Origin of the sequence: Nonomuraea sp. NPDC003560 (assembly GCF_042878785.1) — a bacterium.
Taxonomy (GTDB): Bacteria; Actinomycetota; Actinomycetes; order Streptosporangiales; family Streptosporangiaceae; genus Nonomuraea.
The window spans coordinates 1-53,951 of the sequence record NZ_JBIAOF010000025.1 but is presented as its reverse complement, the minus strand read 5'-3'; the positions used below and the strand labels follow the sequence as shown (position 1 = coordinate 53,951).

The window sequence follows — 53,951 nt, the reverse complement described above, 5'->3', positions numbered from 1 at the left end:
GCAGGTCGCACCGGGTCATGGAGAGCCCGGCCAGCACCGGGTGCACGTGGGCGTCCTGGAACCCGGGAAGCAGGGTGCGGCCGGCCAGATCGACGATCTCGGTCCGCGGGCCGGCCAGGTCGCGCACCTCCTCGACCTCGCCGAGCGCCAGGATCCGCCCGTCGCGTACGGCCACCGCACGGCTGGGAGCGCCGGCCATGGGACGCACCCGGCCGTTGAGGAACACGATGTCGGCAGTTTTGTCGGCAAAAGTCATGTAGGTCTCCTCAGAGCTGCGGGCGGGTGGGCCACGGCAGGACGCGTTCGACGGCGGCGCCGATGTGGAAGACCGTCGCGTCGTCGTAGCTGCGGCCGACGATCTGCGCCCCCGTCGGCACGCCGTTCGACGCGAGACCGGACGGGACGTTGAGCACGGGGCAGCGGCTGGCGATGTTGAAGACGGTCGTCAGCGAGTACTCCAGGTAGTGGTCGAGCTGGACCCCGTTGACCGTCAGCTTGGTGTCCACGTAGTCCTCGCCCGCGGGCAGCGCGGCGGTGCCCGCGGTGGGGCAGATCAGCGCGTCGTACCGGTCGAGCAGGTCGCCGATCACGGCGTAGATGCGGCCCTCCAGCTCCAGCCCGGCCAGGAAGCCGTCCCGCGCCAGCGCGGCGCGCGAGTCCTCGGCGAAGGCGAGGGCGTAGGGCGTGAGCTCGTCGCGGTGCGTCTCCGCCACGCCGGCGACCATGGGGCCGAAGATGGCGCCGAAGTGGATGAAGGCCGCGCGCATGACGTCGGCGCGCCGCAACGGCACCTCCACCTGCTCCACGATGGCGCCGGCCGCGGCCAGCGCGTCGGCGACCGCGCGGGTGTTGGCCGCGACGTCCGGCTCGATCTCCCAGTTCCCCAGGTCGGGGGAATAGGCGATGCGCAATCCCGCGACGTCGCCGAGGCGTTCGGGGAGGTGCGCGGCGGGGCGGATGGAGACGACGTCGGCCGGGTGCGGCCCGACGATGACGTTCTGCAGGAGCGCGCAGTCGGCGACGGTACGGGCCATCGGCCCGTCATGGCAGTAGTGGTCCAGGTTGTACGGCGACATCGCGGGCACCCGCCCGTAAGGCGGCTTGTATCCGACCGTGCCGGTGGCCGCGGCGGGCAGCCGGATCGAGCCGCCGATGTCGGACCCCGTGGCGAGCGTCGCCGTCCCCGACGCCAGGGCCGCGCCCGCGCCGCCGGAGGAACCGCCGGGCGAGTAGTCCAGGTTCCAGGGGTTACGGGTGAGGCCCCACAGCCGGGAGTGCGTGTAGGCGGCGCAGCAGAACTCCGGCGTGGTGGTGCGGGCATGGACGATCCCGCCGGCGGCGACGACCCGTTCGACGACCGGATGGGTGGTGTCGGCGACGTGGCCGGCGTAGGCCAGGGAACCGTCGCTGGCGCGCATTCCCGCGATCGGCTGCTCGTCCTTGGTGGCGACGGGCAGCCCTTCGAGCGGTCGCGGCGACCCGTTGCCGAGGTAGGCGCGCTCGGCCTTCCTGGCCTGGTCGAGCGCCTCGTCGAACATCGTCTCGCTGAGCGCGTTGACCCGCGGCTCGACGGCCTCGGCCCGCTCGATGACCGCGGTCATGAGCTCGACGGGCGACAGGGCCCGGGTCCTGAACAGCTTCAGGGCTTGCGTGGCGGACAGGTGTGCGAGCTCACTCACATGATCTCCTGAAGGGCGCGCCGGTCGGCGGCGATCTGGGCGGGATCCCAGCCCGGCCGCGGCACGGAGTGCAGCAGCAGGCGGGTGTAGGGATGCTGGGGGGCGGCCAGGACCTGCGCGGTCGGCCCGGCCTCGACGACCCTGCCGCGGTGGAGCACGACGATGTCGTCGGCCGCGTGCCGGACCAGGGCCAGGTCGTGGGTGATGAACAGGTAGGCGATGTCGAGGTCGCGGCGGATGCGCGCCAGCAGGTCGAGGATCTGCGCCTGGATGGACACGTCGAGCGCCGAGGTGGCCTCGTCCAGGATCAGCACCTTCGGCGCGGTGGCCAGCGCGCGGGCGATGGCGACCCGCTGGCGCTGGCCGCCGGACAAGCGCCTGGGCCGTACGGCGGCCTCACGCTCGCCGAGCCCGACGCGCTCCAGCAGCTCCTCCCGCCGGGCCCGCCGGGCCTGCTTGTCCAGGGCGAAATGCAGCCGTAGCGGCTCCTCCACGCATTCGCTCACGCTGATCCGCGGATCCAGGGAGAGGTAGGGGTCCTGGAAGACCATCTGGATCTCGCGCGCCCGCGACAGCCTGGCCCGGCGGCCCCGCGGGGCGCGCGAGCGGTTCCGGCCCTCGACGCTGATCCGCCCGGCGTCCGGGATCTCCAGGCCGACGAGCATCCGCGCGGTCGTCGTCTTGCCCGAGCCCGACTCGCCCACCACGGCGAGCGAGCCGCCGGCCCGCAGCGAGAAGGAGACGCCGTCCACGGCCGCCTTGTGGCCGTACGCCTTGCGCAGCCCCTCGACCTCCAGCACGTTCTCAGTCATGGACCGGCTCTCCAGCTCTCAGGCACGCCACCCGCGCGCGTTCCAGGATCTCCAGGTCGGGCCGTTGCTCCCGGCATCGCTCGACGGCCAGACCGCAGCGGGCCTCGAAGGCGCACCCGGCCGGGGACTCGGCCAGCGACAACGGCCTGCCGGGCACGCCGTGCGGCGGCTCGTGCGACTCCAGCCGGGGCGTGGCCGCCAGCAGCCCGGCCGTGTACGGGTGCCGGGGCCGGGCGAAGAGCTCGCCGGTGGCCTGCTCCTCGACGATCCGGCCCGCGTACATCACGTAGATGCGGTCGCAGATGGCCGCGGCCAGCTCCAGGTCGTGGGTGACGAACAGCATGCCCATCCCGCGCGCGGTCCTGAGGTGGGACAGGATCGCGATGACCTCCGCCTGCGTCGTGACGTCCAGGGCGGTCGTCGGCTCGTCGGCGAGCAGCAGGTCGGGCTCCGCGGCCAGCGCCCCGGCGATCATCACCCGTTGCAGCATCCCGCCGGAGAACTCGTGCGGGTGACGGCGCAGCGCGGCTTTCGGGTCCTCGATGCCCACCGCCTCCAGCAGCCCCTCCGCCCGATCGAGGGCCTGCCGGTACGGCAGCCCGCCCGCCCGCAGTCCCTCGGTCACGAAGTCGCCGATCCGCCGGACGGGATTGATCGACGCCCGCGGATCCTGGAAGATCATCGCCACTCGGCGGCGGCGCAGGTCACGCAGCCCCGCGGCGGTCTGCGCCAGCACGTCCTGGCCGTCGACCAGGACGCGCCCGCTCACGGCGGTCCGCCCGGGCAGCAGGCCGAGCACGGCCCGGCAGGTGACGGACTTGCCCGACCCGGACTCGCCGACGAGCCCGACGGCCTCGCCCTGGGCGACGCGCAGCGACACCGCGTCCAGGATGGGCCGGGCCGCCTGGCCGGGCGCCAGCCGTACGGTCAGATCGTCGATCTGGAGCATCAGCGCTCCCTCCCGGAGACCCGGTCGGCGATGCCCTCGCCGACGACGCTGAAGGCCACCACCGTGATCACGACGGCCGCGCCGGGGGCCAGCGCGGGCAGCATGGCGCCCTGGAGCAGGGCGGAGGCCCCTTCGTTGATCATGGCGCCCCAATCGGGGACGGGCGGTTGCGTGCCGAACCCGAGGAAGGACAGCGCCGCGAGGTCCATGAGCGCGTAGCCGAAGTTGATCGCCGACTGGGCGAGGATCAGCGGGACGACATTGGGGACCAGGTGTCTCAGGCAGATGACCCACCCGGACCAGCCCTGCACCCGGTAGGCGTGGATGTAGGGGCGGGACATCTCGCGCAGGGCGACGCCGCGCGCCAGCCGTCCGACGTAGGGGGTGTAGGCGATGCTCATCGCCACGACGGGCGCGGTCAGGCCGGGGCCGAACATGGCCACCAGCGTGATCGCCAGCAGCAGCGCGGGAAAGGCGAAGACGAAGTCCATGGCGCGGGACAGGACGGCGTCGAGCAGACCGCCGGTCCAGGCGGCCAGGACGCCGAGCAGGGTGCCCGCCACCGTCGACAGGGTCACCACCAGGAGCGGGCCGAGCAGCCCCGCCCGCGCGCCGTGGATCAGGCGGGACAGGATGTCGCGGCCGGACTGGTCGGCCCCGAGCAGGTGATCGGCGCTCGGGCCGCTCAACGCGGCCGGGAAGTCGATGGCGAGCGGGTCGTGCGGCGCCACGACCGGCGCCAGGATCGCCACCGTCACCAGGACGGCCAGGACGGCGACGCCGGCGACGGTCATCCGGTCCGCGGGAAGCCGGTAGCGGCGGTGGAAGGTCACGGCTGTCAAGAGGACTCCTTCACTAAGCCCTGCGCAGGCGCGGATCGATGGCCGGCTGAACCAGGTCGACCAGCAGGTTGGCCGCCGCGAAGACGACGACGATCAAGGTGGTGACGGCCTGCACGACCGGGAAGTCCTTGACGGTGACCGAGCTGACCAGCAGTTGCCCGATCCCGGACAGGCCGAAGGCGGTCTCCACGATCGAGGTCGCGACGAGCAGCCCGGCGATCACCGTGCCGGTGACCGTGCTGATCGGGCCGAGGGAGTTGCGCAGGACGTGGCGCCGGATCACCGCGTTCTCCTGGACGCCGCGCGAGCGTGCCACCTCGACGTGCTCGCGGGCCAGCTCCTCCAGCATGGACGAGCGGGTGACCCGGGCCAGCAGACCGGCGAACGTCAGGGCGAGCGCGGCCGCGGGCAGGGTCAGATGCCAGACGCGGTCGACCGGTCCCTCGCCGTTGCCGAAGGCGGGGAACCAGCCGAGCTGGACGGAGAACAGCGAGATCAGCCCGATCGCCGCGACGAAGGAGGGGGTCGCGGTGGCCACCCCGGTGCCGATGAGGACGATCCTGTCGAGCGGGCCGGGCCGCAGCGCGGCCAGGGCGCCGAGGATCAGCCCCGCGACCACGATGAGCAGCCCCGCGTAGCCGACCAGGAAGAGCGTCGTGGGCAGCCTGGCCAGGAGCAGCCCGGTCACGTCCTGCCGGAACTGCACCGACCGGCCGAAGTCGCCGGTCACCGCGCCGCCGACCCATTTGAGGTACTGCGTGAGGAACGGATCGTCCAGGTGGTACTGCGCCCTGATCGCCGCGATCGCCTGCGGAGAGGCCGAACGCCCCTGGGTGAGGAAGGAGGCCGGGTCGCCGGGAGCCAGGTACACGGCGGAGAACACCGCGAACGACGCCCCGGCCAGCGTCGCCACCAGCCCGGCGAGTCTGCGGGCCAGGAAGGCGCCCATCAGTTCGCCGACCCGAGCACTGCCGCCCACGGGTAGACGAGCTGGGTGATGCCGGTGGGCGCGCCGGTGAGCCGCTTGTTGAGGAACATGCTGTGCGGCACCTCGTACAGCGGGATCCACACCATGTCCCGGACGGCGATCTCCTGGAGCTCGGCGACCACGGCGGCGCGGGCCGCGGGGTCGGCCTCGGCGCCCGCCTGGTCGACGAGCCTGTCGTACTCGGGGTCGGAGTAGCCGCCGTAGTTGGAGAAGTTGCCGGTCTGCAGGATTCCGTAGAACTCCAGCGGATCGGGGGTGGAGTCGTACCAGATGGTCATGACCAGGTCGATGCCCTGGCGGGCCTTGGGGTCGGAGAACAGCGCGGAGTAGGCGTCGGGGGCCACCGCCTTCTGCTCGACCCGCAGGCCGATGGCCTGGCCCGCGGCCTGGACGGCGTTGGCGATGACGCCGATGTCGGGAGCCATCGTGCTCGTGGCGATCACGATCTTCTTGCCCGTCCCGCCGGCCTCCTTGACCAGCTTCCTGGCCCCTTCGAGGTCGGTGCTCAGCTCGGGGAGCTTGGCGTAGTACTGCTTGGCCGCCTCGGGGGCGATGCCCCACGCGCCGATCGCCGCGGGCGCCTTCGCCGGTGTGGCCACCCCGGCCACGCTGGCCTGGAGAATGGCCTTGCGGTCGAGTGCCATGGACAGCGCCTTGCGCAGCCTCAGGTCGCCGAGCGTGCCCTTGAGGTCGAGCGGGATGAGGCTGACGGCCGCGGTGTTGGGGCCGAAGTACAGCTTGCCGCTGGAGGCGCTGCCCAGGCGGGTGAAGCCGGTGGTGGGGACCAGGTAGCTGCCGTCCACCTCGCCCGAGAGCAGGGCGTTGACGCGGGCCGCCGGGTCGGGGATGAAGACGTTGCGCAGGGTCGCGGCCCTGGCCTTGAGCGCGGGGTCCCAGTAGCCGTCGAAGCGTTTCAGGGTGATCGCCTGCCCCTTCTCCCACTTGTCGAGGGAGTACGGCCCGGTGCAGTTGACGCCCTTGTCGGGGGTGCCGTACCCGGCGCCCTGCGCGGCCAGGAACGCGGCGCTCTCGATGGTCCCGGCCGAGGTGCCCATCTGCTCGTTGAACAGGTGGTCGGGCTTCTTCAGGTGGACGGTGACCTCCATGGGGCCGGTCTTCTCCACAGATTTGACGTTCTGGTAGGACGAGACCCAGTACGAACCCACCGCCGGATCCATGTGCCGCCGCATGCTCGCCACCACGTCGTCGGCGGTGAGCGGCGATCCGTCGTGGAAGCGCACGCCCTGGCGGATCGTGTACACCCAGCGCCCGGGGTCCGGGGATTCGGCCTTGGCGGCCAGCCCCGGCTCCACCCGGAAGCCGGGGGTGATCCGCATGAGCTGCTCGCACACGTTGGCGAGCACGGTGTTGGGCGGGTAATCGAAGGCGTAGGCGTAGTCGAGCGACTGCGGCTCGGCGTAGAGCGCCCAGGTCACGGCATCCACCGGGCCCTTGGCCGGCGGCAGGTCCGCCGTGACGGTGAAGGTTGCGGAGCCGGCGGCCTTCGGGGCGGCCGCGCCCCCTCCACAGGCAGTGGCCGCCAGTACGGCCAGCGCCGCGGCGGCGAGTCGAGCGGTACGCATCGGACCACCTCATCCTCGTGCGGGAAAGTGCCACGAGTATTGGTGAAGGAACGTTCCTGCACAAGACACTGAAGGAACGATTCAGCAACGGTCAGCGAGGTGGCGAATCGGCTGACATCCTGCAAAGATCGGACCCATGGAAGAGCCAGAGCGTAAGGTCGGCGCGCGCGTGCGCCTGGTGGACGTCGCCCGCGCGGCGGGGGTGTCCAAGACCACCGTCTCGGACGCGCTCAACGGCGCCGGCCGCCTCCCCGACGCCACCCGCGAGCATGTCCGGCAGGTGGCGCGCCGGCTCGGATACCGGCCGAACGCCACGGCGCGGCGGCTGCGCGCCGGGCGCTCACGCCTGGTCGGCCTCGCCGCCCGCGAGTTCGTCGAGCATCCGTGGTTCTACACCGAGCTCGCCTACTTCGCCCGGCTGACCGCCGCCACCACCCGCGCGGGCATGACCCACGGATACGGCGTGGTGCTGCTGCCCACCACCGGCCCCGACGACTACTGGACGGACCTGCCTCTCGACGGCGTGTTCGTGGTGGATCCGGTCGAGGGAGACCCTCTGGTCGGGGACTTTCTCGCCGCGGGGGTGGCCGTGGTCTCCGACCGCAGAGCCGTGGCGGGGACACCGTGGCCGTGGGTCGACTTCGACTACGGCGCGGCCCTGCGCGGCGTGCTCGACCACCTGGAGGAGGGGGGCGCCCGGCGGATCGCCGCGGTCGGCGCCCCGACCACGGCCTGCTACCACCGCGATTCCGTCCAGGCCTATCTCGACTGGAGTGCGGAAAGGGGCCGCGACCCGTTGCTGGCCCAGCTCGACGGCCCCGGGTTCGAGCCGACGCTGGCCGCGGTGGAGAGGTTGCTGAGTGATCCCGAGCCGCCGGACGCGCTGGTCGTGCTCGTCGAGGTCAGTCCGTCGCTGCTCCTGGACCGGATCCGCAGGCTCGGCAGGTCGGTGCCCGGTGACCTGCTGCTGGTCTGCGCGACGGAGGACCCCACGGCGCCGTTCACGGACCCGCCCGTCAGCACGCTCAGCTTCCTGCCGGTCGAGACGGCCGACATCGCGGTCGGGATGCTCGTCGACCTCATCGAGGGCCGCGGTGTCGAGGGCGGCCGGCTGCTCCAGGCGAGGTTCGACGTCCGGGCCTCCTCCGATCGCCGCTCGGTGCCGGGAGCCGGGAAGTGATCACTTTCTGGGCGGGCGCAGAGTCGTCCAGGCCTCGGTGAGGGCGGTGCGGAAGGTGTCGGCCTGCTCGGGCGACAGGCCCGAGATCATGCGGTCCTCAAGCTCGGCGGCGGCCTCGGCGTGGGCGTCGAGGAGCGCCCGGCCCTCGTCGGTGAGGTAGAGCAGCAGTTCGCGCTTGTTGGCCGGGTTGGGCGAGCGGCGGATGAGGTGACGCCGGTCGAGGGCGCCGATCAGGTCGGCCATGGCCTGCGGGGTGACGAAGGAGTCGCGGGCGAGCTGGGCGGCGGTCACCCCGTCCTTGTGCTGCAGCACGGTGAGCGCCGTGTACTGCGGCGTGGTCACGGCCGCGCCGCGCAGCATCTCGTCCAGGCGCGACCTGATCGCCAGTTCGAGCCGTTTGACGGCGTACAGCAGCGACGGGGTGGGGCGGGGCGGGGCGCTGGCCATGACGAACAGTATCCCAGCCAGGCATTGACAGGAAACCTGATGATACTTCAGCCTTCTTCATCAGGATTCCTGTCAATTGGAGAGCTTGTGATCCCTCCCTGCCCCGACCTGCCCCCGTCTCTGACGCTGGAGCGCCGTGGGGACATCGCGGTGCTGTCGTTGAACCGGCCGGCCAAACGCAACGCGCTGGACGACGCCACGATCGCCGGCCTCGGCGCCTTCTTCGCCGCCCCGCCCGCGTGGGCCGGGGCCGCGGTGCTCGCCGCCGAGGGCGCGCACTTCTCCGCCGGGCTCGACCTCGGCGAGCTCACCGTACGGGACGCCGCCGGCGGCCTGCACCACTCGCGCGGCTGGCACGAGGCGATGGGCCGGATCGACCACGGCGCCCTGCCGGTGATCGCGGTCCTGAAGGGCGCCGTCATCGGCGGCGGCCTGGAACTGGCGGCGGCCGCGCACCTGCGCGTCGCCGAGGAGTCGGCGTTCTTCGCCTTCCCCGAGGGCAGCCGGGGGCTCTTCGTGGGCGGCGGCGCCTCGGTCCGGGTCTCCCGGCTGATCGGCGCCCAGCCGATGATCGACATGATGCTCACCGGAAGGGTCCTGACGGCCGCGGAAGGCGAGGCCCGCGGCCTGGTCGACTACCGGGTGGCCGACGGCGACGGGATCACCAAGGCACTTGCCCTGGCCGAGCAGGTCATCGGGAACCCGCCGATCGCCAACTACGCCGTCCTGCACGCCCTGCCGCGCATCGCGGACGCCGACGCCGAGACCGGGCTGCTGCTGGAATCGCTCATGTCGGCCGTGGCGCAGAGCAGCCCGGAGGCCAAGGCCCGGATACGGGACTTCCTCGACGGCCGGGCCGCCAAGGTCGGCCGTCCGGGGGCCGCCCGATGAGCGCCCCCCTCCCCCCGGCGGAGCCGCTGTACGTCCCCGGCCCCGAGCAGATCGCCAGAGCGCACGCCACCGGCTTCATCGGCTGGCTCGCCCGCGAGCGCGGCGTGACCGTGCCGACCTGGGAGGAGCTGCGGCACTGGTCGGTCACCGGCCTCGAGGACTTCTGGGCAGCAGTGTGGGCCTACTTCGAGCTCAAGGCCCACACGCCCTACGACAGCGTCCTGGCCGAACCGGGCATGCCCGGCGCCCGCTGGTTCCCTGGAGCGACCCTGAACTACGCCGAGCACTGCCTCGGCACGCCCGAGGACGCCGGCCAGGTCGCGGTCGTCGGCCACTCCCAGACCCGGCCGCGCGTCGAGCTCACCTTCGCCGAGCTCGCCGAGCAGGTCCGGCGCGTACGGGCCGGCCTGCGGCGGCTCGGGGTGCGGCGCGGCACCCGGGTGGTGGCCTACCTGCCCAACTGCCCGGAGACGCTGATCGCGTTCCTGGCCACGGCGAGCCTCGGCGGCATCTGGGCGAGTTGCGCCCCGGAGTTCGCCGCCCCCGCCGTGGTGGACCGGTTCGGCCAGATCGAGCCGGCCGTCCTGCTCGCGGTGGCGGGCTACACCTACGGGGACAAGAGGATCGACCGGCGCGAGCAGGTCCAGGCGATCCGGGACGGCATGCCCTCGCTGGAGCACGTCGTGCACGTCCCGTACGGCGAGCTCGACCTCCCCGGCGCCCTGGCCTGGACGGAGCTCGCCGCGCCCACGGACCAGGCGCTGCGGTTCGAGCCGGTGCCCTTCGACCACCCCCTGTACGTGCTGTTCTCCTCCGGCACCACCGGCAAGCCGAAGGCCATCGTGCACGGCCACGGCGGCATCCTGCTGGAGCACCTCAAGAACCACGCCTTCCATTGGGACCTGGGCCCCGGCGACCGGCTGCTGTGGTTCACCACGACGGCGTGGATGATGTGGAACACGCTGGTCTCCGCGCTGCTCGTGCGCTCCTCGATCGTGATGATCGACGGCAACCCGCTCCACCCCGACCTGCGCGCGCAGTGGCGGCTCGCGCAGGAGACCGGCGCCACCCTCATGGGCGCCAGCCCCGGCTACCTGATGGCCTGCCGCAAGGAAGGGGTGCGGCCGAGCGAGGAGTTCGACCTGTCCCGGCTGCGGCAGATCGGCGTGGCCGGCAGCCCCTTCCCCGCCGAGGGCTTCCGGTGGGTGGCCGAACAGCTCGGCCCCGCCGTCCTGCTGAACGTCGGCAGCGGCGGCACCGACGTGTGCACCGGCCTCGTCCAGGGATCGCCGTTGCAGCCCGTGTGGGAGGGGGAGATGTCCGGGCCGAGCCTCGGTGTGGACGCCAAGGCGTTCGACGAGCACGGCAACGTGGTGATCGGCGGCGTCGGTGAGCTCGTCATCACCGCGCCGATGCCCTCGATGCCGGTACGCCTGTGGGGCGACGACGACGGCCGCCGGATGCGCGAGACCTACTTCAGCCGCTATCCCGGCGTCTTCCGCTTCGGCGACTGGTGCCGTTTCTCCGCCCACGGCTCCTGCGTCGTCACCGGCCGATCGGATGCCACGCTCAACCGCGGCGGCGTCCGGCTGGGCACCGCCGAGTTCTACCGGGCCTTGCAGGACGTCGAAGAGGTCACCGACAGCCTCGTCGTCCACCTGGAGAGCAAGGAGGGCGACATGGGGGAACTGATCCTGTTCGTCACCCTCGCCGACGGGTTCGTGCTGGACGAGCCGTTACGCGCCCGCCTGATCGCGCGCATCCGCGCCACCCTGTCCCCGCGGCACGTGCCCGACGCCCTCCTGGCCGTCCCCGCGATGCCCTACGGGCGAACCGGCAAGAAGCTCGAAGTCCCCGTCAAGAAGATCCTGCTGGGCGCCGCCCCCGACGAGGTCGCCTCGGCCGGCTCCCTCATGGACCCGGCGGCGCTCGACGCGTTCACCGCCATCGCCCGCGACCGTGCGAGGCGGGCGTGACGAGCCCGGCGGACCAGCCGGTCGCCGTCGTCGGCACGGGCGTCATCGGCGCCGGATGGGCGGCGCTGTTCCTCGCCCGCGGCCTCGACGTCACCGCCTTCGACCCCGCTCCGGACGCCGAGGAACGGTTGCGGGCCGCGCTCGACCTGGCCTGGCCCGCGCTCACCCGGCTCGGCCTGGCCGACGGCGCCTCCCGCGACCGGCTCACCTTCACCGCGACCTGCGGTGACGCCGTCGCCGGAGCGCGGTTCGTCCAGGAGAGCGGGCCGGAGCGCGCCGACCTCAAGCGGGCACTGCTGGCCACGCTGGACGAGGCGGCTCCGCCGAGTGCCCCGATCGCCAGCAGTTCGTCGGGCCTGATGCCCAGCCACCTTCAGGAGATGTGTCCCGCGTATCCCGAGAGGGTGCTCGTCGGACATCCCTTCCACCCCGCCCACCTGATCCCGCTGGTGGAAGTCGTGCCCGGCGAGCGCACCGGCCCCGACATCACCCGGCGGACGATGGACTTCTACCGCTCCCTCGGCAAGCGGCCGGTGCTCGTGCGGCGTGAGGTTCCCGGGCACCTCGCCAACCGGCTCCAGGCCGCCCTGTGGCGGGAGGCGTACTCGCTGGTGGAACGGGGAGTCGCGAGCGTCGCCGACATCGACGCCGCCATCGCGAACGGCCCCGGCCTGCGGTGGGCCCTGCTCGGCCCGCTGGTCAACCAGCACCTTTCGGGCGGCCCCGGCGGGATGGCGCACACCCTGCGCCACCTCGGCCCGCCCGCCCAGACCTGGATGGACGACCTCGGCACGCCGCGGCTCACCCCCGAACTCGCCGGCCTGCTCGTCGACGGCGTGCGCGACGAGCTCGACGGCATCGACCAGGAAGCCATGGCGGCCGACCGCGACGCGCTGCTCGTCGGCCTGCTGCAGGCCAAGCGCCGGCACCACGCCCTTCCCTGACACACCGAGAAGGAACGATGACCTACACCCCGCGCATCGACCCGGACGCCATCGTGGCCCTGGACGTCCACGCCCACATCGAGGCCGACCACCACGGCCGCCTGTCCCTCGACGCCGAGCTGATAGCGGCCTCGGCGAAGTACTTCAAAGCCGGTCAGGACCGCACCCCGACCATCGACCGCGTCGCCGCCTACTACCGGCAGCGCAACATGGCCGCGGTGGTCTTCACCGTCGACGCCGCCACCGAACTCGGCCACCCGGCCCTGTCCAGCGAGGAGATCGCCCGTCAGGCGGCCGAACACGCCGACGTCCTCATCCCCTTCGGCTCAGTGGACCCGCGCCGCGGCCCGGCCGCCGTCGCCCAGGCCCGGCGGCTCGTGCGGGACTTCGGCGTGCTCGGCTTCAAGTTCCACCCGAGCCTGCAGGGCTTCACCCCCAACGACCCTGCCCACTATCCGCTCTGGCGGGCGCTGGAGGAGCTGGGCAGCGTCGCGCTGTTCCACACCGGCCAGACCGGCATCGGCGCCGGCCTGCCCGGCGGGCGCGGCATCAAGCTGCGCCACTCCGACCCGATGCTGCTCGACGACGTCGCCGCCGATTTCCCCGGGCTCACGATGATCCTCGCGCACCCGTCCGTGCCCTGGGTCGACGCGTCCCTGTCCATCGCCGGCCACAAGTCCAACGTCTACCTCGACCTGTCCGGCTGGTCACCGAAGTACTTCCCGCCGCAGCTCGTCCGCCAGGCCGCCGGGCCCTTGCGGCACAAGGTCCTGTTCGGCTCCGACTACCCCGTCCTCACCCCCGACCGCTGGATGGCCGATTTCGCCGCCCTGGACGTCAAGGACGAGGCCAAGCCACTCATCTACAAGGAGAACGCCCTACGCGTTCTCGGCCTGCGCGGGGCGAGCCGATGACGGCATTCACCCGACCCGTCGCAGGGCACGGTCACGACGTGCCGCCACCGTGGAGCCTGTCTCGCCGCGTGCCATCCGCCGCAGCACGAGCGGCGCCACGAGCAGGCCGAGCACCGCCCAGGCGCCCAGCACTCCGGCGGTCTCCAGGTGCCGCCAGGACGCGCCGATCTCGACGGCCACCGCCGCGTCCGGCAGCAGGGCCGAGCGCATTCCGAGCCCCATCCAGTAGAGGGGGAAGACCTGGGCGATCCACTGCAGCCACTCGGGCAGCGAGGTGATCGGGTAGAAGATGCCGGAGATCCCGATCAGGGTGAGGAACGGCAGCTGGACCAGCCCTTGGGCGCGTGCGGTGGCGAACACCGAGCCCAGGACGGCGCCGATGGGCAGGGTCGCGACCAGGCCGAGCGCCAGCACCCAGGCCAGTGCGGGCCAGGAGCCCGGGCTGATCCGCAGGCCCTCGACGAGCAGCACGGCGGGCACGAGGAAGATCGCCAGGTCGGCCAGCAGACCTCCGGACACCGAGATCACTTTGCCGATCAGGTAGGCGGGCATGCCGTGCGGGGTCGCCTTGGCCCGCAGCAGCGTGCCGTCCTCGCGGTCGGCGGTGAGCTGCTGGCTCATGCTGATCAGGCCGGTCGCGGCGTTCATGCCGAGGATGCCGGGCAAGGCCAGGGCGCCGAGAAGGAGGGCGCCGACGGACAGGTCCCGGATGAAGAACAGCGCGGCCACCATCAGGGCGGGCCACAGGAAGTGGGAGAACAGCTCGGCGCCGTTGGTGAACGACTGCCGCAGCTCGATCAGCCCCCGGGACCAGCCCGCGCGCAGGACGGTCGCGTTCATCGGGCCGCTCCCTCGGCCTCGCGCACCAGCGCCAGGTACGTCTGCTCCAGCGAGGCCCGGACGATCTCCAGCTCCTGGACGTCGTCGCCGTGACGGGCGAACAGCTCGCGGGCGAACGCGGTGGAGTCGGGCGTCCGCTCGACGTACCGCCGTCCGTCGCGCAGCCAGCGCACCTCGTCCTCGCCGGCGATCCGTCGTGCCAGCGCGGCGGCGGTGCCGTCGGCGACGATCCGGCCGCCGTTCAGCACGAGGATGCGGTCGGCCAGCTTCTCGGCCTCGTCCAGGTCGTGGGTGGTGAGCAGGACGGTGGTCTCGCGGGCGTCGGCCAGGTCGCGTACGAGATCGTGGAAGTCGGACCTGGCCTGCGGGTCGAAACCGGTGGTCGGCTCGTCGAGGAACAACAGCTCCGGGCGCCCCACGAGCCCGATCGCCACGTCGAGCCTGCGCCGCTGGCCGCCCGACAGTGTCTTGAGCTTCTTGCCGGCGTGCTCGGCCAGGCCGACCCTCGCGATCAACTCGTCGGGGTCCCAGGGGCGCGGGATGGCGGGGGTGGCGTAGGGGGCGTAGTAGGCGCCCAGGTGGGCGAGGAGTTCGCGTACCGGCCAGTTGCCGTGGTCGCGCCAGGACTGCAGCACGATCCCGAGCCTGGCCCGCCACGACTCGTCGCCGTGCGAGGGGTCGGCGCCGAGCACGGAGACCCGGCCCTGCGACCGGACGCGGAAGCCCTCCAGGATCTCGATCGTGGTGGTCTTGCCCGCGCCGTTCGGCCCCAGCAGGGCCAGGACCTCGCCGTGGCGGGCCTGGAACGTGACGTCGTGCAGGACGTCGGTCGAGCCGTAGCGCATGCGCAGCCCGTCGACGTCGAGCACGACATCGGTGCTCCTTGTCATGAGATGACCTCTCTTCGTGATCGGATGACCTCGTGCCGGAGCGACTGCCGGCGAAGCCCGGCGCGAGGGCATGGCGCATCGCGGCCCGCACCGGGGCCGGAGCGCGAGGGTCAGGGATGCCGGTTACCGGCTTTCGCGCGTGAACCTCTCCTCGACGCGGTCCGTCAGATCGGTCTCGACGAGCGCGTCGGCGGGCTCCCGAGGCACGTTTTCCGGCATGCAAGCAACCTTAGTTGACTATTCGGAGCCTAGTCAACCGGAGTTGCTTAAGCAGGGCAAGGGTGCCGTGCGAGCTCGTGGTGGGGGCGGCTGCTGCGCGGATACACGACGGACACACGGCCGCGCGATCGCCGATACGAGGGTGCGACGGGGTGGGAACCTTTGCCCCCGAGGGTGGACGACGTACGCCTGACGGCGTGCCCCGCGCGCCTGGAGGTGTGCGGGCAGGACCGTCGAAAGATGCGACCATGTTCAGCACCCGTGTATCACCAGGCACTCGTCCGGCGCGCGTGGCGGTCGCGTGCCTGATCGGCCTGGCGGGCTTCGCAGCCGCCGGCGCGGCCGACGCCCGCACCGACGAAGAGCCTCTGACGTGGCGTGAATGCGCCAGGACGGCCAAGGACTGGCCCGTCGAGAACGACACCAGGACCGAATGCTCCATGCTGACGGTTCCCCTGGACCACGCGAACCCGCAGGGCCGCAAGATCGAGATCGCCGTGAGCCGGATCAAGGCCGCCGATCCGAGCAAGCGCCGTGGCGTGCTGGTCATCAGTCCCGGTGGCCCCGGCATCAGCAACATCGACGCGCCGGCGACGTACGCCGCCGGCAAGCTCGGCCCGCTGGCCGTCGACCATGACCTGATCGGGTTCGATCCCAGGGGCGTGGGCTACAGCGACAAGATCAAGTGCGACGCGGAGGAGCCGTCGCCCGCCGCGTCCGCCAAGGGCCAGGAGTCGTCCAGCACGTCCCCCAAGGAGGCGGCGAAGGCCGGATTCGCCGGGACCGCCGCGTACAACAAGCGGTGCGCCGCCAGGGATCCCGCCTTCGTCCAGCAGTTGACCACCACGAACATCGCGCGTGACGTGGACGCGATCCGCGCGGCCCTCGGCGAATCGAAGATCAATTTCTACGGGGTGTCCTACGGCACCGCGGTGGGCGTGAACTACCGGTCGCTGTTCGACAACCGGGTGAACGCGATGTGGCTGGATTCGGTGATGCCTCCCGTCATCGACCTCGCCGCCATGGACGCCACGACGGACGCGCTCTCCGAGAGGCGCTTCAACGCCTTCGTTCCATGGCTGGCACGGCACGACGGCGAGTTCCACTTCGGGACGACCGACGCCAAGGTCCGCGAGACCGTCTTCGCGTTGCGTGACGAGCTCCGCCGCAAACCCCGCGAGGTGGACGCGAACACGGTGCTCGACGGCGAGTGGGTCAGGCAGCAGCTCGGCGGAGGGCCGGGATACTGGATCTCCGCCGCCAGGGATCTCGCCACCGTCCGCGAAGGCGGCGTCCCGCTGTCGGCGCGTCCCGCCCCGGAGCCGGCGAAGGTGTTCGGGTTCGACGAGAACCCGCTGGGCCTGAACCTGATCCAGTACCAGGCGATCTTCTGCAACGAGGGGGTCGGCGGCCGCCATTTCGAGCAGATGTGGGCGGCCGCGCAGGCTCGGAGAGCCGCCTTCCCCGCGACCGGCGGCTATTTCGAGCGCAGCGGCTGGTGCGGGGGATGGCCGTGGCCCGCGCGGCCGTGGAAGCCGGTCAGGGGAACCAGTCCCCTGCAGCTGTCCGGCCACACCGACGAAGACGTCACGCCGTACGCCTGGGCGGTGGACACGGCGAAGGCCGCCGGCGGGACGTTGCTGACGGTCCAGGACGACGCGCACGCCTCGCTGCGCCGGCTGCCCTGCGCCGCGAAGGTGATCGATTTCTTCCGCACCGGCCGTACCGCCGCGGGCACCTGCCCCGGTACGCGCTGACCGCGGCCCCTCCCATGAACGGACATGAGATGCGTGTGTTTCGGCGAATCGGCGCGGCACTGGGTGCCGCCGTCCTCGGCCTCAGCCTGCCGGCCTTTCCCGCGCGGGCGGCGACCACAGACCTGGCGGGCACCGTCAACGTGGACGGCTGCTCGGGATCGCTGGTGCGGATGCCGGCCAGCGCGGCCGACGACCGGGCCTTCGTCCTGACCAACGGGCACTGCTACGAGGGCACGTGGCCGGTGCCGGACGAGGTCCTGGTGGACCAGCCGTCCCACCGCGTGGTCGACCTGCTCGACGGCGCCGGTGAGCCGGTGGCCACCCTGCACGTGGCCAGAGCGGTCTACGTGACCTTGACCGGCACCGACGTCGCGTTGTACCAGCTGGACCTGACCTACCGGCAGTTGGAGCGGGCCTACCGCGTCCGGCCGCTCACGGTGTCGGCGGAGCGTCCCGCACCGGGCACGGACATCCGGGTGCTCTCCGGAAGCACGAAGAAGGTCTTCTCGTGCGAGATCGACACGCTGGTCCACCGGGTGCTGGAGGTGGGCAACGTGACCAAGGACGTCATCCGTTACACGCCGCGGTGCGACACCGGCCACGGCACCTCGGGATCCCCGGTCGTCGACGCCAGGAGCGGCCAGGTCGTCGGCATCAACAACACCAGCAACCACGACGGCGGCCGGTGCACGCTGGACAACCCGTGCGAGATGAACCGCGACGGCGTCATCAGCGTGCGCAAGGGCACCGCCTACGGAACGCAGACGTACTGGCTCGCCACCTGCGTCGGCGCGGGGAACAAGCTCGACCTGGAGCGCCCCGGCTGCCTGCTGCCCAGGCCGGACCCGCGGCTCTCCGCACGGTGACCCGCACGGTGACCCGCGCCTGGGCCGTCTCCTCGCGTCACGCGAACCAGATGATCTCCTGACCGTGCGATCGGGTCCAGGCGAGCGGCTGCCCGTCCAGCGCGAGCACGTGGTGGTTCGCCTCGCCCGGCGGCGTCGGGAGCGTGTCGCAGGGCAGCACGTCGGGGGTCTCGTTCGCGATCCAGTGTGCGGGGAGCTCGCGTACCGCCTCGGCGAACGCCGTCCGTCGCGGCGTCGGCACGAGGTACAGCACCGAGCTGTGGAACACCACCAGCGTCGCGTCGGGCGGGGACTGCGCGGCCAGGGCCGGCAGGTCGTCCACCAGGTCGCCCCGTACGAGCAGCGGCGGGTCGGCTGCGACGACGGCCGCCGCCGCCCGCAGCCGGGCCCGGCGGTGCGTGTGCTCGGGCCAGATGAGCGCTTCGAGCCAGGCCAGATCCGCCGGGTCGGTCACGTCGAGCGGGTTCAGGTCCAGGCCGGCCCGCCACACCACCTGGGGCAGGGTGGTCGGCGGCGTCAGGCCGGCGGCCGTGCAGGCGATCACCGGGTCGCCGGAGCCGACCAGGTGATCGCCGTAGCGGTAGCCGTACCGGTCGGGGTAGAGGCACAGCCCGGCGGACGCGCCGACCTCCAGCAGCGCGAGCGGCTGCGGGAGCGCGTTGAGCACCGGCAGCAGGACGGCACACCGTCCGGCCTCGTTCGTCTGGGTGGTCCGGGCGCGCATCTCCGCCTCGATCGCGGGCCAGCTCGCCACCGTGTAGTCGTGGAAGGCGGCCGGATCGTCGACCGGCCCGCCGAGCAGCCGGACCACGCCGAACAGCAGGTTGGGCTGCCGTTTGGCCGGCGGAAGCCCGGCGAGCAGGTCCAGGAGGCCGGGATCCCGCGCCACCGCGGAGGCCAGGCGTTCGTACGTGGGCGACACACCGTGCGCCTCGCGCGCGGCGAAATCAGCGTAGATCGCGGCGATCGTCATGTTCCGATGATCGCAGCCGGGTGCGATCCCGGACGGCCGTGTCCTATGGGCCGCTACGGGCACGGTCGTCCTGGGCGTGCGGGAGCCGGCGCACGGCGGCGGAGGCCAGCGGGAGGACGGCCGCCACGGCGTAGACCAGACCGGCGGCCGCGGCCACCTGGAAGCCGTCGAACCTGTCGGCCAGCAGTCCCACGGCCAGCTGGCCGACGGGGATCGCGAGGTAGGACAGCAGGTCGTCGTAGGACGAGACGCGCGAGAGCACGTGCGCGGGAACGTGCTCCTGCAGTGAGGTCTCCCAGCTGACGGCGGCGGCCGAGGAGCCCAGTCCGGCGGCGAAGGCGACCGCGATCAGCCAGGGGGCGTCCAGGCGCGCACCGAGCGCGAGCAGGGGGATCGCGCCGAGCGCGCTCATCAGCTGGCCCAGCCGCAGCAGGTGCCTGACCACCAGCCGATAGATCAGCGCGCTCATGACCAGCATGCCGACGCCGCGGGCGCTGAGCACGAACCCCCACGTCTCCTCGCCGCTGAGCTGCCTGGTCAGTACGGGCCCCAGGATCTGCCAGGTGCCGACCTGAACCAGGTTGACCACGCAGAAGCACGCGGACACCGTCCACACCCAGCGGATGCGGCGGAACTCGGTCCAGCCGTCGCGGATGTCGGCCGCCATCCCGGAGGAGGGCCGCGGCGCGGCCGGCGCCGCGGGGAGGGACAGCCGGGCCAGGCATCCCGCGGCCAGGAGGTAGGTCAGTGCGTCGAAGGCGATGGCGGGGCCGCCGCCGACGGCGGCGACCGCGATCCCGGACAGGCTCGGCCCGAGGATCTTCGTGGCGTTCCGCACCGATCCCAGCAGCGCGTTCGCCTGGCGTATCCGGTCTTTGGCGACAAGCTGCGGCACGATGCCGCGCAGGGCCGGCGTGGTGAACGCGGCGAGAGTGCCGTTCAGGAACCCCAGCGCGGCCACCGGCAGCAGCGCGTACCTGCCGGTGAGCAGCAGCGCGGCGACGCCGCCCTGGGTGAGGGCCGAGCCCAGATGGGCGGCCGTCAGGACCGTCCGGCGCGGGAGGCGATCGGCCACGGCCCCGCCCACCAGGAGAAAGGCGAGCAGCGGAACCATGTAGGCGGTCAGGACGACGCCGAGGTCGCTGGTGTTGCCCGAGGCGTCCAGCACCCCGAACGCCAGCGCGACCGGCGCCATCGAACTGCCCAGCAGCGACACCGACTGCGCGGAGAGGAACCAGCGGAAATCGGTCTGTCGCAGGAGGGCTGAGAGCATGGGCAGGAGTCTGCCGACATACCGGATCGCACACTATCGTTTCGGCAGGAGGCGAAAGATGACGCTGCTGCGGTTGAGCACCCTGGCCCTGTCGCGGTCACGGTTCGCGCTGTCGCCGCTCGCCGAGACGCTGGGATCGCTGATGGTGCTCGACAGGCCCTGCGCCGATCCGTGGCTGGCGTCCTGGCACGGCCGCCACCGCGGCGCGTTCCGCGCCGTCCTGGAGGCCGATCCTTTCGCCGGGGGCCTGGTCAGGTTGCTGAGCTCGACCAAGTGGCTGCCGAGCCACGTGGTGCTTCCGCCGACGGGCGGCATGCGCACCACTCTGGACAGCGAGCTCGCGTCGGTCGCGCAGGTGCCCGACGAGGAGGTGCGCGCCGAGCTGGCGGAGTCGGTGGCGCACAGCTGGAAGCAGCACGATCTGGCCTGGCTGACCGGACGCGGCTGGGCGACCCGTACCGCCGACCTGCTCAGGTACGTGTGGGACGCTCATGTGGCCCCCGACTGGCCGCGCCGGCGGGCGCTGCTGGAACGCGACGTCACCTACCGGGCGGGGTTGCTGGCCGCCTACGGGTGGCCGCGCGCGCTGCGGCACATGAGCCGCCGCAGCGCCTGGGTCGGCGACGACGCCATCCGCTTCAGCGACCAGCCCTCCCCCGACCGGGTCGTCGGCGACGAGGGCATGCTGTTCGTCCCGGTCAGCGTGCTGAGCAGCGGCACGTGGCTGTGCGAGGCGCCGCCGACGTCGTACGCGCTGGTCTATCCGGCCCGCGGATCCGCCGGCGGCACGGCGCGCTCGCCGCGCGCCCGGTCGCTGGAGCGGCTCATCGGCGCCGGTCGAGCGGCCATCCTGGACGAACTCGAACACCCCGCGACCAGCAGCGAGCTCGCCGCGCACCTGGGCCTGTCACTCGGCACCGTCGGCGGCCACCTGGCCGTCCTGCGCGACGCGGACCTCGTCGTCGGCACGCGGGCCGGCCGGCGGGTGGTCTATCGGCGCACCGAGACCGGTCACCTGCTCGCCGGCCAGAGAGAGGGCTGAGCGGGACGGGCCGGGTGATCCCCTTGCGTTTTCATCCCACGCGACGGATCATTTCGTGCGCATCGTACCGTTTCCCTGCGAATCAGGAAGGACGATCCATGATCCGTCGCGTACTGGCCGTCGCGGTTCTGGCCGCCGCCACGCTCGCCACCGTCCCGGCCGCCGCGCAGGCGCTGCCTGCCTGCCCGGTCGGTTACCTGTGCAACACCCAGTACTTCTCCGACGCCGCGCGCACCAACCTGGTGGGCGTCAGGACGCAGTTCTGCGACCGTTCGGTCTCGACCTGGGGCACGCTCAGCGGCTACGTCACCTGGTCCTCCAGCCCCTGCAACTGATGGCGGGCCTCCGGCACAGGGCCAGGAAGTCTCAGCCACTCGCCCTCCTGCCGGAGCCTCGGGGACGGCGTGGGCTCGGTTCGCGGCCGGGCGGCTGGTGGATCCGCTGCTCCGGCGCCGGTCGCGACGGGTTGGGCCGGGTGATCTCCGTCCCGTCCAGGAGGATCTGCTCGCCGTGGTGGGTCACCGTGATCGACGGCCCCCGCAGCAGCCGGTAGACCGTCGCCTCCGGGGCGACGCCGACGCTCAGCAGGCTGCCGCGGTAACGCAGCCGGAAGGCGAGCCGGGTGATGCCGGGAGGCAGTGACGGGGCGAAGCAGATCCGTCCCCGGCCCGCGCGCATCCCGCCGAAGCCCGAGACGAGGGCGATCCACGCCCCGGCCAGCGAGGCCATGTGCACGCCGTCCATGGTGTTCTTCTCCAGATCCGCCAGGTCCATCAGCGCCGCCTCGCCGAGATAGCGATAGGCGAGCTCCAGATGCCCCACCTCGGCGGCCATCACCGCCTGGGTGCAGGCCGACAGGGACGAGTCCCGTACGGTCAGCGCCTCGTAGTAGGCGAAGTTGCGGGACTTCTGCTCCGGGGTGAAGGCGTCCCCGCGCAGATGCATGGCCAGCACCAGGTCCGCCTGCTTGACCACCTGCTTGCGGTAGAGGTCGAAGTACGGGAAGTGCAGCAGCAGCGGATACTGGTCGGGCCTGGTGGCCGCGAAGTCCCAGGCCGCGTGCTGGGTGAAGCCCTCGCACTGCGGGTGGACCCCCAGCCGCTCGTCGTAGGGCACGGACATCGCCTCCGCCGCGTCCCGCCAGCGGCGGATCTCCTCGGCGGTGACCTGGAGCCGTTCCGCCGGGCCCGGATGGCGGTCCGCGGCCTCGGCCGCCGCGCGGAGGTTCTGCTGGGCCATCAGGTTCGTGTACACGTTGTCGTCGACCACGGCGGTGTACTCGTCGGGGCCGGTCACACCGTCGATGCGGTAGCGCCCGGCCGGGTCGTGGTGGCCGAGGGCGCACCACAGCCGGGCCGTCTCGACCAGCAGCGGCAGGCCGGTCCGCTGTTCGAACGACAGGTCCTGGCTGGCGTCCACGTACTGGATCGCGGCGTGCGCGATGTCGGCGTTGACGTGGAAGGCCGCGGCTCCGGCGGGCCAGTAGCCGGAGCACTCCTCGCCGTGGATGGTCCGCCAGGGGAAGGCGGTGCCGTGCAGGCCGAGCTGCTTCGCGCGCTTGCGGGCCAGCGGGATCGTGGCCCGCCGCCAGCACAGCGCGTCCGCGACGGCCGCGGGATGGGTGTAGGTGAGCACCGGCAGCACGAAGATCTCGGTGTCCCAGAAGGCGTGCCCGTCGTAGCCGGAGCCGGTCAGGCCCTTGGCCGGGATGGCGCGCTCCTCCAGGCGCGCGGCCGACTGCAGCAGATGGAACAGCCCGAAACGCACCGCCTGCTGCACCTCGGCGTCGCCCTCCACCTCGACGTCCGCGCCTTCCCAGAAGTCGTCGAGGTAGCGTCGCTGGTCGGCGTGCAGGCCGTTCCAGCCGTCCAGGCGGGCGGAGGCCAGCGCGGCGGCCACCTGGTCGTGCAGCGCGGCCCGCGAGCGCTGCGCCGACCATCCGTAGGAGAAGAACTTGACCAGCCGCAGTGTCTGGCCGGGCGACAGGCGGGTGGCCACGGTCAGCCGGCTGACGTCGTCGCTGCCCTGCGCCTCGATCCGGGTGCCGTCCGGCCCGTCGATCTCGTGGCACATCCCGGCGGCCACGCGCAGGCCGCTGGCCCGGGTGCGGTGGACCATGATCGCCGTTCCGTCGCTGCTCGGGACGTTCTCCTCCGCGACCAGCGGCGCGTGCAACGGGGCGGCGGCGCGCGGGTCGGCGCCCTCGTGGGTCTGGGTCTCGTTGGCGATCAGCTCCGACTGGAGGACCACGCGCAACGGCCGCTCGACGGCCTCGACCTCGTACAGGATCGCGGCGACCGCGCGGTGGGTGAAGGACACCAGCCGGGTGGACGTGATCCGGACCGGGGCCCCGGTCGGGGAGCTCCAGTGCGCCGTGCGCGTCAGGGTGCCGGCGCGCAGGTCGAGGACCCGTTCGTGCTGGTGGAGCGTCCCGTACCGCAGGTCGAACGGTTCGTCGCCGACCAGCAACCGGATCACCTTGCCGTTGGTGACGTTCACCACGGTCTGTCCGGATTCCGGGTACCCGTAGCCCGCCTCCGCGTACGGCAGCGGCCGCACCTCGTAGAACCCGTTGAGGTACGTGCCCGGCGCCCCGTGCGGCTCGCCCTCGTCCAGGTTGCCGCGCAGCCCGATGTGTCCGTTGGACAACGCGAACACCGACTCGGTCTGCGCCAGCACCCGCAGGTCGAGATGCCGCTCCCGGACCGCCCACGGCTCGACGGTGAACGCCGGATGCCGGATCATCCGGCCTCCCGGGACGGCGCGCCCCGCTCCAGCAGGTCGGCCAGGTCGGTGACCACGACGTCGGCGCCGTGCTCGCGCAACGCGTCCGCCTGCCCCGCCCGGTCCACGCCGACGACGTAGCCGAAGCCTCCCGCCCGGCCGGCGGCGACTCCGGCCAGGGCGTCCTCGAACACCGCCGCCTCCGGCGCCCGCAGCCCCAGCGCCTCGGCGCCCGCCAGGTACATGTCCGGAGCCGGCTTGCCGGCGAGCCGCCGATCCCGGGCCACGACGCCGTCGATCCGGGCCTCGAACTGCCCGGCGAGCCCGGCGGCGGCGAGGACCTGCTCGGTGTTGGCGCTGGAGGACACCACCGCGCGGCGCAGCCCCGCGTCCCGGACCGCGGCCAGGTAGCGGACGGAGCCGGGGAACACGTCCACGCCGTCCCGGTCGATGATGGCCTGCACCAGGGCGTTCTTGCGGTTGCTCAGGCCGTACACGGTCATCGTGCCGGGCGGGTCGTCCGGCGTCCCCTCGGGCAGGCTGATGCCTCGGGCGTCCAGGAAGCCGCGCGCGCCGTCCGCCCGTTTCCTGCCGTCGACGTAGCGGTCGTAGTCGGCGCCCGCGTCGAAGGGGACGAACGCGGCCCCGGTCTGCTCGCTCCAGGTCCGCAGGAAGTCGTCGAACATCGACTTCCAGGCCCTGGCGTGCACGGTGGCGGTGCGCGTCAGCACGCCGTCCATGTCGAACAGGCACCCTCGAATGCCGTCAGGCAGCCCCAGCATGGATCCCCCGTTCGCCCTCACACCAGCTCCCACCTGCGCATACCCTCCGCCTGCGGTCCTCACCCGCGCCGGCGCTTCGGCGGCGTTTGCCCACTTCGCCCAGGGGCATGTCGGCTGGACGGCGTGCGGTGCCATCGGGGGGAAGGGGAACCCATGCCACTCGTCAACGTGAAGGTGATCGAGGGTGTGTTCAGCGCCACCCAGAAGGCCGAGATGGTGCGGAAGCTGACCGACGCGATCGTCGCCATCGAGGGTGAGCACATGCGTCCCCTGACCTTGGTCGTGATCGAGGAGATCAAGAGCGGCGACTGGGGTGTGGCGGGACAGCCGGTGACGGCCGCGGAGGTGAAGGCGCTGTCCTCGGGCGGGCCCGGATGACGTCCTTGGGACGGTACGCGTCCGCCCCTCTGTCCGATGCCGTGCTCTAGTGAACGCCGATCCGGGCCCGGCCGAAACTCGGGCTACGGCCGGGTAGTCGGGCTGGGCCCCGGAGAACGACGTGGCGGGCGCCGGGCGGACATGGCCGGATGATCTCTGTGGACCGTGCCGAGCTCCTGCCCCTAGCATCCCGCTTCATGATGATCCGCGTGCTGGCTGCCACGGCGGCCGGACTGATGGCGTTCTCCGGTACGGCAGCCGCCTACCCGATCCAGGGCGTTCCCGAGCTGACCCACAACGCCCTGTACAAGAAGGGCAAGCTCCCCAAGATCAGCTGCAAGCTGGACAAGGGCACGACGAAGTCCTCGACCACCAAATATCTGAACACCCTCGTCGGCTGTCTGAACGATGCCTGGGGGCCGTTCATCCCCGACTTCAAGCCGGTCCAGACCGATATCAGAGCCACCTACGAAAAGGGCCCCTGCTACAACGGCATCGAGATCACCGGCTCGTTCGTCACCACCTGTTACTCCCAGCTCCAGGTCCAGCTCGCCGCCGACTGGATCGGCGCCAAGGACGAACTGCCGATCCGCACCCAGGTCGTCCAGGCGTGGAGCGGCGTGGTCATGGGCCAGACAGGCATCGGTGCGGCCTACTGGGCCATGCCGAACGACGCCGACGAGAAGCAGCTCGACGAGCAGGGGCGTCGCTTCGACATGCAGCGGCTGTGCCTGTCCGGCGTGACGCTCAAGGCCCTGGGCGCGAAGTCCAAGAACTGGAAGGCCACGCTGAAGGCCGAGGAGCCCACGCCGAAGGACAAGCGCTGGCGCGACCGCTTCAGCAAGGACAAGCTCAGCGCCAACGATCTCCACTGGTTCACGCAGGGCTACACCAAGGGCACTCCGGGCGCGTGCAACACCTGGAAGGCGCCGGAGTCCAAGGTCGCGTGACGAACTCCTCCGCCGCCTTCTCCCAGGCGGCGGGATTCACAGCGCACCACGCCGAGCGCGGCCACGTGCTGTCGTGGATCTTGGCCCTTCATTTGTGAGCGATGCTCATGTATGGTCGCCGTCACTATGAGGAACCGCTGGTTGTCGCCGATCGTCGTCGTGGTACTGGCCGCCGTCATCGCGCTGGGAGCGGTGTTCGACCCGTCGGGGCTGGCCGCGCCGTACACCTGGACCGGGGCCGATCTGCTGCCCGTCGCCGGGCTCTGGCAGGTGGCCGCGCCGGCCGTCTACGTGCCGCTGCTGCTGGCGGGGGTCGGAGCGCTGACCTGGGCGGTCGCCCGTGGACGTGCCCCGCTGCGTACGGCGCTGCTGGTGTGGGGCGCGGTGGTGTGGTCGGCGATGGCCGCGAAGCTGCTGATGTCGCTGGCGATGACCTTCGACGACGTGCTCTACCTGGTGTGGTCGACCGGCTTCACCGGCGTCAAGGCGGCGGTCTTCGGCCTGCCGGTGGCGGCGGCCGCCTGGCTCGCCCAGCTCCTGCACCGCCGCCTCGTCCCACCTCCTCCCACGTCGGCGTCCGCGGGGCCCGCCGAGGGCTCGGGGGCGTCGGCGTCCGCGGGGCCCGCCGAGGGCTCGGGGGCGTCGGCGCCGGGATGGGCTGCGGCGGGAGTTGCCGTGGTCCTGGCCGCGTCGGTCGGCGGGGTGTGGTGGGGCGGCTCGCCCGTCGGCTATGCCATCGGCGACTCGCCGCTGGCCCCCGCGCCCGAGGCGGGACCGCTGGGCTGCCTGGCCGCCGTCGCTCTGCTCGGCGTGCTGACCTGGGCGTCGCACCGCCGGTTCAGCGCCACCACCTCGCCCAGGGCCGTGGTGGCCGGGCTCTCCGCGCTGGGGGCGGCCGGGACGCTGGGCCTGGTCGAGGTGGCCGTCGGGATCCCCGGTGACCTGGCGGGCGGCGGCCTGTTCTGGGCGCCGGCGATCATGCTTCGCCTCGCCCCCGCGCTCTCCTTCGGCGCCCTGCTCGCCCTGGCGACGGCCCTGCTCGTCGCCCTCCTCGACGCCACCCGTCCGGCGCGCAGGGGCGTCGCCCTGGCCGCGCCGATCCCGATGGCGGTCGTCGTGGCCGCGGCGGCGCTCGCCTTACCGCTCCTGCAACCCGGCGCCACGACCGCGCAGCCGCCGCCGCGCACCCCGGGGCTGACGCTCTCGGCCGACCGCAGGATCGTCGACACCGACGGCAACGAGGTGCTGCTGCGTGGCGTGAACGTCAACCAGCTCGAAGACTATTTCCAGCAATTTCAGGACAAAGCGGTGACGCGGCCGCTCACCGAGGCCGACTTCGCCGGCATGGCGCGGATGGGCTTCAACGTCGTCCGTCTCGCCCTGTCCTGGTCGGCGCTGGAGCCCCAGCCCGGCCACTACGACCCGGCCTACCTCGCCAAGATCTCCTGGGCCGTCGAGACCGCAGCCCGGCACGGCCTGCGCACGGTCATCGACATGCACCAGGACGCCTGGGGAAAGGGCGTCGCCGCCGCCCCCGGCACCACCTGCGCCACCGGTTCCCCGATGCACGGCTGGGACGGCGCCCCCACCTGGGCCGACCGCTTCGACGGCGCCCCCAGGTGCGAGTTCACCGGACGCGACATCTCCCCCGCCGTCGCCCGCGCCTTCACCAACTTCTACCAGGACCGGGACGGCATCCAGACCCGCCTGGTCGCCGCCTGGGGCATGCTGGCGGAGCGGTTCGCGAACGAGCCGATGGTCGCCGGATACGACCTGCTGAACGAGCCCGGCTTCGGCGAGGCGCCGCCGATCACCTCCGGCGTCCTGCTCGGCCGCTACTACGACCGGGCGATCAAGGCCATCCGGGCGGGCGAGCGGCGCGGTTTCCCCCACCTGGTCTTCTTCGAGCCGTCCGTGCTCTGGTCGGGTCTCGGCTTCGAGGTCCCGGTGCCCAAGGACTTCACCGACGACCGGCTGATCGTCTTCGCTCCCCACCTCTACAACGAGTCGATCACCATCGAGCAGGGCACCGGCCTCACCGTCACGAGCATCGAGCGCGGCTTCGAGCTGGCGAGCCGGGCGGCGAAGTACTACGGCGCCGGGCTCTGGTCGGGCGAGTGGGGCTGGTTCGGCGACCCCGCCGCCGCCCCGATCGCGAGATACGCCGACCAGGAGGACCGGCACCGCATCGGAGGCGCGTTCTGGGTCTGGAAGCAGTCCTGCGGCGACGCCCACGCCAGTGCCGGCGCCGAGACCGGCGGCAACCTCATGATCGAGGACTGCGCCACCGGCAGGGACCTGCCTCCGCCCGCCGAATACGTCGCCGAGCTCTCACGTCCCTACCCCCGCTCCGCCCCCGGCCGCCTGACCGGCCTGACGTCGGACCGCGCGAGCCTCACGGCCCGGGGCGAGGGCAGCGGGTGCGGGCTCGACGTCTGGTTCCCCGGCGACGCGCGGCCGGCCGTCCGCGGCACCGGGCTCAGCGGCGTCGCCGTCCGGCAGGCGCCGGGCGGCTGGCGCGTCACCGGCTGCACCTCGGGCTCCTACAGCGTGACGGCGGACGCGTAGCGCTCCCCCGGCGGGGGCACGACCGGTCACGTCACCGGTGTTCGCCGGCGTGGAAGGCGCGGGCGGCGAAGCCGATCCACTCGGGGCGTTCCCAGGTGGCCCAGCGGGCCCGCGCCTGTTCGTCGATCCGCGCGGCCGTCTCGTCGGCGGAGGCTCCGGCCGCGCGCAGCCGTGCGACCTCGCCGTGCACGTAGTCGAGGTAGTCGCGGACGTCGCGGATCAAGGAGACGCCGCCCACCTCCCCGTGGCCGGGCACGACGATCTCGGGCGCGCCGGCGATCAGGTCGTCGAGCACGCCGATCCAGCCGGGGCCGTCCACGTCCACGTCGTACGGCGGGAAGTACGGCGCGATCGGGAAGATGCGGGTCTCGATCAGGTCGCCGCCGAACAGCACCCGGTCGTCGATGACGACGACCTGGTCGGAGCCCGTGTGCGCGGGCCCGACCGCCCGCAGCGCCGCCTTGCGCCCGCCGAGGTCGATCTCGGCCCGGCCCTCGTAGACCAGGTCGGGATCGACGAGCTCGACGCCTTCGAGCTCGGCCGCCGCGGCGGCGCTCAGCCCCTTGAACATCTCGACGTAGGCGGCGCCCTTTCGGTGCAGCTCCGCGCGCTGGGCGGCGTTGTAGACGATCGTCGCGGCGCCCTTGAACGCCTGCGCCCCGAACCCGTGCTCGGGGTGGAAATGCGTGATGGTCAGGTACAGTCGCCGGTCGCCGGCCAGGCGCCGGGCCTGCTCCAGGACATGGTCGCCGTTGCGGGGGCCCATGCCGGTGTCGACGACCAGCGCGGCGTGCTCGCCCACGACGATACCGACGTTCGGGACGAGCTCGACGCGGTTGTCGGGGATGACGTACACGCCGTCGGAGACCTCGACGGGCTCGCCGCGCACGACCGGCGGCGGGCTCGTCCGCACGTCGGGAAGGTCGGTCAGGTCAGGGGACGGGTTCGGCGTCACATCGGCGGGGCACATGATCCGGCTCCAATCTGAACACTGTTGAGATGCTGGCGAGCGTAGCAGAGATCTGATCAGTGTTAAGATCGGGCAATGGCGAAAGGGCGATACCACCACGGTGACCTGCGCAGCGCGCTGCTCGACGCCGCCGAGGCTCTCGTGCGCGAGCGCGGCGCCGACGGCTGGTCCCTGCGCGAGGCCTCGGCGCGCGTCGGCGTCAGCCCCAGCGCCGCCTACCACCACTTCGCCTCCCGCGACACGCTGGTGCGCGCCCTGTCCGAGCGCACGCTCGCCTGGCTCGGGGAGCGCCTGCGGCAGGACTGCGAGCGCGCGCCCGGGCAGGCCGACGACCCGCAGCTGCGGCTGATCGCCCTGGGGTGCGGCTACGTGCGCTGGTCGCTCGACGACCCGGCCGTCGCCCGGCTCGTGCTGCGCGGCGGCGCCACCGCCCCCGACTCCGCCATCTCCCCCCACCCGCACGACGTCCTCACCGCGGAGCTCGACCGGCTCGCCGCGGCCGGCTGCCTGCCGGAGCCCGCCCGCGAGGGGGCGGAGTTCGTGGTCTGGGCCGCGCTGCACGGGCTGGCCGTGCTGCTGGCCGATGGCCTGGTGCACTTCGACGACCCGCGCGCGGTCGATCTCCAGACCACGCGCGTGGTCCGGACGACGCTCAACGGCCTGGCCCAGGAGGCGTCGCACGCGGCGGGCCGCCCCGCGGGCCGCTCGGCGCACACCGACCGCCTGGCCCGCCGCTCCCGCGCCTGACCCCTGCAACGGGTGCATGCGCGTACACCGATCGGTGTACGCGCAGGTGTCCGCGCATGGACGACGCCGGGCACCAGAGGCCGCTCATAACGTCTGGGCCATGAAGAAGACAGTTCTCGCCGGTGTCGGCATCGGCGTCGCGGCATTCGCCGTCTCGGACGTGGTCAACAGGGAAATGAGCCCGATCGGCGAGACGATCAGCAGGTTCGTCAACACGGGGGCCGGTTGGCTGGTGCCGCTCGGGCTGGTCGCCCTCGCGCTCGGCGCGGCGGCGCTGACGGTGGCGGTGGCTCGTACCCGCACCAGCCGCGCGGGCACCTGGCTGCTGGGCGTCTGGTCGCTGGGGCTGCTGCTGGCCGCGATCTTCCCCGCCGACCCGCCGGGGCGGTGGGACGACCCGTCGGTCTCGGAGAGCGTGCACGGCTTCTCCGCCTGGGCGGCCTTCGCCGCCTTCACCGCCGCCGCCGTGGTGCTGACCAGGGCGTGGCCGCGGGACGGCCTGCTCACCGGTGCGACCGTGGCCTTGGTGTCTGGAATGATCCTGTTTGTGGTCACTCTTGTCGATGTCATGGTCTCCCGGTCACTTCCTCCTGTTGTGGGACTGACCGAGCGCATCGCCATCGCCGCCGCCCTCGGCTGGATGGCACTGGCCGCCGTCCGTCTGCCCCGCACCGGCCGATGATCTCCGCTGTCCTGGCCGTCGTGCTGCCGGGGGTGCTCACGACCATCGCCGTCCTGACCGGGACGGCGGCGGTCGGGGCTCCGATCGGCTGGCCGGTGGTCACGATGGCGCTGCTGCTCGGCGGGTTGCTGGTGGCGCGGCGGCGCCGGCCCGTCGGCGTCCTGCTGGCCTCGGCGCTGGTGCTGGTCGCCTTCCAGGGAGCGGGGCTGTTCGAAGGCGGCTGGGTGTGGCCGCTGACCGCGGCCGCCTACACCGTGGCCGCGGCCGGCCGGACCCGCTGGGCCGCCGGCGTGGGAGTGTTCCTGCTGCTGTACGCGCTGACCTGGGACTGGGCCGTCGCGGGCGGCTCGCCCGCCCGCGCGCTGGCCTCCGGCGGCGCCGAGGTGCTCTGGCTGGCGCTGGTGCTGGCGGTCGGCAACGCCCGCCACCTCCAGGCGCGCTGGCGGGCGCAACTGGAGCAGGCACGCGAGGCGGACGCCCGCCGCCGGCTGGCCGAACAGCGGCTGGAGATCTCTCGCGAGCTGCACGACATCATCGCCCACACCCTGGCCGTGGTCGGCGTGCATCTCAACGTGGCCGCCGACGCGCTGGACGACTCTCCCGAGGAGACGCGCGCTGCCCTGCGCACCGCGATGGACGTGCGCGGCAAGGCCATGGCCGACCTGCGCTCGCTCATCGGCGTGCTGCGGATCGACGGTGACGCCGCCCCGCAGCCGGACCTGGGTGGCATCGCCGATCTCGTCTCCGCCGCCCGGGCCACCGGCCTGAAGGTGGAGCTGCACGAGGAGGGCGATGCCGCCACGGTCACCGGCCCGCAGGCCGTCGCGGCCCACCGGCTCGTCCAGGAGGCGCTGACCAACACCATCAAACACGCCGACGCCACCCGGGTGTCGGTGCGGCTGCGCTATGCGAGCGACGCGGTGACGGTCGAGGTGGCCGACGACGGCCGCGGCGCGACCGCACCGGCCGATGGCGTCCTGGCCGGGGGCCACGGACTGACCGGCATGCGCGAACGTGTCACCACCCTGGGCGGCACGCTGAGCATCGAAGGGAGCGAGGGGTTCGCCGTGCGCGCGATCATCCCCATGGCAACATGACGATCAAGGTGTTGCTCGCCGACGACCAGGCCCTCGTCCGGGCGGGTTTCCGCAGCCTGCTCAACCGCTCCAAGGACCTGACCGTGGTCGGCGAGGCCGCCACGGGCGACGAGGCCGTCCGGCAGGCGCGCGCCACCGAGCCCGACGTGATCCTCATGGACATCCGCATGCCGGGGATGGACGGCATCGAGGCCACCCGCCGGGTGCTGGCCGAACGTCCGGGGACCAAGATCGTCATCCTGACCACGTTCGACACCGACGACCACGTCTTCGCCGCGCTGCGCGCCGGTGCCAGCGGGTTCCTCACCAAGGAGGTCGAACCGGCCGAGCTGCGCCACGCCGTGGCCGTGGTGGCCGCGGGCGAGGCGCTGCTGTCGCCGAGCGTCACCCGGCGGGTCGTCCAGCAGTTCGCTCACCGGCCCGCCCCGCTGAGCGGCGACCGGCTCACCGCGCTCGCCGTGCTCACCGATCGTGAACGCGAAGTCGTCCGTCTGGTGGCGGAGGGGCTGTCCAACGACCAGATCGCCGCCAGGCTCGTGATCAGCCCGCTGACCGCCAAGACGCACATCACCCGCGCCCTGATGAAACTCGGCGTCCGGGACCGGGTGCAGCTGGTCATCCTCGCCTACGAGACCGGCCTGGTGCAGCCGGGCTCCTGATCGTCTTCTGGGACGCCGACGAGAAGTCCTACGAGCAGTGTGCGAACGGGGGGTGCCAGGTCAAGACCCGCGGCGGCGGCAAGGAGTACACCGTGCTGAACCTGGCGGCCGTCCCCGGTGAGCACGGCCGCGCGAGGGCGGCCTCGGTAGGGCTGGCCCTACCTGTTCCAGGCAGTGCGTACGCCGAAAAATACGCAGGTCAGCGGCATCGTCTGGGCATCCGGGCGCGTCATACGGTTCTTGGCGTCAAGTAATGGCGACACCAAGGAGCAAGTGACATGACCGTTGGCCGGAAGCTCGCCGCCCTCGCGGCGGGCCTGACCCTCGTGCCCGTCCTGGCCCAGGCGGCCTTCGCGGCCGAGCCCGCCGCGCCCGCCGAGCCCGTGCGAGCTCTGGAGGCGGCGGCGCAGGAACTGCGCTCGACCGAGCCGGGCGCGGAATCCGGCGACCTGAGGGCGTTCGGCCGGATGGTGGGTGACGCCCGGGTCGTCGGCATGGGCGAGGCGACCCACGGTTCGCATGAGTTCTTCACGGTGAAGGAGCGGGTCTTCCGCTATCTCGTGGAGCAGAAGGGTTTCACCACGTTCGCGCTGGAGGCCAGCTGGTCGGGAGGGGTGCGGCTGGACGAGTACCTGCGGACGGGGAAGGGCGACCTGCGGGCCATCGCCAAGGAGGTGCTGCGGGCCTCGCCGTGGGAGCGTGCGGAACTCGTCGCGATGCTGGAGTGGATGCGCGAGCACAACCGCCGCAACCCCGGACGCCCGCTGCACGTCATGGGCGACGACGTCGGCGCGCCGAAGGTGGGCGAGGAGGTCTTCGCCCGCATCGCGCGGTACGTCCGGGGCGCCCACCCCGACTCCACCGCTCCCCTGGCCGCGCTGTACGAGGGGCTGCGCCCGCTCGACGACGTCTTCGCCTACCTGAACCGGCCGCTGGACGAACGGCGGCAGCTCGCCGCCAAGGCTCAGCAGGCGCTCGACCTGCTCGTCAGCCTGGGAGGGCCGCAGGCGTCGGCCGCGTACGACAGCGCCGTCCAGGATGCCCGGTTCATCGCCCAGACCGCCAAGTTCGCCGGCTACGACCTGGCCGACAAGTCGTGGCTGAGCGTCATCGAGCGCTACCGCGACCAGGTCATGGCCGACAACACCGTCTGGTGGCTGCGACACCACGGCGGCAAGATCCTCATGTCCGCGCAGAACACCCACGCCGGTTACGTCTCCGGCGACCCGAAGCTCTACCCGAAGACGCAGGGCGCCTACCTGCGCGACATGCTGGGCAAGAAGTACGTCGCCGTCGGCTTCACCTTCGACCGCGGATCCTTCCTGTCGAAGGACGCCGCGCTGGGCGGCGACTGGAAGCAGTTCACCGCCGGCCCCGCCGAGCCCGGCAGCAACGAGCACACCCTCGACCGGGTCCGCTACGACGACTTCTACCTCGACATGCGCACCGCGCCGGCCGCCGCGCGCGACTGGCTCGCGGTGGCTCGCCCGACCCGCAACATCGGCACGCAGTACCCGTACCCGCTGCTCGACACCGCCCTGTCCCGCGCCTTCGACGTGCTGGTCCACCTGCACGAGGTGCGCTCGGCGCAGGTGCTCAAGTAGCGAGGCAGCCGGTGGGGCCCGCGGCGGACGCCCCGGGCCCCACCTCATTCAGCTGTCCGTCCGGTCATCACCCGGTACGCCGCAGGCGTCCCGGCGGCTCAGTACCAGCCGCCGGTGGTAGTGATCGTCTGGGTGTTCATGGTGGACCCGCTGCAGTTGACGCTCACGTCGAAGCAGGTCATGTCGCAGTACATGAGGCCGGCCTCGTCGGCGGCCGGCAGCATGTCCAGGGCGGAGACGTTCAGCTCCATGGCAATTCCCTTCCCTATGGTGGTTACAGCTCCCGTCCGGACAGGAAGGGCGCGACGACCGCGGCGCGGGACCACAGGTCCGCCTGGGCGGCGCAGGCCAGCAGCGCGAGGTACGCGCCGTAGCTGGCCCCGTACACCATCGGCCGCGGTTCGCCGGGGTCGCGGGCGGCGACCAGCGCGTGGCCCAGGGCGAGGACGTCGGCGAGGTCCGGGCCGCCCCAGGCGTCGCGGATGGCGTCACGGTGGGCGGCTCCGTAGCCGGTGCTGCCGCGCTGGTTGGGCGCGACGACGGCGATGCCCGCCCCGGACAGGCGCTGGAAGAGCGGTTCGTGGGCGAACCGCCAGGCGGCCTCGGGGCCGCCGTGCAGCGCGACCACCACCCGGCGGCTGGTCGCGGGATCGCCGTACACGATCGCCTCGATCGGCCCCGCCGCCCCCGGGCAGGGCAGCACCCGGGCCGGGGACGTCTCGCCGTCCGCGGCCGGCGGCCGCGACACGGAGCAGCCGGCGATGCCGACCAGGCCGGCGGGGCGGTCGGGCGCGCTGTGGACCAGGTGCAGGCCGCCGGTGTTCCAGCGGGCGGCCGGATGGATCACCCCGGCGGGCAGGCCGGCCTCGGCGCCGGCGTCCTCCGCCAGGTCGTGCAGGACGAGGTGGGAGCGGGTGCGGCGGTTCACCGCGAGGGCCAGCCGCCGTCCCGAGGGGTTCAGCGCCAGCGGCGTCACCTCGCCGTCGAAGGCGTTCAGCCGCTCGGGGTGGCGGGGGGGCCCGTCGTCGTCGCGGTGCCCGTCCGCCCCGGCGCGGCACAGCAGCACGTCGCCGCCGTCCGTGGGCGTCGGCACGCTCGCCGAGGTCTCCCCGGCGCGGGTGGGGAGGGTGCGCGGGCGTGCGTCGGCGACGTCCCACACCTCGGGGACGAGGTGGCCGCGGCCGCGCCGGGCGAGGCAGGCGGCGTACCGGCCGTCCCCGGAGAACCGGAAGTTGATGCGGGCGACGTCGCGCAGGCGGCCCTTCTCTGCTGTGGTGACGTGGCTGCTCATCGGTGTTCTCGGCGCTGTCCTGCTGGAACGAGTTCCTGCTGGCCCTGCTCTACATCCAGGACGACTCGCTCAAGACGATCCCGACCGGCCTGCTGGCCTTCTCCAGCCGCTACGTGACCGACTACGGCCTGCTGTTCTCTGCCCTGTCGATCATCACGCTGCCGATGATCGCGGTCTACGTGGTGTTCAACCGTCAGGTGGTGAGCGGCATCACGGCGGGCAGCCTCAAATAGCCCGGGGGCCGTCCGACGTCAGGGGCTCTCCCCGGTGATGCGCAACGCGAAGTCCGCGTAGGTATCCGCGACTTCGTGCGGTTCGTACGGCAGGGCGGAGTCGTACCAGTTCGCCACGCGCATCCCCATCCCGCTGATCGCTGTCACCGCGAGAAAGGCGTCCGGCACGGCGAAGACGCCCGCGGCGATGCCCTCGTCGATGATGTCGATGAGCAGTTGCCGGCCGGCCGCGCGCAGCATGAGCGCGGGGCCGGCCAGCTCGGGAGACAGGGCGTGCAGCTCGTTGTCGGCCACGACGGCCAGCATGGGGAACTCCGCGTGCGCCAGGACGTGGGCGCGCACCACCCTGCGCAGGCGCGCGGCGGGATCCGCCGGGCCCGCCGCGGCCGCCTCGGTCAGCCGCCGGTGGTGCTCCTCGTGACCGATGCGCACCAGCTCCGCCAGGACGTTCTCCTTGGTCGGGTAGTGGGAGTAGAGCGTCGCCGAGCGGATCTCGCAGGCCACCGCGAGGTCGCGGATGGAGGTGCCGTAGAAGCCCCGCTCGGCGAAGAGCTGCAGCGCCTCGCGCAGGATCCGGCCGGAGGTGCCCTGGAGCAGGATGTGCTCGGGCAGCCGGATGTCGGAGGCGGCGATCCGGCGCTGGGTCGCCGGAGCGGCCGATCGGTCGTCAGTCACACGCTCATTCTGCCAAGACGCCGCTCCGGCCGGTCTCCTCGCACGTCAGGACGCCGACGGGGCCACGGCCGGAGGGCCTCTCGGTCACTGCGGCACGAGCGCGTTGCGGCGCACGTCCGACCAGGTGCCGTGGTCCAGGCAGATGCCGCAGTCCGGGCCGTGGAACACGGCCCGCGCCTCGGGGTCGTCCATGAGCTGGAAGCGCCACCAGGCGGTGGTGGGCGCCGCGAACGGCCCGGGGTCGCCGACGACGGTGAAGTGGTCGGCGCCGCGCACCTCGCCGTAGATCGCCGGGATGTGGTCCGCGTCGTCGAAGAAGGCCCTGACCAGCCAGGGCCAGACGATGGAGTCGTTCTGACCGGCCATCAGGAAGGCGGGCCCGTGGACGCCGTCGATGTCGGCCAGCGGACCGGGCTGGATGGGCAGGACGGTGTCCACCCGGGCGTCGGCGCCGACGACGATGGCCGCCGCGCCGCCCTGGGAGTGCCCGGAGGCGCCGACGCGGGTCAGGTCGACCTTGCCGTGGAAGGGACTCGACGGGTCGGCGTCGCGGCGGGCGAGCGCGTCGATGCCGGCCCGCATGGAGACGCCGAGGTTCGACATCGGGGTGTTGGCGGCCGAGACGATGAAGCCGTGGCTGGCCCACTGCAGCAGCAGGTCGCGGTAGACGAGCGGGGCGCCGCCCGTGCCGTTGCCCCACACGATCACCGGGTGGCGGCGGTCGCTGCGCGCGATGTCGCGCGGGTAGTAGAGGGTGTTGACCACGCCGACCTCCACGGCGGTCGCGTAGGGGCCGGGCGCGCCCCAGTCCGTGGTCGCGGCGTGGGCGGGGGCCGTGCCGAGTGCGTGCACGACGAGCAGAGCGGTGAGCAGGGCGGTGAGCAGGCGTCGGAACAAGGCGGCCTCCTGGCTGGGGGGTTTGCACGAATCCTGTACACGACGGAGGTCGCCGTCTCTCCGCATTCGGGCCAAGAATTGACGGGCTGGTTTGGGCAATGTGACGATCACGGGATGTCCGACCTGCACAGCCGGATGCAGCCGAGGGTGCGCGGGCTCACCGCCGCGGTGATCGCCCGGTGCGCCGCCGAAGTGCCGTTCTACCGGGAGTTGCCGCCCGAGACCCTGCACGGCGAGGTGGCCGGCTCGGTCTCGGCCGTCCTGACGATCCTGCTGCGTGCGCTCAGCCGCCCCGACGCCATGGGCCCGGCCGACCTGACCCGCGTCATCGAGTGGTCCGCGCGCCGCGCCGAGGACCACCTGCCGCTGGACGCGGCGGTGACCGCCTACCTCATCGGCGCCGAGGTCTGGTGGCAGGCGCTGACCGAGGTGGCCGCGCCGGAGGAGCTGGCCGCGGCCGGCCGGCGGATGCTCGGCTGCCTGCGCACGGCGATGCCCGCCGTCGCCCTGGCGCACCAGCAGGCCCAGGAGGACATCAGGAGCGAGGACAAGCGGGTGCGCCGCGCGCTGATCGGCGCGTTGCTGAGCGGCCACCCGTACGAGAGCCTGGCCGCGGCGGCGGGGGTCGAGGTGGGCCAGGAGCACGAGGTGCTGCTCCTCGACCTGGGACAGCCCGCGCCGCCGGCCCGGCTCGTGCAGTCGGCCCTGGACGCGCACACCGGGACGCTGGTGCTGATGGACCACGTCGAAGGAGTCGCGCTGCTGCCCGGCGGGCACGCCCTGGACGCGCTCCCGGGCAGGCTGGCCGAGGCCGTGGGCCGCCCCGTGCCGGCCGCCGCCGCCCGCGCCGCGACGCCCGCGGCGATCCCCGACGCGGCGCGGGAGGCCCGCGAGGTCCTCGACCTGGTGCGCAGGCTCGACCGCCCGCCCGGCCTCTACCGCCTGGACGACGTGCTGCTCGAACACCAGCTGGCCCGTCCGGGCGCGGGGCTGGCCCGGCTGGCCGCCAAGCTCGCGCCGCTCGACGGCCACCCCCACCTGCTGGAGACGCTGCGGGCCTTCGTCGAGCGCGGCCACAACCGCCGCCGGACCGCGCTCGACCTGCACATCCACCGCAACACGCTGGACTACCGGCTGCGCCGGGTGAGCCTGCTGACCGGGCTCGACCTCGCCGAACCCGCGCAGGCGCGGCTGCTGGCGGCGGCGATCACCGCGCGCGAGCTGACCAGACCCTGAGCTCCTCGTCGCGCGGCGCGTGCACGACGCCCGAGCCCGGCGAGTCGAAGACCATGACGGGACGGGAGGAGTCCCACGGCTGCCAGCCCGGATCGCCGGTCGCGGCGAAGGCGACCCAGGCCCGGTGCATCGCGTCGGCCAGTTCCTGCGGGGGCTCGTCGCCGGCCAGCTCGCGGGAGTGCCGCAGGTTGTCGAAGACGAAGCCGATCTCCAGGGCGTGACAGGCGCGCAGGTCCATGACCTTCGTCCGCCACGCGAACTCGTAGACGTGGGCCCGTTCCACGCTGTCGGCCAGGCGGTTGACCGGGGCGCGCAGGAGCAGGTCGGTGGCCATCTCGCCGAGCAGTTCCCCGGGCGTGGCGCCGGGGCGGGCGGACCGGTAGAGCCGCAGGGCCCGTCCCGGGACGCGCAGCTTCAGCAGGGCCAGGCGGAGCGTGAGCCGGCCGACCCGGTCCACGGCTCCGCCCGGGACGAACCAGAGCCGGTACTCCTCCCGGTTGGCGCCGATGAGCAGGGCGGCCTCGACCGGACCGGCGTCCGGCTCGGTCACGATGTGGAAGCCGGGGCCGCCGGTGATCGGGTCCGCCTTGCCGACCACCTCGGTCTGGACGTCGAGCAGCCGCTCCCGGTCGATCGCGGCGAACGCCTCGGCCGTGGCCGGCACCTTGAGCCGGTCCGCCATCAGCCGCACCGTCCGCGCGGCCTCGGCCCGCGTCACGGTGTGCGGCGGACCGCTCTGCATGATCGCCCGGCGGAACAGGCCCCTGGCGCGCGGGCTGGTGAGCAGCGCGCCGATGCTGACGGCACCCGCCGACTCGCCGAAGACGGTGACGTTGCCGGGGTCGCCGCCGAAGGCCGCGATGTTGTCGCGCACCCATTCCAGCGCGGCGATCTGGTCGAGCAGGCCGCGGTTGTCCGGCGCGTCGGGGAAGACGCCGAAGCCCTCGACGCCGAGCCGGTAGTTGATCGAGACCAGGACGACGCCGTCCCTGGCGAAGGCGTGGCCGTCGTACAGGGGCAGGCTGGAGGAGCCGTTGCGCAGGGAGCCGCCGTGGATCCACACCATCACCGGACGCGCGCCGCCGTCCGCGCCGGGGGTCCAGACGTTCAGGTTGAGGCACTCGTCGCCGGGGATCTGCTGCTCGGGGATGAGCCGGTCGAGCGGCGGCCGGTAGGGCCGCTTGGGGGCGGTCGGGCCGAACTGCGCCGCGTCACGGACGCCGTCCCAGCGCTCGACGGGCGCCGGGGCGCGGAATCGGTGGGCGCCGAACGGCGGCGCCGCATAGGGGATGCCCCGGAAGACCTGGATCCCGTCGTGGAGTCGGCCGCGCACCTTGCCGTGCCGGGTGGCCGCGATGATGTCCATGAGCCGGATCCTACCGATCGATCGGTCGGCAGCCGAGGGGCCGAACTCGCGTGGAAGGGTGGGCGGCGACCGGGCAATCAGTAGTGTCCGACATTCCCGGCGAGAGAGACCCGTGCATGACCACGTTCCTCGACGGAGCGGTCGCCGATCCCGAGCGATTCTCCGCCCTCTTCGATGCCCACTACGAGGAGATCCGCCGCTACATCGGCCGCCGCCTCGACCTCGACGTCGCCGAGGACCTCGCCGCCGAGACCTTCCTGATCGCCTTCCGCCGGCGTGCCGGATTCGACGCCGCCAAAGGCGGCACCAGACCTCGGCGTACGGGGTGGAACGACTGGGCTGGACCGACGACCCGGCCCCGCAGCAGTCGCCCCCCTCGTGAGCGCCGCATCGGAAGGACGCTCCCCGGTCCGCTCGCGACGCGATGCCCCGTGCCCCCTGGACCGAGCTGCGAAGATCAGCCGAGCGTGAACGTCCTGGCGCTGGTACGGCGCCGGCTGGGAGGGTGGACCTCATGATGGAAGACTTGCGGGACGCCGAGCGCCGGCTCCAGGCCGCGCAGCTTGCTGGAGATGTCGAGGCGCTGGATCGGCTGCTGGATGATCGGCTGATCTTCACCTTCGGTGCGAACGTTGCGACCAAGGCGGACGACCTGGAGCTGCACCGCACTCGGACGCAGGTGCTGACGAAGGTGGCCGAGGAGGAGTTGACCGTGCTCGCCGATGGGCGCACCGGCGTGACGTGGTTCCTCGGCACCGTCGAAGGGACCGTCTCCGGTACGCCGTTCGCGGCCAGGATGCGCTACACCCGTACGTGGCTGTACGACGAGACGCACGGCTGGCGAATCATCGCCGTGCACGCCGGCACGACCGACTGACATAGCCGACACGTCGTCCGACGACCGGCCGGCCGGATGGTCGCCGGCGAGGTGCGACGCCCCGGAGGCGAGCCGCCCGGCTTCGGGCTCGTCCACACGAACGAGCCCGAAGCCGGGCGCGACCCTACTTCTGGGCGCAGAGCATGGCGTCGAGGGTGCTGTCGACGCGGTCGGCGCTGTCGTCTGAGGTCGGCAGCGCGGTCACGGTGAGTGTGGCGCTCCGGCCGTCCTCGGTGACGCCGTTGCGGGTCTCGTAACCGGAAATGTCGCCGCCGTGACCCCACGCGTGGCCGCCGCAGCTCAGCTTGATCTTCATCAGGCCGAGCCCGTACCCCCAGCCGCGCGGGAGTGCCGGAGAGTCGGTGGTCTGCTTCATCTCCTTCAGCTGGGCCGGCTTGAGCAGGTCGCCGCCCAGCAGCGCGCCCAGGAAACGGGTGACGTCGCGCGGGGTGCTGATGAGGTTGCCGGACGTCCAGCCCCAGGAGGGGTCCATCTCGGTGAACTTCACCAGCTTTCCGCTCTTGTCGGCGTGGTAGCCGTTCGGATGGTTGCCGCGGTGCTTTTGCCCGGGGCGAACTGCGGCTTCTGCGTGAGGGCTTTGTCGATCAGGTCCCGCGGCTCGAAATAGGTGTGCCGGATGCCGAACAACGTCGGGAAGTTCGTGTGCTCCGGCAGGCCGGAGGTGTGCTGCAGCAGCTGGCGGATCGTGATCCTGTGGCCGTCGTTGCCGTTGCCGCGGACCACGCCGGGCAGGTACTTCTCGATCGGCGCGTCCAGGTCGAGCTTGCCCTCGCCGGCCAGTTGCAGGACGACGGTGGCGGCGAACGTCTTGGTGTGACTGCCGATGCGTACCGTCCCGTTGGCGGGCACCTTGGCGCGCGTCTCCAGGTCCGCCATGCCGGCGGTGTAGTCGCGCACCCGGCCGTCGCGTCCCCGCACCGCAGCCACGACGCCGGGGAAATCGCCGGGGCGAACCAGCTTGTCTGTACGGCGTCGCCGGAAGCGCTCGGCGTCGCGGCGCCGGCGGGAGCCGTACCCGCCCGCGGTCGCGCCATCAGCCCGCCGGAGAGCAGTTGTCCGATTTGCCGCCCTTGAGGCACCGGGGTCTTCACTCCCAGGGCGAGGATTCGAAGAGGCCGCCACACCCCTGAACCCGCAACGGCCAAGGTGTCAGGTTACAAGTTTTGACATCTGTTACCGATCTGGCTTAGCGTTTCTCGTATGGAGCAGAGAACCTTCGGCGCCGACGTCTGCGTGGGGGCGGTCGGGCTCGGTTGTGCGGGCATGTCCGGCGCGTACGGACCCAGCGCCGACGAGCAGAGCATCGCGACGCTTCGCCACGCGCTCGACGCCGGGATCACGTTCATCGACACGGCCGACCACTACGGGATGGGGCACAACGAGACGCTCATCGGGCAGGCGCTGCGATCCGCCGATCGCGACCGCGCCGTGGTGAGCGTGAAGTTCGGCGCGTTGTTCGGCGTGGACGGCAGCATGCGCGGCATCAACGGCCGGCCGGACGCGATCCCGAACTTCCTGGGCTACTCGCTCCAACGGCTGGGCACGGACTACGTGGACATCTATCGCCCGGCCAGGCTGGACCCGGCCGTCCCGATCGAGGAGACCGTCGGCGCCGTCGCCGAGATGGTGCAGAAGGGCTACGTGCGCGGCATCGGGCTGTCCGAGGTCGGCGCCGAGACGATCCGCCGCGCCCACGCCGTGCACCCGATCACCGACGTCCAGATCGAGTACTCACTGTTCAGCCGCGGCGTCGAGGACGAGATCCTGCCCACCTGCCGGGAGCTGGGCATCGGCGTCACCGCCTACGGGGTGCTCGCCCAAGGAATGCTGACCGGGACGTGGCGACCGTCGGCCGGCGACACGCGGCATCGCGGGCACCTGCCCCGCTTCGCCGCCGGCAACATCGAGACCAACCTCGCGCTGGTCGAGCGGCTGCGGGAGATCGCCACCTCCCGCAGCGCCACGGTCGCGCAACTCGCGATCGCGTGGGTGCTGGCGCAGGGTCGCGCGCATCGGGACATCGTCGCGCTGGTCGGGGCCGGCCGACCGCGCAGCGTCACCGAGGCGGTGGACGCCGCCGGCCTGCGGCTGACCGAGGACGACCTGGACGCGATCGAGCAGGCCGTCCCCCGAGGGGCGGTCGCGGGAGAACGCTACGCCCCCGCCCTGCTCGCGCTACTGGACAGCGAGCGAACCGGCGGCAGGCGCTGATGCCCGCCCGAACCCCGCTGGACGCGAACGCCATCCTGGCCGCCACCGAGGAGATCCTGCGCCGCCACGGACCGGACAAGGCAACGGTCGTCGACGTCGCCCGGGCTCTCGGGGTCAGCCACGCCGCCGTCTACAAGCACTTCCCCTCCAAGCAGGCGCTGCGCGAGGCCGTGACCCGGCGCTGGCTCGACCGCAACCGTGACGCCCTCGCCGTCATCGCCGCCGACCGCGCGGTCCCGCCGGCGCGGCGGCTGCGCGCCTGGCTGCACGCCGTCCTGGCCGTGAAGCAGGCCAAGATTCGCGAGGACCCGGAGCTGTTCGCCGCCTATGGAATCCTCGCGGCCGCGCACAGCAGCGTCGCCACCGACCACGTCGCCGACCTCCTGGGCCAGCTGACGGCCATCGTCGCCGACGGCGCCGCCGACGGCAGCCTCCGCACCGGCGACGCGGAGGCCACCGCCCACGTGGTCTTCAACGCCACTGCCAAGTTCCACCACCTCGCCCACGCGGCCGAATGGCAGAACCCCGGCATCGGCGCCGAACTCGACGAGGTGTGCAGCCTGCTGCTGGAGGGTCTGCACGCCCCCACATCGCCGTAGCCGAACCGGGTCGGCCAGACGCCGCGACTCGTCGGCGGCGCGGTCGGCGCTGCCCGTCGCCACCCCGGCGGCAACGAACAAGGAGGACGAACGACCATGGTCCAAGCAATCGGAGTGACGCAGCCAGGCGGACCGGACGCTCTCGGCGAGTTCGACCTGGTGGCCGAACCGATCGGTCCCGGCCAGGTCAGGATCGGGGTGAGCAGTGCCACGGTGAACCCGGCCGACGCGATGATCCGTTCTCGTCCGCGGCAGGACGAGGCGGACGCGGTGCGGGTGCCGGGCATGGAGGTTGCCGGCGTGATCACCGAGATCGGCCCCGCCGTCGAGCGCCCGTTCACGATCGGGGACGCCGTCATGGCCATCGTGGTGCCCTCAGGTGCGCACGGCGGCTACCGGGCAGACCTCGTCGTGTCGGCGCGCTCGGTGGCGAAGATCCCGGCCGGGCTCTCGGACGTCCAGGCCGCCACCATCCCGATGAACGGGCTCACCGCCCGGCTCGCACTCGACACGCTGGCGCTCCCGGCCGGCGCGACGGTCGCCGTCACCGGCGCAGCGGGCACCGTCGGCGGGTACGTCGTCCAGCTCGCCAAGCAGGCCGGGCTGGTCGTCGTGGCCGACGCCGCCCAAGGGGACGAGACGTTCGTCCGCGAGTGCGGAGCCGACGAAGTCGTGCCGCGGGGCGACGACTTCGCCGCAATGGTCCGCCGTCACCACCCGGGTGGCGTGGACGGGCTCGTCGACGCCGCCGTGCTGGAGGCCGCCGTGCTGCCTGCCGTCAAGGACGGCGGCACCGTCGTCACCGTCCGCGGTTACCAGGGTGACGGGACCGACCGGGTCCGCGTCGTCCCGATCTTCGTCCGCGACTACGCCGAGGCCGCGGCCGAGCTCGACCGGCTCGCCGAACTCGCCGGTGAGGGACGGCTCACCGTCCGCGTGGCCGGCGAACTGCCGGCCTCCCGAGCCGCCGAGGCGCATCGCTCGCTCGAACGGCGCGGCGTTCGCGGGCGGTTCGTCCTGCGGTTCGGCTGACCGGCGCAACTGCTGGAGGACGAGCCGGCCCTGGCCGAGGCCGCGCGCGGGAACGGCCGGTCATGGCACGAGATCGGGACGCTGCTCGGCGTGCCGTTGACTGCAGCGAAGACGCGTCCGGCGAAGATCCGGCGCGCCATCAAGGACCTGAATCGGCTAGATCAGCTTCCGGTGGGGCCGCTGGACGGCGGGGGCGCCGCTTGCGGCCACGACTCGGGCAGAGGCTTCCACAGCAGGCGCACCAGCATGCCAGCACCGTAACCGGCGGCGAGTTCCCCGCCATGAGGTTTGCCGAGTCGGTGTCAGCCGCTGGGGATCCGAGCCGGCTCGTCAGCGCCCGCAACGGTGCGTTGCCGGGTCACCGCGTTGCTGTGCGTGGTGCTGGTGCCGAGCGGCGTACGGACGCTGCGAGCTGGTGCAGGGTGAAGCCGCCCGAGGCCTGCTTGAACAGGTACTCGGCGCGTTCGTAGGACAGGCGGCGTCTGCCGGTCTCGGGGCACAGGTCGGCAGGGTCCGGCGTCCGGGCGGGGGCGGGCCTGCGGTCGGCCAGGAAGAGGGGGCCGCGGGTCCGGCCCGCGACCAGCTCCTCCAGCAGGGGTGCGGCGCCGTCGCCCCACGTGATCGTGGCCGTGCGGCGGGCGGGCAGGTCGAGGTCCTCGACGTCGAGCGCGAGGACGGCGGCGGCCGAGGCGCCCGACTCGTGCACCAGCCGCCACAATGCCCTCTCCCGCGTCGACGGGTGCCGCCAGAGCGCGGCCAGTGCCCGGTCGTCGACGGCGGGGCGTCTCCTGCGGTCGTCGTGCTTCCTGGGCAGCTCGGCCGTCAGGTCGCCGAGGCCCGCCCACGCGCCGAACGACCGTACGGCCGCGCGGTGGCGGTTCCAGGTCCTGGGCGCGGCCGTGCTCCAGGCGGCGGCGAACACCCTGGCCACCAGGGCGGGGGTGATGTCGGCCAGCGGCGTGGCGGCCCCCAGGTCCAGGCTCAGCCGTCGCAACGTCTGCCCGTACGACCGGATCGTCCCGGCGTCCAGGTCCGTACGTGCCAGGAACCGGTCCGCCGCGTCGCCGAGCAGGGCCATGTCCCCAGTGCCCGCCGTACGGGCGAGGGGGGAGGCGGTGCGGTGGCGAGCGGCGCGGGCGAGGAGGAAGGCGCGTTCGGCGGCGTTGCGGGTGAGGGCGGCGGCCCGCTCGAACGCCGTCGCGGCCTCGGTGTCACGTCCCGCCCGCGCCAGCAGGTCGCCGTGGACGGCGGACAGCGGCGGGTAGTCCCGCAGCGCCGGGTCCGACAGCAGCGGGTCCATCAGCGCCAGCCCCGCCTCCGGCCCGGTCGCCATGCCGACGGCGACCGCCTGGTTGAGCCGGACCACCGGCGAGGGCAGCAGCCGTACCAGCGGGCCGTAGAGGGCCGCGATCCGCTCCCAGTCCGTGTCGGCTGCCCCGGCCGCCTGCGCGTGACACACCGCGATCGCCGCCTGAAGGACGTACGGCCCGAGCCCTCCGCCCGCCTCCCGCGCCCTCAGCATGGAGGCGAACCCGCGCGCGATCAGCTCCCGGTCCCACCGTCCCCGATCCTGCTCGTGCAGTTGCACCAGCTCCCCCGACGGCCCGGTACGGGCGTCCGCGCGCGACTGCTGGATCTCCATCAGCGCCACCAGCCCGTGCACCTCGGACTCGCCCGGCGCCAGCCCGGCCAGCAGCCGTCCGAGCCGCAGCGCCTCCAGCGCCAGGGCGGGCCGCGTCAGGTCCTCGCCCGCCGTGGCCGAGTAACCCTCGTTGAAGATCAGGTAGATGACCTCCAGCACGGACGCCAGCCGTACGGCCAGCTCGGGCCCCTGCGGCAGCTCGAACGGCACCCCCTCGTCGGCGAGCGTGCGCTTGGCGCGCGCGACGCGTCCGGCCACGACCGCCTCCCGCACCAGGAAGGCGCGGGCGATCTCCGCGGTGGTCAGGCCGCCGAGCAGCCGCAGCGTCAGCGCGGTCCGCTCCTCGGCGGGCAGCACGGGATGGCTGGAGACGAACATCAGCCGCAACACGTCGTCGCCGGCCTCGGCCTGTTCCGGCCGTTCGCGGTCGCCGGGCTGCTCGGGCTCAAGGTCGCGGCGCGCGTGGTCCTGCAGCCTGGTGCGGCGCAGGTGGTCGAGGGCGCGCCGCTTGGCGGTGGTCGTCAGCCACGCGCCCGGCCTGTCCGGTACGCCGTCACGGGGCCAGGTCTCCAGCGCGGCGACCAGCGCGTCCTGGGCGAACTCCTCGGCCAGGCCCACGTCGCCGAGCATCCGGGCCAGCCCGGCGACGATCCGCGCGGACTCCTCCCGCCAGACCGTCGTGACGGCGTCCATCAGTAGATCTGGCGCATGTGGCACTCGCCGTCGCCGACGACCGCGAAGAAGCGCCGCGAGACCTCCAGCGCCTCCTCCCGCGAACCGACCTCGACCAGCGCGAAGCCGCCCGCCATCTCCTTGGCCTCGGCGAAGGGCCCGTCGGTCACGGTCAGCTCGCCGCCCGCGGACCTGAGCACGGTGCCGCCCAGCTCCATGCCTCCGGTGGCGAGCAGCACGCCCGCCTCGGTGAGCTCCTGGATGAACCTGCCCATCTCGACGTGCAGCGTCTCGTCGTCGCGCCGCTCGCTCACGTTCGTCAGCAGAAATCTCATGTGCGTTCCCTGTCACATCGCTCGTTCGTCGCGTATGCAGTAGAACACGAAAGGACACGGGACATGACCGCCACCTCCCTCACCTCCCCCACCGCCCCCACCTCCCCCGTCGCCTCCTCGACCCGCACCCTGCTGGCCGCGGGCGCCGTCGCCGCTCCCCTGTGGACGGCGGTCAACCTGGCCCAGGTGCTCACCCGTGAGGGCTTCGACATCGTCCGCCACCCGCTCAGCCAGCTGTCGACCGGGTCGCTCGGCTGGGTCCAGGTGGCCGACTTCCTGGTCGTCGGCGCGCTGGTGATCGCCGGCTCGTACGGGCTGCGCCGGGCCGTCCCCGGCCGGTGGCTGCCCCGCCTCCTGCTGGTCAACGGCATCGGGATGATCCTCGCGGGGATCTTCCGGATGGACGCCGGCGACGGCTTCCCCGTCGGCACCCCCGCGGGCCCGCCCGCGACGATGAGCTGGCACGCCGGGCTGCACATGGCCTCCGGCTCGATCGCCTTCATCGCCCTGGCGGCGGCCTGCTTCGTGCTCGGCCGCCACTTCTCCCGGGCCGGAGCCCCGGGCTCGGCCGTCGCGTCCTTCCTGGCGGGCGTGGCCGTCATCGCCGGGAACGGCTGGACGATGAGCGGCGGCCAAGGGGGTTCGGTGACCCTGGCCGTCGGCGTGACCAGCGCGATGTTGTGGGTGTCGGCGGTCGCCTTCCGGCTGCGCCGCCGGGGCTCTGTCACCTGGTAGCAGGCTTGCTGATCCGCGGCGCCACCGACCGCCCGGGCCGCGGAGATCCTGGCGCTGAACGTCGAGGACGGTGCCGGCCGTCTTCGCCTCATCGGCCGCCAAGTCGGGACTTGATCGACAAGGGAACGGCCGGTGGCGACCGACAAGCCGTCGCAGCCCCCCGTTGCGCGCGCCGAACTCGCCGCCGACAACCGGGCCACGCTGCTCTGTCAGGTGCTGCGTCACACCTCTAGGTGAGAAGCACCTGGTCGAGGACGTGCTCACCGATGGCCGCCATGCTGGGGTTGTCGGCCGAGTGGGCGGCCAGAGCGGTGCCCATGACGAGGGCCCAGCCCCGTGCGCGTTCCCAGGTCATCTCGTCGGCGTCCACGTGTGAACGGAAGACCTCGCGCGCGTTCTCGTCGAACACCAGCCACGCGGCGGCAAGGTCGGTGGCCGGATCGCCGCTGGTGAGGTCGCCGAAGTCCAGGACAGCCGCCAGCCCTTCCCCGTTCAGCAGGAGGTTTCCCGGGTGCGGATCGCCGTGGAGCCAGAGCGCGGGGCCCTGCCAGGGCGGGAGGGCGACCAGCTTCTCCCAGAGCGGGAGAAGCTCAGCTGATCGGGAAATGGACTGTAGGCGTTGCCGTACCACTTCGTCGCGGGCGGCGAGCGGGACGCCGCGGACGGGGTTCCGCGGCGCCTCAGGCGGTGCGGGCCGGTGGAGGCCTGTCATGAAGTCGGCCAGCGGAACGGCGATGCCGGAGCGGTCGGGCGGCGGCACGTCGGCGACCGTGCTGCCTTCGAACCAGGGCGCGATCGTCCACGGCCACGGGTAGCCCTCGCCGGGCACGCCGACCCGGACGGGGATGGGCAGTGCGACCTCGACGTACTCGGCCAGGACCGGCAGCCAGCGTTGCTCGTTGACGATGAGGTCGACGGCGACCTGGCGGCGCGGCAGCCGTACGGACAGGTCTGTCCCCAGGCGGTAGATGACGTTGTCCCAGCCGTTGGCGACGGGGGTGAGCGGGCCTGCCAGATCCGGGTGCTGCACGCGGATCAGGCGGTCGACAAGGTCGACGTCGATGTCGGCTTCCGCCGCCGGGGTGTTCATGCCGCAACGATAGTGCGGGATGTCCTGACAGACGGAGGCGCCGAATCCGGACATGCCTGGTTGTCTCCGTGGTGCGCTTGGCGACCCAGTGTGAGGGCAGCCTGTCTGCCGACCGACGGCGGCCGCGTTGGTCGCTTCGGTGTCCTGTCGGTTCCTGGAGGGCGATCGCCGCGTCGTTCTCGGAGATGTCGTCCGCGATAATCCGTTTGTGTGTCACCACAGCCCGCTGTCACCATGAGGGCCTATGCGTCACCCTCTTGACACGCTGGACTGGCCGATTTCCACCGAGCGGCTGCTGTTGCGCCGAGCTGCCCCCGACGACCTGGACGCGACCTGGGCCTACCGGCAACTGCCGGAGACCCACGAATGGATCGCGGCCGCCACAAAGACCTACGACGACTACCGTGAGCGTTTCCTCAGCGAGGAGCGGCTCGCAGACCTGCTCATCATCGAACTGGACGGCCGGGTGATCGGCGACCTGACACTGAGGGTCCAGGACGGTTGGGCCCAGGAAGAGGTCGCTGACCGGGCGAGAAGCGTCCAAGGAGAGCTCGGGTGGACGCTCGATCCCGCCTACGGCGGCAAGGGCTACGCCACCGAAGCGGTGCGCGCCCTCATCGACATCTCCTTCAGGAGTCTTGGCCTGCGCCGCCTGCACGCGGACTGCTTCTACGACAACGAATCCTCGTGGCGGCTGATGGAGCGGGTCGGGATGCGCCGCGAACAGCACACGGTGAGAGACTCACTCCACCGCACCAAGGGATGGCTCGACGGTCTCTCATACGCGCTCCTGGCCGAGGAATGGCCCGCTCAGGAGTGATGACGGCGGAGACGCCTGTGAGCCCTCGCCGGGACGAAGATCACGCTGTCACTCGTGCACGCGGCCGCTCTCCTGCCGGCGCTGCGGCAGGAACCCAAGGACGCCACCGCGCCGGCACGGCTCAGTGCGTGGGGTGAAGCGCGGCGAGAGGCGCCGGACTTCGGATCTCGCAGAGTCCGTGACCGGTCCCAGGGTCAGGGGTCGGCCGAAGAAGTGATCAGTGTGCGGGCAGCCGCTCCGTCCCGGCGACACCGACGGCATGGTCGCCCGCAATCTCGGCGAGGTCTGCCGCCTGCTCGGCCGCTTCGACGAGGCGTTGCGGCACCTGCGCGTCGCTCGGGCCCGTCCGGACCGACCGGGTCCGCGTCGCCCCGATCTTCGTCCGTGACTGTGCCGAGGCCGCGGCCGAGTTCCTGGCGCACCGTCGCCGGTCGCCACCGTTGTTTTGCTGCGATCAGCCTTGTCCAAGGCCGTGGACGGGGATGACAACTTCCAGCAGACCGGAGCATCACCTTCGCCGGGAGGGCAGTCATGAAGGACGGGCCGCCGTGGCCGGACGACGACGCCATGATGCAGATCGCGTTCGAGCAGGCGCGGACGGGGTTCGGGCAGGGCGGGATCCCCGTCGGCGCGGTGCTCGCCACTCCCACCGCCCTGCTCGGGGCGGGTCACAACGAGCGCGTCCAGCGAGGTGATCCGACGGCGCACGGTGAGATGGCCTGCCTGCGCGACGCGGGATCGCGATCCTCCTACGCCGGCACGACGCTGTACACGACGTTGTCGCCGTGCCCGATGTGCAGCGGGGCGATCATCCTGTTCCAGATCCCGCGGGTGGTCATCGCCGAACGGGTGACCTACGCGGGGGACGTCGGCTTCCTGCGCGGACACGGCGTCGACGTCGAGGTCCGGGCCGATGAGCGGTGCATCGCGCTGATGTCGGAGTTCCAACGGCGCTCGCCCCGGCTGTGGAGCGACGACATCGGCGGCCGGTGAGCCGCGTCCGGGACCCGTCGCGCCGCTCGGCGCGAGCCTGCGCCTTTTATGCGTGCTTTGCGGAGTCGGCTACTATAAGTCACGTTGTTCCACCTCAGGCTGAGGGGCCCGCGACGTCGCCGCCAGTGACGGAGCCAGTGGAGCGGCCCGGCGAGTTCCTCCACGCCGGGCGAGCGGGCCCCGTGGATCTTTCCCCTGTGCAGGACACCTCCTCTGGGCTCGTGTGCTCATTCGATCTCAGAGATGTCAAAGGAAAGAACCTTGGCCCGCTTCGACACCATCGTCGCCCTTCGCCTGGCGAAGGCGCTGCTCACCTTCACCGTCGGCGGCTTCGCGCTGCTCGTCGTGTTCGGCAACCTCACCGACTACGGCACGAACTTCGAGTTCGTCCGGCACGTGCTGGCCATGGACGCACAGAAGCCCGAGCTCGCCGCGGTCAGCCAGATCAACTACCGCGCCATCCCGTGGACGTGGGCGCATCACGTCGCCTACGTCGGCGTCATCCTCACCGAGGCGGTCATCATGGTGACCTGTCTCGTGTCGGCCTGGCAGCAGGTCAGGGCCGTCGGCCGCGACGACGCCGCCTTCCAGCGGTCCAAGCGATGGGGCGTCGTCGGCTGCACGGTCGCCTTGCTGCTGTGGTTCTTCGGCTTCCAGGCCATCGGCGGCGAGTGGTTCGGCATGTGGATGAACGGCACCTGGAACGGCATCCCCGACGCGGTGCGGCTGTGCACCTACATCGGGATCGTGCTGGTCTTCCTCAGCCTCCGCAACGACGCCCGCGAGAACGCCTGACCCGATCGCCGGCAAGGGTCATGGCCGGACGTCGCCGTGGCGGAGCCCGTTCAGCAGGAGGGTGAGCAGACGGTCGGCGCGCGCCGGGCTGTCGGGGGTGTCCTGGGCGGCCCAGGCGATCGCGCCGACCATCCTCAGCACGTCCGCGTCGTCCGCCTCGGCGACGATCGCGCCTGACCGCCGCGCCCTGGCCAGCAACGCGGCTCCCACCTCGAACATCTGCGCGTGCCAGTTCGCCACCGGGTCGGTCTCGCGATCAAGCGCCGCGTTCATCACGGCCGCCGACAGACCCCGATAGGTCAGGCCGTGCGCGAGCGCGGCACGCAACCACCCGGACACCGCGTCGAACGCGTCCTCGGCCGCCAGCAGCCGGTGGCCGAGGTCGACCAGGTCGGCCATCTGCCCGGCGAGCACCGCCTCGATGAGATCCAGCCGGGTGGGGAAATGCCGATAGAGCGTCCCGCTGGCCACCCCTGCCCGCCGGGCGATCTCATCCAGGGAGGCCTCGACGCCGGACTCGGCGAACGCGATTCTCGCCTGCTCGACCAGCTGCTCGTAGTTGCGCCGGGCGTCCGCGCGCATCGGACGCCCCTCGCGGGATCGTGGATCGTGGCCTGCCGTCACCGTCACCCATCCTTGCTTACCGGGGACACAGTCCGCTACCGTGCCCACGTAACCGGACTATGCCTCACCTTACTGGCGTGGCTCACCCGGAGCGTGGAGGGCCGCCCCCATGGCGCTGACGGAACAAGACAGAACCGACATCACCGATCTGATCCATCTTCACGGCCACCTCACCGACGCCGGCGAGCTGGACCGGGCCGACGAGCTCTTCACCCCGGACGTCGTCTACGACCTGGACGACTTCGGCCTCGGCTGCCTGCACGGGATCGCCGCCGTCCGCGCGGCCGCGCTCGCGGCGGGCGAGGCCAACCCGGTCGGCCATCACGTCACCAACATTTTGATCACGCCGATCGACGATCGTTCGGCCCGGGTCCGGTCCAAGGGGATCGGCATCAAGGCCGACGGAACGGCCGGCAGCGTCGTCTACGACGACGTCCTCACCCGCCGATCCGACGGCTGGCGGATCAGCCACCGCAGGGTGACCGCCCGGCGGGCGGCGCTCGACGGGCAGGAAGCCGGTCCGCGTGCGGTGCTGGAACGCTGGCGCCGGGCCGCCGTCACGCGGTCCGCCGACGAGCTGCGGCGCCTCTACGCCCTCGACGCGGTCCACGAGTTCCCGTTCACCGGCCCGGGTCTGCCGTCCCGGCTCGCGGGCCGGGACGAGATCGTGAACTGGATCACCGCGGGCTGGCGGGACCACCCGCTGACGTACGAGCGCTACCGCACCCTCGCCGTCCATGACACCGGCGATCCGGGAACGATCGTCGTCGAGCAGGAGGCCCTCGGGACCAGCGCGGCCACCGGCGAGTTCGCGCTGCCCAACCTGATCGTCCTCACCGTTCGCGAGGGGCGGATCACCCGTCTGCGCGACTACGTCAACCTCTCAGCAGCCGCGGCCGCCATGGGCGTGGAGGTCTGAACGGCGGCCCGCCCGGACGAACCCGGAACTCGGCGCGCGCATCCGCCGGCGACGTGAACGAGCCCCGGCCGGAGGACCGGCCGGGGCTCGCCACCTCTGATTGACGACGCTCAGAGCGTGATGCTCCAGGTGTCCAGGAAGCCGGTGTCACCGGCGTAGACGTCCCTGATGTCGAGCGTCCAGGTGCCGGCGGCCTGCTGGCTGACCGGGACCGAGAAGGTCCTGGTGCCGTACTGGGTGCAGCTGGTGCCACCGTAGGCGTCGACCAGGTAGAAGGTGCCGTTCGGGCCGCGGAGCCGGATGTTCAGGTCCTCGGCGCAGGTGTGGCTGATCGTGATGGACAACTTCACCGGGGAGACCGCGGTGCCCGTCGCGTTGGACGTGATCGAGCTCTGGGTGGTGGAGTAGTCCCTGATCTGGTAGTCGGTGTTGTTGGTGAACGTCCGGCCGGGGCCGCCGGTGCCGACCGTCAGGGTGTACGTCGCGGTGTGCGTGGTGGAGCCGGTGCCCGTGATGGTGATCGGGTAGGTGCCCTGGGCGGTGGAGGCGCCGACCGACAGGGTCAGCGTGGAGGAGTTGCCGGAGGTCACCGAGGCCGGGTTGAAGCTGGCGGTGGTGCCGCTGGGCAGCCCGGAGGCGGTCAGGTTGACGGTCTGGGCGCT

General features: G+C 72.3%; 56 protein-coding genes and 1 pseudogene (1 of these 57 running past the window's edge). 30 read left to right on the top strand and 27 right to left on the bottom strand.

Going from position 1 to position 53,951, the window contains the following annotated elements:
- The 7 genes in view from ACFYUV_RS50675 to ACFYUV_RS50645 are tightly spaced (at most 22 nt apart) and all read right to left on the bottom strand, a layout consistent with a single transcriptional unit that may run on beyond the window.
- On the bottom strand, positions 1-256 hold the start of the coding sequence (locus tag ACFYUV_RS50675) for an amidohydrolase (RefSeq protein WP_387683203.1). Its footprint begins 1,376 nt before the window's first position; the window shows 256 of its 1,632 coding nt (coding positions 1-256); its start codon is at positions 254-256; its stop codon lies beyond the left edge, outside the window.
- Positions 257-266: 10 nt separating this feature from the next.
- Complete coding sequence (locus tag ACFYUV_RS50670) at positions 267-1,679, bottom strand: amidase (protein WP_387683201.1); 1,413 nt, start codon at positions 1,677-1,679, stop codon at positions 267-269.
- A complete protein-coding gene (locus ACFYUV_RS50665) occupies positions 1,676-2,491 on the bottom strand; it encodes an ABC transporter ATP-binding protein (RefSeq protein WP_387683199.1) in 816 nt (271 codons plus the stop codon). Before ACFYUV_RS50665 ends, ACFYUV_RS50670 begins: the two co-directional genes overlap by 4 nt.
- Entirely contained in the window at positions 2,484-3,440 is a 957-nt protein-coding gene (locus tag ACFYUV_RS50660) for an ABC transporter ATP-binding protein (protein ID WP_387683197.1), read from the bottom strand. The genes ACFYUV_RS50665 and ACFYUV_RS50660 overlap by 8 nt, the downstream gene beginning before the upstream one ends.
- Positions 3,440-4,273 carry an ABC transporter permease gene (locus ACFYUV_RS50655; protein ID WP_387683211.1) on the bottom strand — a complete coding sequence of 278 codons (834 nt, stop codon included), beginning with the start codon at positions 4,271-4,273 and terminating at the stop codon, positions 3,440-3,442. Before ACFYUV_RS50655 ends, ACFYUV_RS50660 begins: the two co-directional genes overlap by 1 nt.
- 22 nt (positions 4,274-4,295) lie before the next feature.
- Positions 4,296-5,261: an ABC transporter permease gene (locus ACFYUV_RS50650; protein ID WP_364342005.1), complete on the bottom strand. Its 966-nt coding sequence runs from the start codon at positions 5,259-5,261 to the stop codon at positions 4,296-4,298.
- A complete protein-coding gene (locus ACFYUV_RS50645) occupies positions 5,231-6,853 on the bottom strand; it encodes an ABC transporter substrate-binding protein (protein WP_387683195.1) in 1,623 nt (540 codons plus the stop codon). The genes ACFYUV_RS50650 and ACFYUV_RS50645 overlap by 31 nt, the downstream gene beginning before the upstream one ends.
- Before the next feature lie 136 nt (positions 6,854-6,989).
- Between ACFYUV_RS50645 and ACFYUV_RS50640 the strand changes: the two genes are divergently transcribed.
- Entirely contained in the window at positions 6,990-8,033 is a 1,044-nt protein-coding gene (locus ACFYUV_RS50640; RefSeq protein ID WP_387683194.1) for a LacI family DNA-binding transcriptional regulator, read from the top strand.
- Here the strand turns inward: ACFYUV_RS50640 and ACFYUV_RS50635 are convergent, their stop codons facing one another.
- Positions 8,034-8,480: a MarR family winged helix-turn-helix transcriptional regulator gene (locus tag ACFYUV_RS50635; RefSeq protein ID WP_387683192.1), complete on the bottom strand. Its 447-nt coding sequence runs from the start codon at positions 8,478-8,480 to the stop codon at positions 8,034-8,036.
- An 87-nt stretch (positions 8,481-8,567) separates the two neighbouring features.
- Between ACFYUV_RS50635 and ACFYUV_RS50630 the strand changes: the two genes are divergently transcribed.
- From ACFYUV_RS50630 to ACFYUV_RS50615, 4 genes are read left to right on the top strand one after another with little or no spacing between them, the layout of a single operon-like run.
- Positions 8,568-9,371, top strand: coding sequence for a crotonase/enoyl-CoA hydratase family protein (locus ACFYUV_RS50630; protein ID WP_387683190.1), 804 nt, complete (start codon positions 8,568-8,570; stop codon positions 9,369-9,371).
- A complete protein-coding gene (locus tag ACFYUV_RS50625; protein WP_387683188.1) occupies positions 9,368-11,347 on the top strand; it encodes an acetoacetate--CoA ligase in 1,980 nt (659 codons plus the stop codon). Before ACFYUV_RS50630 ends, ACFYUV_RS50625 begins: the two co-directional genes overlap by 4 nt.
- Entirely contained in the window at positions 11,344-12,291 is a 948-nt protein-coding gene (locus tag ACFYUV_RS50620) for a 3-hydroxyacyl-CoA dehydrogenase NAD-binding domain-containing protein (protein WP_387683186.1), read from the top strand. Before ACFYUV_RS50625 ends, ACFYUV_RS50620 begins: the two co-directional genes overlap by 4 nt.
- Positions 12,292-12,308: 17 nt before the next feature.
- Positions 12,309-13,205 carry an amidohydrolase family protein gene (locus ACFYUV_RS50615; RefSeq protein WP_387683184.1) on the top strand — a complete coding sequence of 299 codons (897 nt, stop codon included), beginning with the start codon at positions 12,309-12,311 and terminating at the stop codon, positions 13,203-13,205.
- A gap of 6 nt (positions 13,206-13,211) precedes the next feature.
- Here ACFYUV_RS50615 and ACFYUV_RS50610 read toward each other — a convergent pair whose 3' ends face one another.
- A complete protein-coding gene (locus tag ACFYUV_RS50610; RefSeq protein ID WP_387683182.1) occupies positions 13,212-14,045 on the bottom strand; it encodes an ABC transporter permease in 834 nt (277 codons plus the stop codon).
- Positions 14,042-14,935: an ABC transporter ATP-binding protein gene (locus ACFYUV_RS50605; RefSeq protein ID WP_387683180.1), complete on the bottom strand. Its 894-nt coding sequence runs from the start codon at positions 14,933-14,935 to the stop codon at positions 14,042-14,044. The genes ACFYUV_RS50610 and ACFYUV_RS50605 overlap by 4 nt, the downstream gene beginning before the upstream one ends.
- A 467-nt stretch (positions 14,936-15,402) precedes the next feature.
- Between ACFYUV_RS50605 and ACFYUV_RS50600 the strand changes: the two genes are divergently transcribed.
- Positions 15,403-16,911, top strand: coding sequence for an alpha/beta fold hydrolase (locus ACFYUV_RS50600; protein WP_387683178.1), 1,509 nt, complete (start codon positions 15,403-15,405; stop codon positions 16,909-16,911).
- Between the two features lie 29 nt (positions 16,912-16,940).
- On the top strand, positions 16,941-17,777 hold the full coding sequence (locus tag ACFYUV_RS50595) for a serine protease (protein WP_387683176.1): 837 nt from the start codon (positions 16,941-16,943) through the stop codon (positions 17,775-17,777).
- 37 nt (positions 17,778-17,814) lie between these two features.
- Here the strand turns inward: ACFYUV_RS50595 and ACFYUV_RS50590 are convergent, their stop codons facing one another.
- The gene (locus ACFYUV_RS50590) at positions 17,815-18,750 is read right to left on the bottom strand and encodes a DUF2332 domain-containing protein (protein ID WP_387683174.1); all 936 of its coding nucleotides are present in this window, start codon (positions 18,748-18,750) and stop codon (positions 17,815-17,817) included.
- A gap of 43 nt (positions 18,751-18,793) precedes the next feature.
- Positions 18,794-20,023 (bottom strand): MFS transporter, encoded by a 1,230-nt coding sequence (locus ACFYUV_RS50585; protein ID WP_387683172.1) that lies wholly within the window; start codon positions 20,021-20,023, stop codon positions 18,794-18,796.
- A gap of 58 nt (positions 20,024-20,081) precedes the next feature.
- Here ACFYUV_RS50585 and ACFYUV_RS50580 point away from each other — a divergent pair, with 58 nt between their 5' ends.
- Both ACFYUV_RS50580 and ACFYUV_RS50575 read left to right on the top strand, forming a co-directional pair.
- Positions 20,082-21,065 carry a helix-turn-helix domain-containing protein gene (locus ACFYUV_RS50580; RefSeq protein WP_387683170.1) on the top strand — a complete coding sequence of 328 codons (984 nt, stop codon included), beginning with the start codon at positions 20,082-20,084 and terminating at the stop codon, positions 21,063-21,065.
- 98 nt (positions 21,066-21,163) lie between these two features.
- Positions 21,164-21,400, top strand: a complete 237-nt coding sequence (locus tag ACFYUV_RS50575) for a DUF6289 family protein (protein ID WP_358299760.1) — start codon at positions 21,164-21,166, stop codon at positions 21,398-21,400.
- 31 nt (positions 21,401-21,431) lie between these two features.
- On the opposite strand, the gene ACFYUV_RS50570 is transcribed toward ACFYUV_RS50575, so the two are convergent.
- Together ACFYUV_RS50570 and ACFYUV_RS50565 are read right to left on the bottom strand one after the other, a co-directional pair.
- A complete protein-coding gene (locus ACFYUV_RS50570; RefSeq protein WP_387683168.1) occupies positions 21,432-23,810 on the bottom strand; it encodes a glycoside hydrolase family 65 protein in 2,379 nt (792 codons plus the stop codon).
- Positions 23,807-24,571, bottom strand: a complete 765-nt coding sequence (locus ACFYUV_RS50565; RefSeq protein ID WP_387683166.1) for a beta-phosphoglucomutase family hydrolase — start codon at positions 24,569-24,571, stop codon at positions 23,807-23,809. Before ACFYUV_RS50565 ends, ACFYUV_RS50570 begins: the two co-directional genes overlap by 4 nt.
- A 153-nt stretch (positions 24,572-24,724) precedes the next feature.
- Here ACFYUV_RS50565 and ACFYUV_RS50560 point away from each other — a divergent pair, with 153 nt between their 5' ends.
- From ACFYUV_RS50560 to ACFYUV_RS50550, 3 genes are all read left to right on the top strand, one after another.
- Complete coding sequence (locus ACFYUV_RS50560) at positions 24,725-24,949, top strand: 4-oxalocrotonate tautomerase family protein (RefSeq protein ID WP_387683164.1); 225 nt, start codon at positions 24,725-24,727, stop codon at positions 24,947-24,949.
- Positions 24,950-25,146: 197 nt separating this feature from the next.
- On the top strand, positions 25,147-25,899 hold the full coding sequence (locus ACFYUV_RS50555) for a hypothetical protein (RefSeq protein WP_387683162.1): 753 nt from the start codon (positions 25,147-25,149) through the stop codon (positions 25,897-25,899).
- 126 nt (positions 25,900-26,025) lie between these two features.
- On the top strand, positions 26,026-28,467 hold the full coding sequence (locus tag ACFYUV_RS50550; RefSeq protein WP_387683160.1) for a cellulase family glycosylhydrolase: 2,442 nt from the start codon (positions 26,026-26,028) through the stop codon (positions 28,465-28,467).
- A 31-nt stretch (positions 28,468-28,498) separates the two neighbouring features.
- Here ACFYUV_RS50550 and ACFYUV_RS50545 read toward each other — a convergent pair whose 3' ends face one another.
- The gene (locus ACFYUV_RS50545) at positions 28,499-29,437 is read right to left on the bottom strand and encodes an MBL fold metallo-hydrolase (protein WP_387683159.1); all 939 of its coding nucleotides are present in this window, start codon (positions 29,435-29,437) and stop codon (positions 28,499-28,501) included.
- A gap of 75 nt (positions 29,438-29,512) precedes the next feature.
- Here ACFYUV_RS50545 and ACFYUV_RS50540 point away from each other — a divergent pair, with 75 nt between their 5' ends.
- From ACFYUV_RS50540 to ACFYUV_RS50520, 5 genes are all read left to right on the top strand, one after another.
- Positions 29,513-30,184: a TetR/AcrR family transcriptional regulator gene (locus tag ACFYUV_RS50540; RefSeq protein WP_387683157.1), complete on the top strand. Its 672-nt coding sequence runs from the start codon at positions 29,513-29,515 to the stop codon at positions 30,182-30,184.
- Positions 30,185-30,284: 100 nt separating this feature from the next.
- Positions 30,285-30,866 (top strand): DUF998 domain-containing protein, encoded by a 582-nt coding sequence (locus ACFYUV_RS50535; protein ID WP_387683155.1) that lies wholly within the window; start codon positions 30,285-30,287, stop codon positions 30,864-30,866.
- Positions 30,863-31,963 carry a sensor histidine kinase gene (locus ACFYUV_RS50530; protein WP_387683153.1) on the top strand — a complete coding sequence of 367 codons (1,101 nt, stop codon included), beginning with the start codon at positions 30,863-30,865 and terminating at the stop codon, positions 31,961-31,963. The genes ACFYUV_RS50535 and ACFYUV_RS50530 overlap by 4 nt, the downstream gene beginning before the upstream one ends.
- Entirely contained in the window at positions 31,960-32,622 is a 663-nt protein-coding gene (locus ACFYUV_RS50525; protein WP_387683151.1) for a response regulator, read from the top strand. Before ACFYUV_RS50530 ends, ACFYUV_RS50525 begins: the two co-directional genes overlap by 4 nt.
- 278 nt (positions 32,623-32,900) lie before the next feature.
- Entirely contained in the window at positions 32,901-34,226 is a 1,326-nt protein-coding gene (locus tag ACFYUV_RS50520; RefSeq protein WP_387683149.1) for an erythromycin esterase family protein, read from the top strand.
- Positions 34,227-34,324: 98 nt separating this feature from the next.
- Here ACFYUV_RS50520 and ACFYUV_RS50515 read toward each other — a convergent pair whose 3' ends face one another.
- Positions 34,325-34,477, bottom strand: coding sequence for a hypothetical protein (locus tag ACFYUV_RS50515; protein ID WP_387683147.1), 153 nt, complete (start codon positions 34,475-34,477; stop codon positions 34,325-34,327).
- A gap of 23 nt (positions 34,478-34,500) precedes the next feature.
- Positions 34,501-35,517 carry an alpha/beta hydrolase family protein gene (locus tag ACFYUV_RS50510; protein ID WP_387683145.1) on the bottom strand — a complete coding sequence of 339 codons (1,017 nt, stop codon included), beginning with the start codon at positions 35,515-35,517 and terminating at the stop codon, positions 34,501-34,503.
- A 2-nt stretch (positions 35,518-35,519) separates the two neighbouring features.
- On the opposite strand from ACFYUV_RS50510, the gene ACFYUV_RS50505 reads away from it, so the two are divergent.
- Positions 35,520-35,750 (top strand): hypothetical protein, encoded by a 231-nt coding sequence (locus ACFYUV_RS50505; RefSeq protein WP_387683143.1) that lies wholly within the window; start codon positions 35,520-35,522, stop codon positions 35,748-35,750.
- Positions 35,751-35,768: 18 nt separating this feature from the next.
- On the opposite strand, the gene ACFYUV_RS50500 is transcribed toward ACFYUV_RS50505, so the two are convergent.
- A complete protein-coding gene (locus ACFYUV_RS50500) occupies positions 35,769-36,425 on the bottom strand; it encodes a TetR/AcrR family transcriptional regulator (protein ID WP_387683141.1) in 657 nt (218 codons plus the stop codon).
- A gap of 84 nt (positions 36,426-36,509) precedes the next feature.
- On the bottom strand, positions 36,510-37,322 hold the full coding sequence (locus ACFYUV_RS50495) for an alpha/beta hydrolase family protein (protein WP_387683139.1): 813 nt from the start codon (positions 37,320-37,322) through the stop codon (positions 36,510-36,512).
- A gap of 114 nt (positions 37,323-37,436) precedes the next feature.
- Here ACFYUV_RS50495 and ACFYUV_RS50490 point away from each other — a divergent pair, with 114 nt between their 5' ends.
- Entirely contained in the window at positions 37,437-38,558 is a 1,122-nt protein-coding gene (locus tag ACFYUV_RS50490; RefSeq protein ID WP_387683137.1) for a PucR family transcriptional regulator, read from the top strand.
- Here the strand turns inward: ACFYUV_RS50490 and ACFYUV_RS50485 are convergent.
- Positions 38,530-39,924 (bottom strand): carboxylesterase/lipase family protein, encoded by a 1,395-nt coding sequence (locus tag ACFYUV_RS50485; protein WP_387683135.1) that lies wholly within the window; start codon positions 39,922-39,924, stop codon positions 38,530-38,532. The two genes, ACFYUV_RS50490 and ACFYUV_RS50485, sit on opposite strands and share 29 nt — an antisense overlap.
- Positions 39,925-40,040: 116 nt before the next feature.
- Here ACFYUV_RS50485 and ACFYUV_RS50480 point away from each other — a divergent pair, with 116 nt between their 5' ends.
- Both ACFYUV_RS50480 and ACFYUV_RS50475 read left to right on the top strand, forming a co-directional pair.
- A complete protein-coding gene (locus ACFYUV_RS50480; protein ID WP_387683133.1) occupies positions 40,041-40,442 on the top strand; it encodes an RNA polymerase sigma factor in 402 nt (133 codons plus the stop codon).
- Positions 40,439-40,801, top strand: coding sequence for a nuclear transport factor 2 family protein (locus tag ACFYUV_RS50475; protein ID WP_387683131.1), 363 nt, complete (start codon positions 40,439-40,441; stop codon positions 40,799-40,801). Before ACFYUV_RS50480 ends, ACFYUV_RS50475 begins: the two co-directional genes overlap by 4 nt.
- Positions 40,802-40,925: 124 nt before the next feature.
- Here ACFYUV_RS50475 and ACFYUV_RS50470 read toward each other — a convergent pair.
- Together ACFYUV_RS50470 and ACFYUV_RS50465 are read right to left on the bottom strand one after the other, a co-directional pair.
- Positions 40,926-41,348 (bottom strand): annotated as a pseudogene (locus ACFYUV_RS50470) (serine hydrolase); the annotation flags it as partial.
- The gene (locus ACFYUV_RS50465) at positions 41,306-41,740 is read right to left on the bottom strand and encodes a serine hydrolase domain-containing protein (RefSeq protein ID WP_387683129.1); all 435 of its coding nucleotides are present in this window, start codon (positions 41,738-41,740) and stop codon (positions 41,306-41,308) included. The gene ACFYUV_RS50465 and the pseudogene ACFYUV_RS50470, both read right to left, overlap by 43 nt.
- A 282-nt stretch (positions 41,741-42,022) precedes the next feature.
- Here ACFYUV_RS50465 and ACFYUV_RS50460 point away from each other — a divergent pair, with 282 nt between their 5' ends.
- The 3 genes from ACFYUV_RS50460 to ACFYUV_RS50450 all read left to right on the top strand — a co-directional run bounded on the left by ACFYUV_RS50460 (position 42,023) and on the right by ACFYUV_RS50450 (position 44,664).
- A complete protein-coding gene (locus ACFYUV_RS50460; RefSeq protein ID WP_387683127.1) occupies positions 42,023-43,033 on the top strand; it encodes an aldo/keto reductase in 1,011 nt (336 codons plus the stop codon).
- Positions 43,033-43,632, top strand: a complete 600-nt coding sequence (locus ACFYUV_RS50455) for a TetR family transcriptional regulator (RefSeq protein WP_387683125.1) — start codon at positions 43,033-43,035, stop codon at positions 43,630-43,632. Before ACFYUV_RS50460 ends, ACFYUV_RS50455 begins: the two co-directional genes overlap by 1 nt.
- A 96-nt stretch (positions 43,633-43,728) precedes the next feature.
- Positions 43,729-44,664 (top strand): NADP-dependent oxidoreductase, encoded by a 936-nt coding sequence (locus ACFYUV_RS50450; protein ID WP_387683124.1) that lies wholly within the window; start codon positions 43,729-43,731, stop codon positions 44,662-44,664.
- Positions 44,665-45,022: 358 nt separating this feature from the next.
- Here the strand turns inward: ACFYUV_RS50450 and ACFYUV_RS50445 are convergent, their stop codons facing one another.
- Positions 45,023-46,999 (bottom strand): sigma-70 family RNA polymerase sigma factor, encoded by a 1,977-nt coding sequence (locus ACFYUV_RS50445; protein ID WP_387683122.1) that lies wholly within the window; start codon positions 46,997-46,999, stop codon positions 45,023-45,025.
- Entirely contained in the window at positions 46,999-47,313 is a 315-nt protein-coding gene (locus ACFYUV_RS50440; RefSeq protein WP_387683120.1) for a YciI family protein, read from the bottom strand. Before ACFYUV_RS50440 ends, ACFYUV_RS50445 begins: the two co-directional genes overlap by 1 nt.
- 63 nt (positions 47,314-47,376) lie before the next feature.
- Between ACFYUV_RS50440 and ACFYUV_RS50435 the strand changes: the two genes are divergently transcribed.
- Positions 47,377-48,048, top strand: a complete 672-nt coding sequence (locus ACFYUV_RS50435) for a DUF998 domain-containing protein (RefSeq protein WP_387683118.1) — start codon at positions 47,377-47,379, stop codon at positions 48,046-48,048.
- A 229-nt stretch (positions 48,049-48,277) separates the two neighbouring features.
- On the opposite strand, the gene ACFYUV_RS50430 is transcribed toward ACFYUV_RS50435, so the two are convergent.
- Complete coding sequence (locus ACFYUV_RS50430; RefSeq protein ID WP_387683116.1) at positions 48,278-49,138, bottom strand: aminoglycoside phosphotransferase family protein; 861 nt, start codon at positions 49,136-49,138, stop codon at positions 48,278-48,280.
- Positions 49,139-49,382: 244 nt separating this feature from the next.
- Here ACFYUV_RS50430 and ACFYUV_RS50425 point away from each other — a divergent pair, with 244 nt between their 5' ends.
- From ACFYUV_RS50425 to ACFYUV_RS50410, 4 genes are all read left to right on the top strand, one after another.
- A complete protein-coding gene (locus ACFYUV_RS50425) occupies positions 49,383-49,958 on the top strand; it encodes a GNAT family N-acetyltransferase (RefSeq protein WP_387683114.1) in 576 nt (191 codons plus the stop codon).
- Positions 49,959-50,178: 220 nt separating this feature from the next.
- The gene (locus ACFYUV_RS50420; protein ID WP_387683112.1) at positions 50,179-50,346 is read left to right on the top strand and encodes a tetratricopeptide repeat protein; all 168 of its coding nucleotides are present in this window, start codon (positions 50,179-50,181) and stop codon (positions 50,344-50,346) included.
- 143 nt (positions 50,347-50,489) lie between these two features.
- The gene (locus tag ACFYUV_RS50415; protein ID WP_387683110.1) at positions 50,490-50,951 is read left to right on the top strand and encodes a nucleoside deaminase; all 462 of its coding nucleotides are present in this window, start codon (positions 50,490-50,492) and stop codon (positions 50,949-50,951) included.
- A gap of 261 nt (positions 50,952-51,212) precedes the next feature.
- A complete protein-coding gene (locus tag ACFYUV_RS50410) occupies positions 51,213-51,746 on the top strand; it encodes a DUF2165 family protein (RefSeq protein WP_387683108.1) in 534 nt (177 codons plus the stop codon).
- A gap of 18 nt (positions 51,747-51,764) precedes the next feature.
- Here ACFYUV_RS50410 and ACFYUV_RS50405 read toward each other — a convergent pair whose 3' ends face one another.
- On the bottom strand, positions 51,765-52,328 hold the full coding sequence (locus ACFYUV_RS50405) for a TetR/AcrR family transcriptional regulator (protein ID WP_387683106.1): 564 nt from the start codon (positions 52,326-52,328) through the stop codon (positions 51,765-51,767).
- Between the two features lie 151 nt (positions 52,329-52,479).
- Here ACFYUV_RS50405 and ACFYUV_RS50400 point away from each other — a divergent pair, with 151 nt between their 5' ends.
- On the top strand, positions 52,480-53,289 hold the full coding sequence (locus ACFYUV_RS50400; RefSeq protein ID WP_387683104.1) for a nuclear transport factor 2 family protein: 810 nt from the start codon (positions 52,480-52,482) through the stop codon (positions 53,287-53,289).
- Positions 53,290-53,399: 110 nt separating this feature from the next.
- On the opposite strand, the gene ACFYUV_RS50395 is transcribed toward ACFYUV_RS50400, so the two are convergent.
- A partial coding sequence (locus ACFYUV_RS50395) for a proprotein convertase P-domain-containing protein (RefSeq protein ID WP_387683102.1) occupies positions 53,400-53,951 on the bottom strand: 552 nt, incomplete at its 5' end.

Coding starts and splice junctions, on each gene's coding strand:
- ACFYUV_RS50445 (WP_387683122.1), bottom strand. CDS start 46,999: ATGGACGCCGTCACGACGGTCTGGCGGGAGGAGTCCGCGCGGATCGTC.
- ACFYUV_RS50440 (WP_387683120.1), bottom strand. CDS start 47,313: ATGAGATTTCTGCTGACGAACGTGAGCGAGCGGCGCGACGACGAGACG.
- ACFYUV_RS50635 (WP_387683192.1), bottom strand. CDS start 8,480: ATGGCCAGCGCCCCGCCCCGCCCCACCCCGTCGCTGCTGTACGCCGTC.
- ACFYUV_RS50615 (WP_387683184.1), top strand. CDS start 12,309: ATGACCTACACCCCGCGCATCGACCCGGACGCCATCGTGGCCCTGGAC.
- ACFYUV_RS50415 (WP_387683110.1), top strand. CDS start 50,490: ATGAAGGACGGGCCGCCGTGGCCGGACGACGACGCCATGATGCAGATC.
- ACFYUV_RS50460 (WP_387683127.1), top strand. CDS start 42,023: ATGGAGCAGAGAACCTTCGGCGCCGACGTCTGCGTGGGGGCGGTCGGG.
- ACFYUV_RS50480 (WP_387683133.1), top strand. CDS start 40,041: ATGACCACGTTCCTCGACGGAGCGGTCGCCGATCCCGAGCGATTCTCC.
- ACFYUV_RS50510 (WP_387683145.1), bottom strand. CDS start 35,517: ATGAGCAGCCACGTCACCACAGCAGAGAAGGGCCGCCTGCGCGACGTC.
- ACFYUV_RS50605 (WP_387683180.1), bottom strand. CDS start 14,935: ATGACAAGGAGCACCGATGTCGTGCTCGACGTCGACGGGCTGCGCATG.
- ACFYUV_RS50575 (WP_358299760.1), top strand. CDS start 21,164: ATGATCCGTCGCGTACTGGCCGTCGCGGTTCTGGCCGCCGCCACGCTC.
- ACFYUV_RS50595 (WP_387683176.1), top strand. CDS start 16,941: ATGCGTGTGTTTCGGCGAATCGGCGCGGCACTGGGTGCCGCCGTCCTC.
- ACFYUV_RS50555 (WP_387683162.1), top strand. CDS start 25,147: ATGATGATCCGCGTGCTGGCTGCCACGGCGGCCGGACTGATGGCGTTC.
- ACFYUV_RS50625 (WP_387683188.1), top strand. CDS start 9,368: ATGAGCGCCCCCCTCCCCCCGGCGGAGCCGCTGTACGTCCCCGGCCCC.
- ACFYUV_RS50600 (WP_387683178.1), top strand. CDS start 15,403: ATGTTCAGCACCCGTGTATCACCAGGCACTCGTCCGGCGCGCGTGGCG.
- ACFYUV_RS50405 (WP_387683106.1), bottom strand. CDS start 52,328: ATGCGCGCGGACGCCCGGCGCAACTACGAGCAGCTGGTCGAGCAGGCG.
- ACFYUV_RS50485 (WP_387683135.1), bottom strand. CDS start 39,924: ATGGACATCATCGCGGCCACCCGGCACGGCAAGGTGCGCGGCCGACTC.
- ACFYUV_RS50525 (WP_387683151.1), top strand. CDS start 31,960: ATGACGATCAAGGTGTTGCTCGCCGACGACCAGGCCCTCGTCCGGGCG.
- ACFYUV_RS50520 (WP_387683149.1), top strand. CDS start 32,901: ATGACCGTTGGCCGGAAGCTCGCCGCCCTCGCGGCGGGCCTGACCCTC.
- ACFYUV_RS50640 (WP_387683194.1), top strand. CDS start 6,990: ATGGAAGAGCCAGAGCGTAAGGTCGGCGCGCGCGTGCGCCTGGTGGAC.
- ACFYUV_RS50540 (WP_387683157.1), top strand. CDS start 29,513: ATGGCGAAAGGGCGATACCACCACGGTGACCTGCGCAGCGCGCTGCTC.
- ACFYUV_RS50400 (WP_387683104.1), top strand. CDS start 52,480: ATGGCGCTGACGGAACAAGACAGAACCGACATCACCGATCTGATCCAT.
- ACFYUV_RS50535 (WP_387683155.1), top strand. CDS start 30,285: ATGAAGAAGACAGTTCTCGCCGGTGTCGGCATCGGCGTCGCGGCATTC.
- ACFYUV_RS50660 (WP_387683197.1), bottom strand. CDS start 3,440: ATGCTCCAGATCGACGATCTGACCGTACGGCTGGCGCCCGGCCAGGCG.
- ACFYUV_RS50665 (WP_387683199.1), bottom strand. CDS start 2,491: ATGACTGAGAACGTGCTGGAGGTCGAGGGGCTGCGCAAGGCGTACGGC.
- ACFYUV_RS50610 (WP_387683182.1), bottom strand. CDS start 14,045: ATGAACGCGACCGTCCTGCGCGCGGGCTGGTCCCGGGGGCTGATCGAG.
- ACFYUV_RS50430 (WP_387683116.1), bottom strand. CDS start 49,138: ATGAACACCCCGGCGGCGGAAGCCGACATCGACGTCGACCTTGTCGAC.
- ACFYUV_RS50455 (WP_387683125.1), top strand. CDS start 43,033: ATGCCCGCCCGAACCCCGCTGGACGCGAACGCCATCCTGGCCGCCACC.
- ACFYUV_RS50565 (WP_387683166.1), bottom strand. CDS start 24,571: ATGCTGGGGCTGCCTGACGGCATTCGAGGGTGCCTGTTCGACATGGAC.
- ACFYUV_RS50475 (WP_387683131.1), top strand. CDS start 40,439: ATGATGGAAGACTTGCGGGACGCCGAGCGCCGGCTCCAGGCCGCGCAG.
- ACFYUV_RS50560 (WP_387683164.1), top strand. CDS start 24,725: ATGCCACTCGTCAACGTGAAGGTGATCGAGGGTGTGTTCAGCGCCACC.
- ACFYUV_RS50450 (WP_387683124.1), top strand. CDS start 43,729: ATGGTCCAAGCAATCGGAGTGACGCAGCCAGGCGGACCGGACGCTCTC.
- ACFYUV_RS50570 (WP_387683168.1), bottom strand. CDS start 23,810: ATGATCCGGCATCCGGCGTTCACCGTCGAGCCGTGGGCGGTCCGGGAG.
- ACFYUV_RS50550 (WP_387683160.1), top strand. CDS start 26,026: ATGAGGAACCGCTGGTTGTCGCCGATCGTCGTCGTGGTACTGGCCGCC.
- ACFYUV_RS50590 (WP_387683174.1), bottom strand. CDS start 18,750: ATGACGATCGCCGCGATCTACGCTGATTTCGCCGCGCGCGAGGCGCAC.
- ACFYUV_RS50645 (WP_387683195.1), bottom strand. CDS start 6,853: ATGCGTACCGCTCGACTCGCCGCCGCGGCGCTGGCCGTACTGGCGGCC.
- ACFYUV_RS50545 (WP_387683159.1), bottom strand. CDS start 29,437: ATGTGCCCCGCCGATGTGACGCCGAACCCGTCCCCTGACCTGACCGAC.
- ACFYUV_RS50490 (WP_387683137.1), top strand. CDS start 37,437: ATGTCCGACCTGCACAGCCGGATGCAGCCGAGGGTGCGCGGGCTCACC.
- ACFYUV_RS50425 (WP_387683114.1), top strand. CDS start 49,383: ATGCGTCACCCTCTTGACACGCTGGACTGGCCGATTTCCACCGAGCGG.
- ACFYUV_RS50515 (WP_387683147.1), bottom strand. CDS start 34,477: ATGGAGCTGAACGTCTCCGCCCTGGACATGCTGCCGGCCGCCGACGAG.
- ACFYUV_RS50585 (WP_387683172.1), bottom strand. CDS start 20,023: ATGCTCTCAGCCCTCCTGCGACAGACCGATTTCCGCTGGTTCCTCTCC.
- ACFYUV_RS50580 (WP_387683170.1), top strand. CDS start 20,082: ATGACGCTGCTGCGGTTGAGCACCCTGGCCCTGTCGCGGTCACGGTTC.
- ACFYUV_RS50530 (WP_387683153.1), top strand. CDS start 30,863: ATGATCTCCGCTGTCCTGGCCGTCGTGCTGCCGGGGGTGCTCACGACC.
- ACFYUV_RS50435 (WP_387683118.1), top strand. CDS start 47,377: ATGACCGCCACCTCCCTCACCTCCCCCACCGCCCCCACCTCCCCCGTC.